General features: G+C 60.3%; 30 protein-coding genes and 1 pseudogene (1 of these 31 running past the window's edge). 17 read left to right on the forward strand and 14 right to left on the reverse strand.

What is annotated here, in order from left to right; all coding sequences use genetic code 11:
• Positions 1-206 carry the 5' portion of an SCO family protein gene (locus LI336_RS19060; RefSeq protein WP_227134759.1) on the reverse strand. 484 nt of this gene lie to the left of the window's left edge, so 206 of the gene's 690 nt are visible here — the first part of the coding sequence; the start codon lies at positions 204-206; its stop codon lies beyond the left edge, outside the window.
• A 106-nt stretch (positions 207-312) separates the two neighbouring features.
• Between LI336_RS19060 and LI336_RS19065 the strand changes: the two genes are divergently transcribed.
• Positions 313-1,158, forward strand: a complete 846-nt coding sequence (locus LI336_RS19065) for a nitrous oxide reductase accessory protein NosL (RefSeq protein WP_227134760.1) — start codon at positions 313-315, stop codon at positions 1,156-1,158.
• Between the two features lie 381 nt (positions 1,159-1,539).
• Here the strand turns inward: LI336_RS19065 and LI336_RS19070 are convergent, their stop codons facing one another.
• Positions 1,540-3,480, reverse strand: a complete 1,941-nt coding sequence (locus LI336_RS19070) for a serine hydrolase domain-containing protein (protein ID WP_227134761.1) — start codon at positions 3,478-3,480, stop codon at positions 1,540-1,542.
• 506 nt (positions 3,481-3,986) lie between these two features.
• Here LI336_RS19070 and LI336_RS19075 point away from each other — a divergent pair.
• Entirely contained in the window at positions 3,987-4,868 is an 882-nt protein-coding gene (locus tag LI336_RS19075) for a CPBP family intramembrane glutamic endopeptidase (RefSeq protein ID WP_227134762.1), read from the forward strand.
• A 543-nt stretch (positions 4,869-5,411) separates the two neighbouring features.
• Here the strand turns inward: LI336_RS19075 and LI336_RS19080 are convergent.
• The gene (locus LI336_RS19080) at positions 5,412-6,791 is read right to left on the reverse strand and encodes a Cdc6/Cdc18 family protein (protein ID WP_227134763.1); all 1,380 of its coding nucleotides are present in this window, start codon (positions 6,789-6,791) and stop codon (positions 5,412-5,414) included.
• A 1,354-nt stretch (positions 6,792-8,145) separates the two neighbouring features.
• On the opposite strand from LI336_RS19080, the gene LI336_RS19085 reads away from it, so the two are divergent.
• Complete coding sequence (locus tag LI336_RS19085; protein ID WP_227134764.1) at positions 8,146-9,201, forward strand: alpha/beta fold hydrolase; 1,056 nt, start codon at positions 8,146-8,148, stop codon at positions 9,199-9,201.
• A gap of 148 nt (positions 9,202-9,349) precedes the next feature.
• On the forward strand, positions 9,350-9,682 hold the full coding sequence (locus LI336_RS19090) for a hypothetical protein (RefSeq protein WP_227134765.1): 333 nt from the start codon (positions 9,350-9,352) through the stop codon (positions 9,680-9,682).
• Between the two features lie 27 nt (positions 9,683-9,709).
• Here LI336_RS19090 and LI336_RS19095 read toward each other — a convergent pair whose 3' ends face one another.
• Positions 9,710-10,411: a hypothetical protein gene (locus LI336_RS19095; protein ID WP_227134766.1), complete on the reverse strand. Its 702-nt coding sequence runs from the start codon at positions 10,409-10,411 to the stop codon at positions 9,710-9,712.
• A gap of 7 nt (positions 10,412-10,418) precedes the next feature.
• On the opposite strand from LI336_RS19095, the gene LI336_RS19100 reads away from it, so the two are divergent.
• On the forward strand, positions 10,419-11,324 hold the full coding sequence (locus LI336_RS19100; protein WP_227134767.1) for an ADP-ribosylglycohydrolase family protein: 906 nt from the start codon (positions 10,419-10,421) through the stop codon (positions 11,322-11,324).
• A gap of 560 nt (positions 11,325-11,884) precedes the next feature.
• Here the strand turns inward: LI336_RS19100 and LI336_RS19105 are convergent.
• The 6 genes from LI336_RS19105 to LI336_RS19130 form a co-directional block, all read right to left on the reverse strand.
• Positions 11,885-12,937 (reverse strand): alpha/beta fold hydrolase, encoded by a 1,053-nt coding sequence (locus tag LI336_RS19105; protein ID WP_227134768.1) that lies wholly within the window; start codon positions 12,935-12,937, stop codon positions 11,885-11,887.
• A 247-nt stretch (positions 12,938-13,184) separates the two neighbouring features.
• Positions 13,185-13,748 carry a metallophosphoesterase gene (locus LI336_RS19110; RefSeq protein ID WP_227134769.1) on the reverse strand — a complete coding sequence of 188 codons (564 nt, stop codon included), beginning with the start codon at positions 13,746-13,748 and terminating at the stop codon, positions 13,185-13,187.
• A gap of 80 nt (positions 13,749-13,828) precedes the next feature.
• The gene (locus tag LI336_RS19115) at positions 13,829-14,794 is read right to left on the reverse strand and encodes a DHH family phosphoesterase (protein WP_227134770.1); all 966 of its coding nucleotides are present in this window, start codon (positions 14,792-14,794) and stop codon (positions 13,829-13,831) included.
• A gap of 100 nt (positions 14,795-14,894) precedes the next feature.
• Entirely contained in the window at positions 14,895-15,332 is a 438-nt protein-coding gene (locus LI336_RS19120) for a DUF1810 domain-containing protein (protein WP_227134771.1), read from the reverse strand.
• A gap of 97 nt (positions 15,333-15,429) precedes the next feature.
• Positions 15,430-15,882, reverse strand: a complete 453-nt coding sequence (locus LI336_RS19125; RefSeq protein ID WP_227134772.1) for a hypothetical protein — start codon at positions 15,880-15,882, stop codon at positions 15,430-15,432.
• Between the two features lie 431 nt (positions 15,883-16,313).
• Complete coding sequence (locus LI336_RS19130; protein WP_227134773.1) at positions 16,314-16,457, reverse strand: hypothetical protein; 144 nt, start codon at positions 16,455-16,457, stop codon at positions 16,314-16,316.
• A gap of 126 nt (positions 16,458-16,583) precedes the next feature.
• Between LI336_RS19130 and LI336_RS19135 the strand changes: the two genes are divergently transcribed.
• The 7 genes from LI336_RS19135 to LI336_RS19165 all read left to right on the forward strand — a co-directional run bounded on the left by LI336_RS19135 (position 16,584) and on the right by LI336_RS19165 (position 23,305).
• Positions 16,584-17,525, forward strand: coding sequence for a hypothetical protein (locus LI336_RS19135; protein WP_227134774.1), 942 nt, complete (start codon positions 16,584-16,586; stop codon positions 17,523-17,525).
• A 170-nt stretch (positions 17,526-17,695) separates the two neighbouring features.
• On the forward strand, positions 17,696-18,013 hold the full coding sequence (locus LI336_RS19140) for an RPA12/RPB9/RPC11 RNA polymerase family protein (RefSeq protein WP_227134775.1): 318 nt from the start codon (positions 17,696-17,698) through the stop codon (positions 18,011-18,013).
• A 381-nt stretch (positions 18,014-18,394) separates the two neighbouring features.
• On the forward strand, positions 18,395-18,766 hold the full coding sequence (locus tag LI336_RS19145; protein ID WP_264475555.1) for a ribbon-helix-helix domain-containing protein: 372 nt from the start codon (positions 18,395-18,397) through the stop codon (positions 18,764-18,766).
• Entirely contained in the window at positions 18,763-19,332 is a 570-nt protein-coding gene (locus LI336_RS19150) for a hypothetical protein (RefSeq protein WP_368408401.1), read from the forward strand. Before LI336_RS19145 ends, LI336_RS19150 begins: the two co-directional genes overlap by 4 nt.
• Positions 19,333-19,534: 202 nt before the next feature.
• On the forward strand, positions 19,535-20,704 hold the full coding sequence (locus tag LI336_RS19155) for an outer membrane protein assembly factor BamB family protein (protein WP_227134778.1): 1,170 nt from the start codon (positions 19,535-19,537) through the stop codon (positions 20,702-20,704).
• Positions 20,697-21,977 (forward strand): outer membrane protein assembly factor BamB family protein, encoded by a 1,281-nt coding sequence (locus LI336_RS19160; protein ID WP_227134779.1) that lies wholly within the window; start codon positions 20,697-20,699, stop codon positions 21,975-21,977. The genes LI336_RS19155 and LI336_RS19160 overlap by 8 nt, the downstream gene beginning before the upstream one ends.
• A gap of 851 nt (positions 21,978-22,828) precedes the next feature.
• Entirely contained in the window at positions 22,829-23,305 is a 477-nt protein-coding gene (locus LI336_RS19165; RefSeq protein ID WP_227134780.1) for a hypothetical protein, read from the forward strand.
• Positions 23,306-23,429: 124 nt separating this feature from the next.
• On the opposite strand, the pseudogene LI336_RS19170 reads toward LI336_RS19165, so the two are convergent.
• Positions 23,430-24,251: pseudogene (locus tag LI336_RS19170) on the reverse strand (IS5 family transposase).
• Positions 24,252-24,363: 112 nt separating this feature from the next.
• On the opposite strand from LI336_RS19170, the gene LI336_RS19175 reads away from it, so the two are divergent.
• Positions 24,364-26,112 carry a hypothetical protein gene (locus LI336_RS19175; RefSeq protein WP_227134781.1) on the forward strand — a complete coding sequence of 583 codons (1,749 nt, stop codon included), beginning with the start codon at positions 24,364-24,366 and terminating at the stop codon, positions 26,110-26,112.
• On the opposite strand, the gene LI336_RS19180 is transcribed toward LI336_RS19175, so the two are convergent.
• Positions 26,113-26,472, reverse strand: coding sequence for a nucleotide pyrophosphohydrolase (locus LI336_RS19180; protein WP_227134782.1), 360 nt, complete (start codon positions 26,470-26,472; stop codon positions 26,113-26,115).
• Positions 26,473-26,816: 344 nt separating this feature from the next.
• Between LI336_RS19180 and LI336_RS19185 the strand changes: the two genes are divergently transcribed.
• The gene (locus tag LI336_RS19185; RefSeq protein WP_227134783.1) at positions 26,817-29,663 is read left to right on the forward strand and encodes an AAA family ATPase; all 2,847 of its coding nucleotides are present in this window, start codon (positions 26,817-26,819) and stop codon (positions 29,661-29,663) included.
• A gap of 306 nt (positions 29,664-29,969) precedes the next feature.
• On the forward strand, positions 29,970-31,085 hold the full coding sequence (locus LI336_RS19190) for a hypothetical protein (protein ID WP_227134784.1): 1,116 nt from the start codon (positions 29,970-29,972) through the stop codon (positions 31,083-31,085).
• Positions 31,086-31,240: 155 nt separating this feature from the next.
• Here the strand turns inward: LI336_RS19190 and LI336_RS19195 are convergent, their stop codons facing one another.
• Positions 31,241-31,885, reverse strand: a complete 645-nt coding sequence (locus tag LI336_RS19195) for an HhH-GPD family protein (RefSeq protein ID WP_227134785.1) — start codon at positions 31,883-31,885, stop codon at positions 31,241-31,243.
• A gap of 96 nt (positions 31,886-31,981) precedes the next feature.
• Positions 31,982-33,421, reverse strand: coding sequence for a CBS domain-containing protein (locus tag LI336_RS19200; protein WP_227134786.1), 1,440 nt, complete (start codon positions 33,419-33,421; stop codon positions 31,982-31,984).
• A gap of 247 nt (positions 33,422-33,668) precedes the next feature.
• Here LI336_RS19200 and LI336_RS19205 point away from each other — a divergent pair, with 247 nt between their 5' ends.
• A complete protein-coding gene (locus tag LI336_RS19205) occupies positions 33,669-37,109 on the forward strand; it encodes a hypothetical protein (protein WP_227134787.1) in 3,441 nt (1,146 codons plus the stop codon).
• A 93-nt stretch (positions 37,110-37,202) separates the two neighbouring features.
• Positions 37,203-40,647 (forward strand): helicase-related protein (locus LI336_RS20475; RefSeq protein WP_227134788.1); only part of this gene is annotated, 3,445 nt, incomplete at its 3' end.

A 40,647-nucleotide genomic window follows, 5' to 3' on the forward strand; every position in this document is an offset into this window, starting at 1 on the left:
TCGCCGGAGAGCGGGTCGGGAACGGCGAACTCCGGCAGCGTCTGGCCGTGAGCCGGGTACGGGAGTGCACTGCTGTCGTGCTGCTGGTCCGCCTGCGGACCGAGTACGGTCTCGTTCCCGTCGCCCCCACCGAGAACCGACGTGAGACACCCGGTGCTCGCGGTCGCGATCCCGAGGCCGGCCGTGAGGTACGTTCGTCGCTGCATACTCGGCGCTTTCTGGCTGGTGGACGTAAGCAGTCTGGTGCAATACTCGAACTATTACGACTACCGTACCAGAGTGACTTTCGTCGGCGTAGTCGAACGTCCAAGCATGAAGGACCGATACTCGACGCGGCTGGACAGACGGACGATGCTCGCACTGTTCGGAAGCGGGTCAGCAGCCGCCCTCGCGGGCTGTCTCGGCGGTGACGACGGCGCTGAGACGACGACCCCGGCCGGGACAGAGACGACGAGCGACGAGGTGCCCGACGCGTACCGCACCGCGACGGCCCTGAACGGCAACGAACGCGACCCCGGTTCGCTCGTGGCGAAGAGCGACCTGAGCTACCAGCCCGAACCGAAGAACGGACAGCAGTGCTCCGGGTGCGCCTACTACGTCCCCGACAAGAACGACGACGGCGTCGGCGCCTGCACCATCGTCGAAGGGACGATCGAACCCACCGGGTACTGCACGAGTTACGTCGCCCACGAGGACGAGACCAGTAGCGGCGACAACCAGGCGCGCTCTCCCACGGACGTCCCTCAGGACGCACAGTGCGCCGTCTGCAACATGAAGGCCGCGAACTTCCCGACGTGGAACGCCCAAGCCGTCCACGCCGACGACACCAGGGAGTTCTTCTGCACGTCCGGCTGCGCGACGACGTACTACGCCGTCCCCGGAGAGTTCGCCGACACCGACGCCGACATCGCGGGCCTCTGGGTCAGGGACATGGAGTCGCGGGACCTCGTCGACGGAACGACCGCGTACTACGCGCTCGAGACCGACGCTGACCGACTCGACGACCCGATGCGGGTGAATCCCGCGCCCTTCGCCGCCCGCGAAGACGCCGTCGCGTACGTCGACGAGGTCGAGTACCTCACCGAGGACGACATCGTCGAACTAGCAGCATTCGATCGCGAACTCGCCGAGCAGTACCGCGGCCAACTCCTCGAGTGACCCGACTGGACCGCCGCCTCACGCATCTGCCAGGCCGCGTCGAAGCCCGACAACTACCGGGGTCAGTACTGAAGAGAGAGGCCGCGTTCGGCACGACCAGCAAGTCGTATTCACAGACGCTGCGCTGAATCCCCGCACCGTTCGCGATCCATATCTCGCACTTCGAAGTTGCGGATTCCTCGTACGAACAGGTGCGCCCGTACCCGACCGTTCAGCCCGCACACCGCGTCGGTGCCATCGCAGACAGCGCCGTCGACTCCACGGGTACCGTGACCAACCCTCGCTATCCCGAGCTCGGGCACGACGTCGCCGTCGCGTTCCCCCACGAAGCCCTCACCGAGTGCCTCTAGCGCCGCCCAACCGACCGGTCCCGTCGATCGCCTACAGCGGGAGGACTCCGAGCAGGGACAGCTGCCACGCGAACAGCACCGCGAGGAGCGCCACCAGCGAGTAGTGCACGCGCACGAGGCGAGTCCAATAGGCGTGGCGCCACGCGAGACCAGCCGCGGCGACGGCGGCGACCGTCCCCGCAAGCGCGACGAACCGAAGTATCTCACCGGCTCGGAGCGTCAGCGATGGTGAGGCGGCTTCCGCGTTGAAGTTGATCCACGCGAGCGCGAAGACCACCAGGACGACCAACCAGAGGAGGCTCACGACGCCGAGGAGTGCTCGGCTGGCTCGCTCGCGGCGACTCGGCGGCTCCCGGCCACGGACTCGACGCCAGACCGGGGCCCCCGCCCACAGCAGGAGGACCGAGACGAACGCGACGACGCCCGCCCCGACGACCCCCTGCATGACGCTGTTCGACTCGTACCACGGCACTCGCTCGTAGGACGCCGGACCGAACGCGTGTCGATACATGTGTGTTGCACTACCCTCGTCGTCGAACCCGAAGACGAGGTAATCGCTCCCGCCGACCTCCTCGTAGACACCGGGCTCGCGTTCCACCCACGTCCGGGTGCCTTCACCGAGACGAGTGGTCGTGAGGGAGCCGTCGTCGGTCACGCCGACCGAGTAGGTCCGCGTCATCACGCCGAGGAGGCGCTCCCAGGACGAGTCCGAGATCGTCAGTGACCGGTAGTCGCCGGCGAGTGCCGCGGCTCTGTCGGCCGCGCCAGCCGGCGGACTCAGGATTGGCGTCTCCGACTGCGGGTAGTACCGGTTCACGAACGCATCGAGGAGGTCGAAGCGAGCGGCGTGCCCGCCGGGGGCGTTGTAGGCCACGAACAACCCGACGTCTCGCTCCGGGAAGAGCGCGAGCAGACTCTTGAATCGGGGGGTATCGCCCCAGTGACCGACGATACGTTCGTCGCCGTGGTCCATCTCGATGAACCCGTACGCCATCCCGTTGAGCTCGGGAACGGCGTGGGATTTCGTGAAGTGGCGTCGATGCATCTCCGCGACCGTCTCGGCGCGGAGGATGCGCTCGGAGCCGAGCACGCCGTCGTTCAGGTGTGCGAGCATGAACCGACCCATATCGGGGCCCGTGGTTCGGAACGACCCGCCCTCGGGCGGCAGCGTCCAGGTCAGAGGCGGCTGTGCTCGGTAGTCGCCGTTCTGGTACGTGTACCCGACCGCTCGTCGCTGTTCGAGGTGCTCGGGGAGTGGTTGTGCGTACGTGCTGTTTGCCATCCCCAGAGGCGTGAATATCCGTTCGTGGACGTACTCGACGAACGTCGCGTCGTACTGTTCGGCGAGGACGTGTCCGGCGAGAGCCGTCCCGTAGTTCGAGTACGCCACGAACTCGCCCGGGGGACGGACGCGCTCGGGCTGGTGTGCAGCAAGGATTGCTTCCATGGATGGGACGTCATCGGGCGAATCCGCGAGCATCCCCGCGAAGCTGTCTTCGAACCCCGCCGAGTGGGTGCCGAGGTGTTCGAGGGTGATCGGCTCGGGATACGCGTCGGGGATGGAGACTGCGGAGTCGGTCAGGTACTCGTTCACGTCCCGGTCGAGTTCGAGCTGCCCGTCCTCGACGGCCTGCATGACGGCCGTCCACGTCACGAGCTTGCCGGTCGAACCGATGCTGAACACGGTCTCGTTGGCGACGACCGGACGCTCCGCTTCGAGGTCGGCGTACCCGTAGCCTTTCGCGACGGTGATGTCGCCGTCGTCGACGACGACGACGGTGGCGCCAGGGACGTGGTGTTCCTCGAGTTGCCGGGCGATCGTCTCGTCCAGCCACGATTCCAGTGCATCCAGGTCGGAGACTGTGGGTCCTTCGGTTCGCTCGACTGCGAGCGTCGACTGGCCAGATTGGGCGGTCGCTGTCGCGACGACGGACGAGCTGATCAGAACGGCGACGATGGCCAGGACGACCATGGTGTGTATCGATTCGTGGTGCATGGATTGGGGGTTGGATGGGTTGGCTCTGGGTTCGGTTCACCCGGTCTGTACGACTCGAGAAACGGAGGGACGGGACTCACGCGAGGGCAGGGTTCGAGTCGGCCAGCGAGGCGAACGAGACCATCGCGTCACGTCGTACGGACGTCTGGACCACCGCAATCGACTGCCTTTGGATGGAATCGTCGTCCGTCTCTCCGAGCATCGGGGTACGGTTCTCCAACGAATAAACGATGACAGCGCACATAAATTACTACGGTCGTTTACGAATTATGAGACTTCGATAATACGTCCCCGAAGCCGTTCCAGGAACGTCAGAACTGATGGCTAAGTCGTTAATACACACACCAATAGGGCATATGTCCCCCAATCACGTTCGGGCGACATCACTCGTTCCCTCTGACAGCAGATAGCAGACCGCACAATATCTCAAATCTGTAGAATGATATGGCAGGCATACTGTGTCCGGCGCTGTATCTAGACGTATGAACCGAGATCAACTCCACGCACGAGTCACCGACCACCCAGTTGCCTCGTTCTTCCTGCTCGCGTTCGCTATCTCGTGGGCGGGCTTCCTCCCGTCCGTCGTCGGCGCAGCGGACGCCTTCGGTGGACTGAACCTCTTCGTCGCCCAGTTCGGTCCGGCTATCGCTGGCGCCATCGTCCTCTGGTATAGCGGCGGCTCGCTACGCGAATGGCTCGGTCGCATCCTCCACTGGCGCGTCCCCCTCCGCTGGTGGCTCGCAACCCTCGCCATCCCCGTCGTCATCTTCGGAACGACGAGCTTGGGATTCGCGTTCCTGGGCTACGAGCCAGAACTCTCTCGACTCCCCGACCCCCTGATGACGTTCCTGCCGACGCTCGTCGGCCTCTCGCTGATCGCGGGACTCGGAGAGGAACCGGGATGGCGCGGGTTCGCTCTCCCGCGGTTGCAAGCGACGTACGGCCCGCTGTGGGCGACCGTCCTCCTGGGAACGGTCTGGGCGATCTGGCACCTGCCATTACTCGCCGTCGATCCGCGTGCGTCCCACGGCATCACCGACCCGGTCGTACTGGCAGGGCTCTTCACGCTCACCGCGATCGGCATCCTCCTCTACGCGTTCTTCTACACGTGGGTCTACAACCACACCGGGAGCATCCTCCTCGTGATGGTCCTCCACGGCGGCTTCAACACGGCAACCGTCCACCTGATGCCGTTCGCCGACGAGGTCGTCTTCGGTCCGACCTACACGACGCTGCTGACGTTACAGGTCGGTATCCTGTTCGTCGCCGTCGTCGCGCTCGTCGCACTGACCCGTGGCCGGCTCGGCTACGACGCCGACCGCCACCGAGAGCGCCGAACGGAATCCGGAGCCCCGGTCGCCTGACCACGCTCCGCTCCTCGACGGCGACGACATCGGTCACCCCTCCACGTTCGCCCCTCCACGTTCGCCCCTCCACGTTTGCTCGGCCGCTCACTCCGCGAGAAATCCAGGACCGAGCACGTTCGATCGCTCGAGACGCGAAACGGGTGGGGAGCGTCCGCTGCTCGCAGTGCTGCACCGGCCGCGAGCAGGTCGAACATCTACCCGAGTTGCGTCGCGACACTCATTCACGGGCTCGTGACCGGACCGGGCTCGCACGGACGACGTCGGCGTCAGACGACACGACGACGCCACCGTCCCTCGAACAGGTGCGTCGTCGGACACGTGGAGCGACTGCCGTGCGGTGCATGCGGAGAGAGGTCGCCTCGTATCGTGTTACGTGCTTTCGTCGATGGAGGAGTCGACGGACCAGATCGCGTTCCACAGGAGACGTCGGCCGTGCGCCCGAAGAGCGCCTTCCCGACCGGAAGGTGGCACGCCGCCTCGCGAGCGTCGTTCACAGCCGTCGAACGCTCGAGATCGTGCGATAGGGTGTCGAGGTGGCTGTCAGTTCTCGATTGCGCGTTGGATGCGGTGCTGCATCGCGTCGTTGATCGGGATGTCGCTGAGGCGGTCGTCGAGGCCGACGGATTGGAGGATGAGGCTGGGGTCGTCGAGGAGCGAGAGTTCCAGGTGGGTGCCTTCGCGATAGCCGTCGCTCGTCCGGTTCATATCGACGATCTTGAGGGTTTCGTACTCGCGGAGCTGGTCAGTGATGCGTTTCTGTCCGAGCGCGTCCGCGCTGATCGCGTCCGCGAACGCGCGGTAGACGCGGTACATCTCGGTGGCTTTGAAGTACGAGCGGTCGGTGAAGTGCTCCATCGCTGCGAGCGCGGCCATCGCGATCTTCGCTTGCGTGGGGCAGCCGCGGATGAGGTCGCGGAGTCGCGTGACCTCGGCGTCGTCGTTGGCGGCGCGAACGTGGTCTTCGGTGACCTGTTCGGCGCCTTCGTCGCGGGCGACCTCGCCGGCGAGTCGGAGCAGGTCGATGGCGCGACGGGCGTCGCCGTGTTCCTGGGCGGCGAATGCGGCACAGAGCGGGAGGACGTCGTCGCTGAGGACGCCGTCGCGGAAGGCTTCGGCACGGCGGTTGAGGATGTCGCGGAGTTGGTTGGCGTCGTAGGCGTCGAAGACGAGGTCGTCGGGAGCGAAGCTGGAGGTGACGCGCGTGTCGAGCCGGTCGCCGTACTTGAGGTCGTTGCTGATGCCGATGACGGTGAGGCCGGCGTCGATGTCGTCCTCTTCCCCCGCTCGGGAGAGCTGCATGAGGAGTTTCGAGTCGTCGGCTTCCTCGGGCGTGACGTTGCTCTGGAGGGCCTCGTTCGGGGCGAGCCGGTCGATCTCGTCGAGGACGATGATGATGGCGTCGTAGAGTTCGTTGATGATCGTCCAGAGGCGGTCGTAGTACGCGCCGGTGGAGATACCCGAGTGCGGGATGGTGACGTTGGTTCTGGTTGGGTCGTTCAGTTGGGAGGCGAGTCGGATGACGGTCTGCGTTTCGCTGCGGCGTTGGGCGCAGTCGATGACGACGAGGCCGATGTCGACGTCGGCGTCGTGGCCGCGTTGGACGACCTCCCGACCGACGTATTTCGTGACGAGTGTCTTCCCGGACCCGGATTTGCCGAGGATGAGCGTGCCTTTGCCGGAGGCGCCGTTGATGGCGGGTTTGAGGCGGTGTGCGACGGTCTCGATCTGCTCGTTACGGCCGACTATCTTCTCTTCGTCGGGGACGACGTTGGGGTCCAGGAGGCTTTCGTCGGTGAAGATGGGGTCCGGTTCGTCGAGGACCGAGAGGGGGTCGTCTCGGGGTGGGCTGGTGGCGCGTGAGTGGGCGACGGCGCCGTGGGCGGTGGCGAAATCCCCGAGTGTGTCACCGTCGGTAGACATACCACCAGGTTTCAAATGAAATGCCCTTAGTTCTTTCCGTCGAATCGGTGTTCTGCCGGTAGAGGCGCTCTTCGTGTCCTCGTCGCTGGAACGAGTCTTCCCGCTGGTGTCGAATAGATTCGTGGGCGTGTTTCGAATGAATATCGGGCCGTGGTGGGTGCTCGCGAAGGCGTCCGACACCGGATTTCAGATGATTTTCTGTCGTGCGGGCCGGAGTTGGCGGGGCGACGAGACGGGGACTGGGATGTCGTCACGCGGCGAGCTCGCTCACGCATCGAGTGCATGAACTACAAAGGTCGGTCCGGCATCCAACACCGGATTTCAAATGATTTCTCGCCCAACCCACGCGACGCTCGAGCCACTGACACCGGATTTCGAATGAAATCCCCGGTGACGCAGTCGCCACCGACGCTCGAACTGCAAGTCGGTTCGGTTCCACACCTCATCACCAGTTGCTTTCCTCGCCCCTCGGCAAGACGGATGTCGACAGAACTCCAACGAGGATCAGCGTCGATCGGGACACCCCCACACCGGATTTCAAATGAAATCGGTTCTACTGGAAGGGGAGGGGGTCGTTTCCCAGGCCGCTCTCTACGGGCTACTCTGAACGGATTCCCGCGGTACAACACGCTTCACGGCCGTTTTCTCACGTTTCGCTTCGATTGGAACCCCGCTCCATACTCGCGTTATTATATAACTAGGGTTCTAGGCAAGAAGAAGAAGAAGAAAGGCCACATACAGACCACACAACAACCAAATACGGTCCACGTTGAGTACCGCCTGCTCGAGTTCAAATACACCGCTTCCCTCCCCGGCCGGAACCGCCCAAACTACTCACTCGAACGTGTCGACACAAATCAGCTCGCCGAAGAAATCAGACACTGCCGAGAATCGGCTGTTCAGGCACTGCTACTCGCTCCCTCCCCGGCAACCACCCGTTGAATTGCCGGCTCAGCACCCCCACACAGCACGCCGAATTCATTTGAAATCCGGTGTGGGGGTGTCGGGATTCGGTGTGAGCGTGTCGAGACCAATGAGTGCACACAACTCGAGCCCAACGCATCCTGAATCTGAGAGCAACACATCCTGAATTCGAGACCACGACACTCCGAATCTGACCGACCCAGTCCCGAAATGCGCTTGACAGGATCCACGAGGTTCCTCCACAGCCACCGCACGGCACATTCCCGCGAATTCATTTGAAATCCGGTGTCGGACCCGAGGACCACCACGACCCCCTACCGTAGCGTTCCACCATCCTCGTTCGACCCGTCCCTGATTCTCCGACAGCACCCGTCGAATCTGGGCCTCGGTAACGTGTAGCTTGATTACGTCGTCAGTCGTATCGTGCAGTATGGACGTCGACCTCCCAGCTGGCGTAACAGCCGAACGCGTGACGACCGACCGACTCGACACGGCAATCCTGACCGCCGGCAACCCCGACGGAACCCCACTGGTTCTCGTACACGGGAACGTCTCCTCGTCGCGATTCTTCGCCGAGCTCATGACCGAGCTCCCAGACACCTACCGCGTGATTGCCCCCGACCTCCGTGGGTACGGCGACTCGGAGACCAAACGCGTCGACGCCACACGCGGCGTCCGCGACTTCAGCGACGACCTCCACGCACTCTTCGACGCCCTCGACCTCGAGGACATCGCGCTCGTCGGCTGGTCCATCGGCGGCGGCGTCGCCATGCAGTACGCCATCGACCACCCCGAACGCCTCACCGCCGTCTGCCTGGAGAGCACGATGTCCCCGTACGGGTTCGGCGGCACGACCCGCGACGGCTCACCGTGCCAGCCCGACTACGCCGGCACCGGCGGCGGCCTCGCGAACGACGAGTTCGTCGAGCAACTCGCCGCCGGCGACACCACCGCCGAGTCCGACGCTTCGCCACGTACCGTCATGCAAGCGTTCTACGTCGCGCCCGGCCACGAGTTCGACCCCGCCACCGCCGACGCGTACGTCCAGGCGATGTGCGCGACCGCCGTCGGCGACGACAACTACCCCGGCGACGCGGAACCATCCGACAACTGGCCGGGCGTCGCCCCCGGCGACCACGGCGTCCTGAACGCCGTCTCACCGAAGTACTTCGACACCACCGACCTCGCCGACATCGACCCGAAGCCACCCATCCTCTGGGTGCACGGCGACAGCGACCAGATCGTCTCCGACACCTCGTTCTTCGACGCCGGCTTCCTCGGCCAAGCCGGCCAACTCCCCGACTGGCCAGGCGAAGACGCGTACCCACCACAACCGATGAACGCACAGACCCGCGACGTCCTCGACGCATACGCCGACGCCGGCGGCACCTACCAGGAAGAACTGTTCGAGGACGTCGGCCACTCCCCGCACGTCGAACGCCCCGAGCGCTTCCGGTCGATCCTCCTCGACTTCCTCGCCGACTGACCACCCCGACCCACCAACTCTCGTCGACCCACTTCGGAGTCGAAGCAGCGAGTCGTCCCGCTGGATCGGGGACTCGACCGACTGCACGAAGCAACTGGGCAGGGAGGTTCTTTTAGGGCTCGCGACAGTTCTTGAGGACGTCGACGTCATGGGCCTTCTCGAAACACTGCTCGGGACTGGATTCGCTGCCGGGTTCGCAGTCAGTGCAACCGTCTATCTATACTGTCCGCACCGCGGGCTGGGATTCCGCGGTCGCATCGTGCGAGCGCTCGCCAGCGGGACAGGCGTCCTCGCGAGCTTCCTCCTCCCCTACGTGTTCTCACGACAACTGAAGTACGTGTACTTCCAGCTGGTGAAACCGCAACCGCTCGCAACCACCCCCGGTGAGTGGCGGTCGGTCACAGTGGCATCCGGACTTGTAATCGCCACTATCTTTCTTGTCCTGGCTCTGTTGAAATCCTCACCGGCTAACGAATCATAGCATAGGATGTTAAGAACAGATGAGTAACTAGTCGTCGTCTAGTAGGTGGCGGTCAAGCGGGTGGTCAGCGGTGACGTCGGCCCATGGGTATCGCGTCTTGATGATGATGACACCGTCGGTCGAGAGGTGTCTTACCCGCCAAGCTGGCGCATCTTCTACTTTATCCATCCAGTTCAGGTCCTCGAGAAACGCCGCCGAGAACGTACTCCACCACGGGAGCCGATCTGGGACGAAGTCAGCGTCCTCGGGGACACAGCCGCCCGGTTGCTCGATATCACCAAGAACCGGATGCCAGACGAAGCCATAGTACGGGTCGAAGGTACTCGAGATCGCTGTTAATAATTCGAGATAGGCTGCGGTGAAGGCGTCGTATCCGCCCGTATCGTGATTCCCGACTCCTTCTTCGACGTAATCGGCAGGCGTAGAGAGGTCCAGGAAGTCCTCAGGGAACGTTTCGTCTTTAGAACCGATTGTTACCGTTCTCCCATCGATCCCCTCCTGCGTTCGGATATGTAATGCAGTGGTTGGATCTGTGGTGGCGTCAGACGTACTCGGAGCATCGTTAATGAGTTCGCCTTTTCGATCCAAGAATTCCCAGCCGAGGCTACTGGCGACATCCACTATCTGTTGCCGGACAGTGTCGGCGGTTGGCGTCTGCCGCTTATAGAACCAAGCGAGGGATTCCGGATACTGTCCGTGGGCGAGGCTTTTCGGCAGTCGCGGTGTCATTATTGGTATGGATAGTGATGGCGCTCGTGGCGTCTTGCTCGGGTTGGCGTGCGGGGACGCGCTCGGCCGCCCAGTCGAGTTCGACACCCCGGAGACGATTCGCGCGGAGCACGGCCGATTGACGGAGATGATCGGGTACGGCACCTGGAACCAGCCGGCGGGAATCATCACGGACGACACCAGCCAGACGCTGTGCATCGCACGGAGCGTCGTCGCCAACGACCGGTTCGACCCGGCGGACGTCGCCGCGCGGTTCGTTGACTGGTACGAGACCGAGCCGTTCGATATCGGTCGGATGACGGCGCGCGCACTCCGCCGCCTCCAGCAGGGCGCGGCCTGGGACGAGGCCGGCCAGCGAATCTGGGAGGACAGCCCCGAAGGCCAGAACGCCGGCAACGGAAGCGTCATGCGATGCCCACCGCTCGCGATCCCCTACGCGGCCGACCACGACCAACTCGTCACGGTCAGTCGCCACTCCTCGACCATCACGCACGCCGACCCGCGATGCACGACCGGCTGTGCGATACTGAACCTCACCATCGCTAACCTCCTCGAAGACGATGACGCGCCCCTCGAGAATGCGCTCGCGTTCGTCGACGATGCGCCAAGCGAACTCGTGACAGCACTAAAACCACTGACAAACGGCGAGACGCCGGGTTCGCTGGAGACGTCCGGGTACGTCGTACACTCGCTCCAGACGGCACTTCACGACGCACTCACCGCCGACACAGCCGAGGACGCTGTTGTCACGGCAGTGAACCGCGGCGGAGACACCGACACTATCGGCGCCATCGCCGGCGCCGTCGCCGGCGCACGCTTCGGCGCCACCGCCCTCCCCGAGCGCTGGCTCGCCGCCATCGACGAACGCGACGAACTCGAAACTCTCGCCGACGACCTCCTCCTCTGTCCCTGACAATCCGACTGCCGATCTCGGGGACTGGTCGACGGGCCGCACAGGGGCCCACAGGGATGCTGCTCTTCCAGATTCCTACGTTTGGGAGAGGCGAGAGTTCCACTCGCTGGGACCGCGGGAGTTCCGGTTTCACTGAGAAAACCTGGCCGTTGGGGGAGTGCGACTCTCCCCAGCATCCAGGTTAGTAGATTATACTAACCCACCGGCTTGTAGCCGGGGAGCCAACCATCTAATCCCGCACCAGCACGACCATCCCGAGGGGACTCGGTCCTCGGGACTGACACCGTGACCTCTCCTGTGGTCTCCACCGGTATTGATCGGACTCTCCGCAAGAGAATCGATTCCCTCTCAATGTTACGTCGGAAAGCCCGGCCGAGCGACCCCGGCTCACGGACTGCTTCGGGTTCGCGACGATGAAAACCAAAGGCATCCGGCTCTGTTGAAATCCTTAGAGAGTAACAGGTGGTGAGTGCTGAATATAGGTGGTGTGCGCAGCAAGCGGGTGTCGAAAATTCGAGTAGCCGAGATCTGTCACGTCAACATGGGAAGCACAGTCGGCCTTACTGTTGAGCAGTCGTCGACTCCACCTGGTCGATTATCGATTCGACGAACGATTGTTGCGCCCTTCGGACGCGGTCAGCATCAGGGCCGACAGCCGCGAGATGATCGGCCTTGACGCGGACAAACTCGACGTCAGGCAGCGAGTCGATCACGCACTCTGCGTGGTCGATCGGGACGGCGGCGTCGAATTCCCCGTGAAAGACCAGGACCGGACACTCTATCGTCTCGTAGTCGACGACGGGGAGATTACGGCACCAGCGTTCGTCGTTAAGGGTCCCATCGATACGGGCGCTGGCGGGGAGGATGGTTGAGGCGAACCTGAGATCCATCGCGTGCTGTGCCGGGTCATTCTGGATGTAATCGACGTAGGTTTCGAGGTCTTCGCCCTCCAACGTCGAGAGGCCGGCGTGCATGTTCTCGATGAACTGAACGGGCATGAACCGGTGGAGAAAGGCGAGCAGACCGGAGCGAATGTCGAGCACCGGCGCCGAGGTGAGCAACGGATCGATGACCGGGTTACCCGTGTCGTACATTCGCTCATCGATCTCGGTCGTGATCGCCGAGCCGAGGACCAGTCCTGCGACCCGCTCGGGATAATCGGCAGCGAGTTGGAGAGCGACCGGACCCCCACAGGAGATACCGACGACGATCGGGCGTTCCACGTCGATGGCGTCGAGAAGCGCCACGAGTAGGGCGGCTTGGTCCTCAAAGGACTTGTGCTCATCGAGCGGGGTACGGAGAAAGCCCGGTCTGGAGGGGGAGATGACTTCGACGTCGTCTCCGAACGCCCCCTCCGCAAATAGGAGTCCCTGATCGTAACCACCCGGAGCTCCATGAAGTATCAGCACGGGGTAGCCTGAGCCCCGTCGGGCGATCTCGACGACCCCCTGATTTGTTTCGACAAGTTTGCTCCCGGCGGAGAGGTCCGCGAGTCGGCTACGTTTCCACTGCCAAAGTGCACCACCCGCTACACACGCGAGAAAGCCCGCACCGATTCCGATCGACCGTCTCCAGGTTTCGCGCATATCGACCAATACGATTGCTGCCATCATAATTTTGAGTAGGCCTTGATGTATGATGGCCGCTGCTTACAGAGAACGACGGGCAATCAGACTGTGGAGGCGGACCGAGAAATACGGTGAACCCCCGGAGACTGCATGTGCGCTCTGAATGCAGCAAGGTCGTGGACTCATATCATCGCTTGAGGATTTCAACAGAGCCAGGCATCCCTAAGTTCCCCGACGGGTATCGACAGCGTGAGGAGACTCTGTCTTGTTGACCGATGCGTTCTTGCTGGCGCTACTGCGCTTGCGAGGCCTCTTCTGCGGCGGCCCTGTCGGCGAAGGTGTCGCCGAGGGCGAGGTAGTCGACGAGGCGGTCGATGGCGAGCGGGCGATAGTCGAGGAGCTCGACGGAGAAGTTGACGCGGCGCGTGTCGTGGTCGACGAACGGAAACTGCTCGGGGTGGTTGTTGTGGTGGTGGCCGTGGAGGAGCCAGCCGGTCTGATTCGACGGGCCGTCGGCGGGGTCGTGGACGACGCGGAACGGGACGCCGCGGTGCTCGAATCGGTACTCTTCGACGAAGTGCACGTCGTCGATGGTGTCGAGGACGATACCGTCGTGATTCCCGAGGACGAACACGATCTCGCCGGGGAGTGCTTCGAGCCAATCGAGCAGCGCACTCGTGCTCTCGCGGATGGTGAGGTCGCCACCGAACAGGACGACGTCGTCCGGGTCGACGACCGCCTGCCAGTTCGCGACCAGGCTATCGTTCATCTCCTCGACGGTGTCGAACGGGCGGTCGCAGTAGTCGATGATGTTCCGGTGGTCGAGGTGGAGGTCCGAGATGATGTAGTCGACCATGCCGCTACGTCGCTGGAGAGCAGGAAAACCGTTGGGGGCGAGTCGAGGGTCTCCTACTGGGGGTCGGACTGGTGGTTGCTTCAGGCGAACTCGCCGAACTGCCGTCCGAGTGCGTCTTCGACGAGCGCGAGGGCGTGGGTCTCGATGGCGTCGTGGTCGGTCGTGTCGAGGGTCGCGCTGGCGGCGCCGGCGTGCCCGCCGGCACTCCCGCCGAACGATTCAGCGAGCGGTTCGAAGACGTCCGTGGGCAGCGAGAGGACCGCATCGAGCGAGTCGGCGACACGGCCGACGATGCGCGTGTAGTCGCCTTGGTCCGCGACGACGAGGGCGACGTCGGCGTTCCCGTCGAGGAGGGCGTGTGCGGCCGCCGTCTCCTCGCTGCTGACGCGAGTGGTGAGGACGATGGTCTCCCCGGACTTGTACCCGCGTGCCCGGACGAGCGCTTTCGCGGTCGCCATCCGGACGTTCCACGCGGTGGTCTCGATCCAGCGGTTTGCGAGCGCCGTTCTCGACTCGCCAGCGGCGTCGAGGAGTTCGACGGTCCGCTCGTGAGCGCCCGGTGTGAATATCGCGCTGTAGCCGGCGTCGTCGACGATGCCGGCGAGCAGCCCTACCGCGCCGCGTTCAGGGATGGCAGAGCCGCCGGCAGCGAGCGCGTCGGCAACCAGGAGCGCGGTCGCCGGTGCTGACTCGTCGACTCGTGTTGCCACGGCGTGCTCGTGGAGGTCGGCTGGTTCGTGGTGGTCGAAGAGGACGTACGGCGTGTTCGCGGTGGTCGGGTCACAGGGCGCGATGCGGTCGGTCGACGGTGCATCGACCACGACGACGAGGTCGTACGCCTCCAGGTCCGGCGTGGTGGTGACGGACTGGTCGTCGAGCAGGAATCGTGCGTTCTCCTTGACGCCGTCGGGCGTGGCGATCTCGGTGTCGGCGTCGAGGGTGGTTGCCAGTCCGACTGCTGACCCGGCCGCGTCCATGTCGGCCTGCCGGTGCGTGACGACGAGAACGTCCCAGGCCGCCGTGAGGTGCGCGGTCATCGCATCCATCGACGGACTGTTACCGCTCCAACACTTGGACGTTCGGGTGCCATGAGACGCCACCACAGACACTCAAGTGGCGGTCAACGGCTCCTCGGTTACCGGGCCCTCAACCGTCGTTCACCAGTTCGAGTGTCTCGGCGTCGCGGTCCCCGTCGTAATACTTGTCCAAGGCGTCAGCGAAGAGCGTCCCGGAGTCTGCGGCCCGCTCGAACAACGTCATCGAGGACCGGAACTTCAGGTCATCAGGCGATCCGAAGACCTCGTTCGCCGTCCGCCCTTCGATGTCCAGGACGAGCTCCGTGCATTCACGGAGCCGCGGCCCGAGCACCGGATGCTGGAGGTACGCCCTCGTTTCCTCGAGTGAATCGATGGCGTACCGTTGGGCCATCTCGCTCCGCCCGAGGCCCGCGATCTGGGGGAACACGAACCACATCCAGTGCGAGCGCTTCCGGCCGCCCCGGAGCTCCCGCTTGACGCTGCCGATGACCTGCTCCTGTGCCGTGACGAACCGCTCCAGGTCGTAGGGATCTGCGCTACCCGTCATCGTTCAGTCCCTCCGTACGTTCCCCACAGACGAATAAGTATTCCAACTCGATTCCGGGAGCCCGAACCAGAAGCAGCGCGCTTGGAATCGGTATCGTTCAGTCGGATTGGTCGCGACGTATCGTGACCAGGTCCTCGGCGACTCGCGTGGGTCGAACCCTGCCGTCGACGTCGTCGTTGGCGGCGAGGAGGACGCCTGGCGCGGTGCTGACTGCCGGCTTGTCGCCCTGCCGGAGCCCCGCATCAACGGCTGGTGGGAGCTGGAGCTGGTAGCCGTTGCCCGCGATCTGGACCGTCGCAGTCATCGTCCGATACGCAGTCTGCGTATCACGAGCCGCCGCCGCGACCAGTTCCGCCTCCTCGTCGTCGGGAACCCGGTCGGTGTCCACGACCAGCAGGAGGCCACCGAACGCATGCACTCGCGTCTCGGCCCTGTACGTCGGGGTCTTCCCGTCGGGCGTGTCGCGTTCCTCGACCAGCCCGGCCGTTCTGGCTGGCTTCGTGAGCTGGAGCGCGAGGCCATCGCCGGAACGCTTCAACGAGTTCGTCACCCAAGTTAGTATGTACTACTAACGTAAAGTCCTGTGGGCGAACGCAGAACCGGAACGCTGTACAGTTGATTTAGGGACTGGTCCAGCAGCTGGCGTTATGCCCGACCCACCTCGACGAACTCCGAGAGCCTGCACATCTTGCGACCGTCAACGACGAATCCCTCCTCAGTTCGCCGTCCACGAGCACTGGGGGCGACGTCGGGCCGTTGTGGAAGCCAGGGTCGAACTCGTGGTACCACCGCAGGTCGCCGGACTTCAGCCCGAACGCCGCGATCGTGTGTTCGTCCGGGGCGTAACTGGGTGCCTGCACGAGCACGATGACCGTGTCAGCCACGACGCAGGGGCCTGTCGCGGCTGGGGGCACAACGCCCGATTCCAACGCCTTGTGTCATTTGTAATGGCCATTGCAAACACGGTATCCTTGCCGGCGATTACCACAGTATCGCCGCCCCGGCAGCCGACTGCACGGACGCGAGCCTGTCGAGCGTGGTGAGTTCGCGAACCTCGACGCCGCTGTCGGTGTCGCGCACGACGAGCGCCTGCTCGTCGACCAGGAGGACGCCATCTTCGGTCACGACAGGTGGTTCGAACTCCGGCAGTGCTGCGAGTTCACGGTGTAACTCCTTCGAGCCAGCTGCGAGGGAGAGTGCAGTGCCGATGCCTGCACAAGGCACTTGACGGTTCTCGAAGACGTATCTTGCATGCGTCGCCGCGCCCTCCTCACCGCAGCCGGAGCAACCACCGCCGGATTCCTGACCGGTTGTACGGGTGGTCCAGCCGTTGCTGAAGCACCTACAGTCCGCTTCAGCCTCGACCCACTCCCCGACGCCGCACTCCCCGGCGAGGTCCTCTACACCATCGACACCGCTGCAGAGACCGACGCGGACGCACGGCTGATGGACCGGATTCTCGACGGCGGAACCACCACGAAGGGCCTTCGGGAGCCACTGCCACCCCAGCAGCACCTGCTCTACGACGACCACGTCTACGAGCTCGCAGCCGACGTCGTCGACACCACCCCTGGGACCAGCTACTCGGTCAAGGTCGACGTCGTCACCGGCTCGGTGAACGACGACACCGCAATCCGGTTCTCGGACCTCCCCGACGTCGACCAAGAGCAACTCGAAGCTGCCGGGCTCGCTGACGGCGACCCCGTCGGCATCGGCACCAGCTTCCACTATACAGACACGGAACGCGACGCATCCGTCCTAGTCCCCGACTCGGCGTACGAGTACATCACGTGGGCCGACGGCGCAGAAGCCGAATGGGTCGTCGACGACGCCTACGACGCACCACTGCACACCTACCGATACACCGCGGAGACGATCGGGTCCGCTAGCGAGTACGGCCGTCGGATGCGCGAGCGCTTCGCGTTCCCGCTCACGGACCTCTCGGCGCAACAGACGGAGTTCGTCGAGACCGCCATCTCGGACGAGCACTACATCGTCGGCCCGGACGAGACGCCACCCGACGCTTTCGTGGCACTCGCCGACCAGTTCCGCGACCACGAGCAAGCCCACGCCCTGAACCAGTCCGGTGAGGGCGACTTGAGCGGCCCGTACCTCGTCCGGTACGACGAGGACGTGTACTGGACGGTACTGGTCGTCCACGGACCGGCGTTCGACCCGACCACGGCCGACTGAACACCCCAACGAGTAGTACCTTCCTGGAATTCCTCTCGCAGTCGAGATAGTGAACGATATCACGCCTTGTTCCGCCAACCCATCGCCTCACGCAGTCCTTCCGTTGCCCGAACTCTCCGACGAACCGGAAGTTAACACATTTACCCGACTACCCTGTACTCGCACGGTGTATGAAGTTCTGTGACGAGTGCGGGTCGCTGATGCACACGGAGGACGAGACGTGGGTGTGTCGCTCCTGTGAGAACGAGGAGCCGCGGGACTCGCAGGCGGAAGCGGCGATGGCGACCCAGGATGGACAACGGGACGACGGGGCACCCGACGTGGCCGACGCGACCCAGGACTCGACCGAGACGGTCCAGGAGCCCTGTCCGGCCGAGGACTGCGACAGCGACCGGGCGTACTCCGAGATGATGCCGAAGCCGGGCGGCTCCTACGAGGTCCGATTGTTCACGTGCGTCGAATGCGGCCACAAGTGGCGCGATACCTGACAGCCCTCTCCCAACCCCCCGCCGCGTACAACCACACAACCCGCGCCGCCCGACTCTCAAAGCCCCGGACCGCTCCGACTCCCAAAGATTCAGAGCCGAATCCAACGCGATGAGATGTGCCTGAACCGTTTCGATACGCCGATCGAGGGCAGCAACCCGCCCTCTCGCCCCCTTCGAGGTCGATCTGCGAGTAATGCGAGGCTCTAGGTGCTTCTGCTAGCAATCGTGGCCTCGAGCGTCTGAACCGAACTCTGCGACGACCGACTCCCGAGGGTTACTCGTCGAGCCAGGTACCCATCCCACACCGTCCCGAATCGATGTGCAAGGATTGTGCATGAGGACCCAACACCTATGCTGCTGTGAGCAATACTTGCACATGAGATGGGTGCGAGTGACGAACCTCGGCGGGTGCACTTCCAATCCCCGGAGTACCTCGTGGAACGCCTCGATGCGATTGCGGATCTCTTCGACAAAGATCGAACGGACCTGCTCGTGGAAGCGATCCGCGAGTACCTCGAGGAGACCGCCGAGAGCGAGACCTTCCAGGAACTCGTGGCGACCAAGTACTACGACGACCAACTCGAGTTCGAGACGGTGAAGCAACTCGTTGGCGCCGAAACAGCTCAACGCCTACGGCTCCTGAAAGCGGACTTAGAGGGCGACCCACTCGACCTTGCGGCACCTGAAGACGCCGATGTCTATGGCGGCGACGTGACGACCGCTGGTGAGGACGGTCATCAGGAGTCGAGATGAGTCGGCCACTGCTCCAGACGGTCGTTGCGGATACGAGTGCGCTCGTCAGTCTCGCAGTTCCAAGTGCTGCCCCTAACTACGACACGAGGTCGATGCCTGACCCCCTCCAGTTTCTGCTGACGTCGTGTACGGTCACGGTGCCACCCGAGGTCGTCTCGGAACTCGAAACGCTCACACAGCACCAGGATATTCACGCTGCTGCCGCCGCAAACGTCCTCGCCGCCAGTACCTACTACACGGTCGAGGACCCGTACGAACGAGCGGACGCGCCAGATACACGGCCAACGTATGGGCTCGATGCTGGCGAAACTGACGGTATCGTCCTCGCGAACAGTCTTGCTGTCGATGGGTTTCTCACCGACGAGTTCGGCGGCACGAACTTTGCGCTCATCCATGCTGTCCTCACCGGGCCTCGCATCATCCCCACACCTCGCCTCATCTGTGACTACGCGCGCAACGACCACATGACGCACGAACAGGCCCAGACGCTCCTCACGACGATCGGCTCCCATCGGAGCTGGGAGAACAGCCCATACGTGGTCCAACTCCGGACCTTCCTCGACTAGCACTCTCGTACACTCGCATCGAGCAGCCGCAAGTAGGCGACTTGTACAGCGACGGCGAGAGACGGTGGTAGTTCCAGCAGCAAGAACCCGGAAGACCCGGGCTGGTCCGCATCCCCGAGTGGCGTGGCTCCATTCGAGTGACCGCGGTGGCGGCGACCGCTGAGACAAGACTGATACCGCTGGTCCCGGAACGCCGGGTTGTATGCCCTCCATGACGCGGCGTCGCGCCCTCGCCGCAGCCGTCGGTCTCGCCACCAGCACCGCCGGCTGCACCACCCTCACGGGTGGCGAGGACTTCCCCATCGAACGAGCGTGGCATAGCGGCATCGACGAGCCGGCCGGCGTTGCCACCACCAGCGGCCACCTTCTCGCGGGCTCCACCAGTCCCTTCACCGACGACCCGCTCGTCGCGGCGCTCGATCCGACGACGGGCGACACCACCTGGACCGTGACCGTCCAGAAAGGCCTGAAGTCACCCCTCGCCGTCGCTGACGGTCGCGCTTTCGCGTTCTCGATGGCCGAGACGGCGGTCGCCGTCGACGCCGCCAGCGGGGACGTCGTCTGGCAACGCCCCCTCCAGGATGTCGACGCGGCCGACCCCGGCGTCGTCGACTACGCGCCGATTCCACTCGCCGACAGCGTCGTCCTCCCCATCTCCGGGACCGAAGACGACGTCCGCGACCGCTTGCTGGCCCTCGACCGCGACACCGGCGACGACCACTTCACCCACGACCTCACCGCGTCGCTCTCAGGTCCACCCACACGAGCCGGTTCGGGCGTGATTGCGCCATTGGTCGATGGCCGCGTCGTCGCACTCGATTCGAACGGTCGCGTCACCTGGACCCACGAGGTCGGCGCGCCGCTCTCCGGCGTCGCCGCAACGGACGGCCTGGCCGTGGTCGGCGCCGCCACCGAGGAACTGCTCGCGTTCGACGCCGACACCGGCCAGGTGGCGTGGCGAGGGTCACTCGAGAACACGGTGTTCGCACCGCCACTCGTCACTCCCGACCACGTGTACGTCGGCGGCGCCGACTACGTGCTGCGGGCGTTCGACGCCGCGTCGGGCCGCGAGCGCTGGCGTGACGAACTCGCCAACGCCATCACCCACGGCCCGTACCTGATTCGTGACCGACTCGTCACCCTCGTCGGAGGGAAGCGACGCGTTCGCGGCCACAGCGGCACGATCCCGTACTCGCCGACGACGCTGTACGTCCACGAGCGCGATGGCACCCGCGTTCGCGCTGTGCAACTCGACGAATCGCACGTCGACGGTGGCCACCCCACGTGGCTCCAGGTAGCGGGCGATGCCGTCTACCTGGGGCAGACGTTCGGCCTGACGAAGGTCGCCCCGGAGGCGATCACCGATGCCTGAGGACGCCCCCGCTCGCGACGACGCGCGCACTGAGCCGAGCGCAAAGCGCACTCGTGGCGTGAGCCGCCGCCGCGCACTCGGCGCCCTTGCCACCGTCGGCATCGCCGCCACAGCGGGCTGTAGCCTGCCCAGCCTCTCGCTCGGCATGCAACCCGTCTGGGTGCGCGAACTCGAAGCGGCTTCGCGAGTGGGGCCGCCGGCGGCCACCGCCGACCACGTTCTCGTCGGCGCCCAGGACAAACACCTCCACGGCTTCGGCAGCGACGGCGACCGCGCGTTCACCTACCAGACCGGCGGCCCGATCGACACCCAACCCGCTGTCCCCACGACGGGCGGCCCAGTGCACGTGCAGAGCACGGACGGCGACCTCTACACTGTCAGTCTGGACGGCGAACAGCTGTGGACGGAGCCCGGACAGGCAGAACACCGGTGGCTCGCCCGTCGTGGCTCGCTCCTGGTCGGCATCGAACGCGAGACTGACACCATCACCGGCTACGACGCCCACGACGGCACCCGGCGCTTCCAGTACCCTCGGCGTGGGTATCACCCGCCGACGCTCACCGACACGGTCTGCATCCTCCCACGCGAGACGCCCGGTGGCGCCTACCAGCTGCGTGCGCTCGACCCAGCCACCGGCGACGCTCGCTGGGAGACACCCACCCGGGACGTCCTACCGAACGTCGCGACCGACGGCACCGAGCTCGCGACAGCCCCGCGGTCGGTCGTCCGCCTCCACCGCACCCGAGATGGGAGTCAACTGTGGGAGACCGAGATTCCAGGGCGAATCGGACGTGGCTTCCAGTCACCACTCTGGCTCGACACCAGCGTCTACGTCCACGTCGAACGCCGCGACCAAGCCGACCAACTGGTCGCCCTCGACCGCAGCGACGGCCGGATTCGCTGGCGGCAACCCGTCGGATACGAACTCGAACGCGTCGTCCCGACCGCGGACGCGGTGTTCGCCGCGAGCTCGGTCGACGACCCAGACGGCGGTATCGTCGTCCGACTCGACGCCTTCGAGCACGACGGCACCCGCCGCTGGCAGACCACCACCGACATCCCGACCGGCGGCCGCGTCGACGCCTTCGGTCGCACCGGAAACGTCCTCTACGCCGCTGGCGGCACCACCGCCGGCGCCTACGACCCCACGACCGGCGAGCGCCGCTGGCGCCACGACCCCGACTCCTACAACATCGCCATCACCGCCACCGACGACGCCCTCTACGCCAGCCACCAAGGCACCGCCAAACTCGCCCGCCTCCCAACCACGTGATGCGTGGCGGCTGGTGTCCTCGCGATACGGGACGAGCGAAATGTGGACGGCGTGGAACGAGGCGTTTACAGGTGTCCATCTAGACGACTCGGGCATGGGTGTCCGGCGTCGAAACCTGCTACGGGCTGGGATGACGTGTCTGAGCGCCACGCAGACGGCGTGAGGTCAGTCGGCCTCGAACCCACCGGCCACCGTCGACCACCCGGAGACCGACACACACACGTCCGCGATCCGTGCATCGAACGCCGAACCGGACTGCACGCCCACGTCCGGCGGGCAACTCGTCGCGTTCGAACACCTCGAGATATCCCAACCTCTGAATGAACACAGTCGTGATTCCAGGGAATTGTCCTAAATCACGCCCAGACTCTCCGGTCAATAATCTTGCTGAAACGTGGGTTACCACTGCTGCTGCGGTCGTTAGCCCAGGCAGCAATAGGAGTTCGTTGGCGACTTGAAACTGGAACCAATATGAGAGGTAACTCGTTTCGGTGGGTTGTAAGAAGAGGTAGCCAAAGGCGTCCCTGGGAGATAGAGTCCAGCAAACCCGCGATTTCTCCCGCTTCGAATTGAAGAAGCACTCATACGACAAACCTGTACTCTTTCGCTAAATTTGTTGTACGCTTCGTGCTCGTACAGAGACCCGAATCCCTCGTCTTTCCATGTACCGTGAAGCCGGCATCGAGTTGAATCGCTAAGTCCAATCAGCGAACCTAACGAAGCGTGCCTGAGCGATGCGTGTTCGGAAGCAAGCGCCCCCGAGGTTTTGCTCTGATTCCGGCCCACTATCTACTGTTCCCATATCTACAGTAGCAGAAAGCGTTTATACAGCCATACTGATAATTTGGGATATGGTGGATCTCCGCTCAGTAATCGGTATTTCACTTATCGGTGTGATTACGGCCCTCCTCCTGTCGGTTTCCGTGTATCTCACGTTAGGTACAAGATGGGGGTTTGAAACGTATCTGTTCCCGTATCTTATCGGCCTCTCGCTTCTTCCACTCGCAGGCAGTCTCGTCACCCGTCGTTATCGGCTTGTAGCGAAGTCACTACTCATCGTAGCCGGGGTTGTTACGTTCGTCGTCGGCGTCACTTCGAGCTTATACTGCCTTCAAGTCACGGGTAGCCAGTGGCAATTCGCGTATAATTTGGGTGAAAATGCAATCCAGTTTGGTCCCGAAGCTGCAACCTGTCGTGCGGAGATGAATGCCCCAATAATGATCACGGGTTACGTACTCACGACTATCGGTGGGAGTCAGCTCGTGGATGACGTTGTGGCACCTGAGTGGTTCTCTCTTGACCTCTACTCACTGGGCAATATTCGTTGATTTTCCGGGTTACGCTTCCCTTGGTTCCAATGGTCGAGTGGCAAAAGTGGCTCTGGTTAACTCCTATTGGTTCGAAACGTTTCCTACTGAAACAGCCGTTAGGCAATTCGCCTGTATCTAACGTTCAGAGTGCCTTGTCGATGTTGTGAGTGAGACAGCCGACAACGAGTTCACGGAACTGCTTCCACCAGCGCCGTGAGCGGACGAATGCCCCGTACTTGCGTTTGAGGCGAGAATTTACGGTCTCGTTCTGACTGCGCTGACCGTAGAGATCGGCGTCCAGTCGAGCGTTCCACGCCTTGTGAAGTGACGAAAATTCTCGATGCTTGATGACCGGACGAACACCAGTTTCACGGGCTAACGCCCGAATCTTCTGGTCGTCTTATCCCTTGTCGCCAAGAAGAACCGCTACTTCTCCGGTGTTTCGCTTGATGAGCGACGGCGCAACCTGCGAATCGTGTTTTCGCGTGGTCGTCACGTGTAAGTCGATGATTGCGTTCACTTTCGTGTCTACGAGAAGCGTGACTTTCAACTGCTGAATCGTCAACTTCGTTCGCTTCGTGTAGTGCTTTGAGGCGTGACTCCGGTCGAAGCCGGAGGCGTCGATACCAACGACACCGTTGGTCGGGAGGAGTGTGACAGAAAGGTTGAGTAGGACACGCCAAACCGCCATATCAAGCCGATTGAACGCCTTACACAGCGTCGAGGGAGACGGAAGTTCCTCAAGGTCGATGGCGCTCCGAATCCGGGGCATCTCGATGAGTTCGTCGAGAAGCGTTCGGTACGTCGTATTCTTCCGAACCTTGAGACACAGCAGAACGATGTGTTGGTGGAGTGTGTACCGGCGTTTCGAGAACTTCGAGGAGTACCGAGCGACAGCTCGCCGAGCCAAGTGATACGCCTGCTCAACAAACCGGAGTAACCGCGACTTCGGGAGGGCCTGCATTCAGTCAAACTACCGGGCGAACCTGTAACACTCCGAGGATTTCAACAGAGCCGAATATATCGATGATCAATGGTGGCCTGAGCACGGCTCACGGGCTGAATCCCCGGCCGCAGTGAATCCGGATAACATCAATCTGTACCAGTCAGTCACCGTCCTCTCCACGGCTGGAACTGAGGCTATTGTCGACGGAGACGTCACTGACGTTGGATTCGATGTGATGGAATTAGCTCTTGACTCGTGGTCGAATTTGCGGGGCTTCATTACTACAGATTCTGAGTCCCCAATCTGGGGGACTGATACCATTCTTGAAACAAAACAGTACGATCTCCATCTGTTCTACAGTCCCGCCGAAACGGATTTGTTGTTTGAAAGTACCTCGAATACGGGCCAGATGAAGGAGCTCCGGGAGGTGGTTGTCGAAGATAGTGAGGAGTTGCGTCGTGTTGACGGCGGGCAGCTGTCTCGGGTGTTGCAGTCCTTGGAGAACCCCAAATACAGGGTGACTGGAATGACGAATACGTCGATTGCGTCAGGAAGCCAACCTGGGTACAAGGCGTACTATGGGGATGACGTGCAGGGAGCTGTCCACCATTCGGATGCACGAAATTATGCGCATGGGCATACGCTGGCGACATTCGAATCAGACGAAGAGACGGTAACTCGCGGGGTGAGCAGTGGAAAAGCAAAGGTGTGGTCGAACTCGAAAGCGTCTATCGAAGAACTGAAACAATGGTGTGATTCACTGGTCGAACGGCTGACTGCGGATACTGAGTCCGGTATCCAGAACCTGGAATCGCTTGATCCAGGCGACCCAGTTGACTGTTTTGCCGCGTCGCCGTTTGCTGTCACGCTCCATCCAAAGCTCGCTGGGACGCCTATCGAGATTGCTGGCGATAATATAGCAGATGATACAACTGTGAAGCCAGACTTGACCATCGAAACGGATGTCGCAGCATCGAGCGATTCGCTTACTGCGGTCATGCGATTCGAAGAGATAGATTTGGAGGTGTCGTGTTCATATGATTTGGCAGCGGATTCGTGGGGTGGTGAGATTTCTGACTTCGAGGTCGCGACTGGAGGCCCGAGAAGGCGTTCTGGTTGGATGGATGGGGATGAGTTCCTAGAGGAGCACCCGCCAGTGTTCTTCCTCGAGAATGGAGAGATAATCATCGGAGGGAAACAACACTCGTCGGAGACTGACCTGAGTCGCTTTGACCCAGCAACGTTCACGGCAACCTCCTCACCCGACTGGGGTGAGTATATTCAGGAGGGCGCAGATGAGAAACCAGATTGGTACAACTCGGATAATGAGGGGACTCTGGCCAATCGATGGGAGAACAATGACCCGAGTACAGTGTTCGAGGCGTTAGTCCGGTGGTTGATGGAGAGGAGAGATTTAGATGAGTATGTTCTATTTTGTGATGATGAGGGTGGTGAGGCGGCTGATTTCATCGAATTCTGTGTCGATGAGCGGGACATTAATCTGTATCACTGTAAGGGTGGGTATTCGGCGGGGGTGAGTTTGGGTCGATTCAAGGATATCTATCAGCAAACGGTCCGGTCGCTTCGATATGTCGACAAAATGAAGCTCGTTGATCATGTCGACAAGCGCCGGACACCCGGGACACTCCAACATTTCATCTGCGGAGAAAAGCAATATGACGAACTCAAAGCAGAGTTCAACCCAGCCACTTGGGACTATACAATCTACGGCGTGAATCCTGGCTTTCGTACGGACTTCGACCCGGAATCAGGAACCCAGAGCCATCGCAACGTCGGGCGATTACTGAGTGAATGCGTCGAGCAAGTCGACCAATGCAACGCGGAATTTAAACTCCTAGATTGGAACGATAGCTGGTAACTACTGCCAGCGCTGGAGCTCCTCGGTTATCTCGGCAGCTATCTCCTCGTCGAACCGGTGTTCATTCGCCTCCATCTTCGCCGCAATCGCGATTGCAGGGTCGATATCCAGCTGGTGACAGAGCGCAATACAGTAGATCATGACATCAGCAATCTCCTTCCGAACAGCCTCATGTTTCTCTGTACGTTCTTGCACCCGCTCGGCAGCAGGATTGTTGAACCACAGAAACTCCTCCAGGAGTTCATTCGCCTCGATGGACACCGCCATCGCGAGATTCTGCGGCGTATGGAACTGACCCCACTCACGGGCAGCCACAAACTCAGCATACCGCTCCCGCAAGTCGTCGAAGTCATCGCTCATACCACCATGCTCCAACGAAATCGCCTTAGAACCACGGGCCACCAACGCTCCAAACGCAGCCACCAGACTCGAGTGAATGCCGAGACTCAGACATCCACGATGCTGTCTGCGTGTAGGATGGTACAGGGGACCTCAGGGGTGACGTGAGGTGCGAGATGGAAGGCGGTAGCAGGAAAGTATAAGGGAGACGGATATCACTGTTGGGATAATCCATGCCGGATGCGTATTTTGTGCAGACAAATCGTCAATATGAACCTAAAATCGACTTTGATTGACTCTTCAAAGATATCGGGGTTGTCGCCGCGTACGCTGATAAGGACCGCTGGGGCTCCCAGCTCGAGGTATTGAGTGCAGGCGACCGCATCTTCCTGTACGATCAACCCTCCGGCCAGTATCTCGCTGTCGGAAAGGTAACCGAGCCCTGGGATGAAACGGCTGTCACCGCCTCTGAAGAGAAGGTCGCCCCGGAAAGTGACTCTGAGGAATTCCACGTCAGTGTCGACTGGGCGCACTGGACAACGCCCGGCGATGGCTGGGCGCGACAGAGCTTCAACGAAGCAATCGGGTACAAAGACCGATTCGCGCCAGCGAAGACCGTCCTCCCTTGCGACCGTCCGGATACAGAGACGATTCAGAAACTCTATGAAATTATGGCAGACGGTGGCCGCTTGGAACCACCAGCAGATACAGCAAGTGTCTCGGATTATCCTGAGAATGAACTCCCGGATGGGGGCTCGAGCACACGACAAGAATCGCTGGCGTCAATCGAGCAGAATCCCGCGGGTGGACCTGATGTATACGTTCAGCGAGGGTCGGATGGCCCGTATCGACAGAACCTCGGCACGAGCTTGACAACGCCGCTGTCCGCCGAGGTGCGAGCAGAACTACAATACCTCATCGAAGAGTCCGACGCCGAGAGTCAAGCCCTGGACACGCTGAAACGTCTCTTGGATGCTGAGTCAGTCACAGCCTGGGGCACCCGCGGTGAACATGCGGCCGTCGACTCGATGGACGCAGGCGATCACGTCCTGTATGTCGAACGCGGGGCGAACCGTGGCGACCCTGCAATCCGATACAAACAGGAGATTGCAGTCGCCCTCCCCGAACCAGCAAACGATGCGACCCAGCGCGCGCTCCATGCAGAGATGGCCGAGTTGCTCTGGCGTGACGATGGCTTCACCAGCCTCTGGTTCTCGACGGACCCACTCGAGTACTATGAGAATCCCGCTGACTCGCCCGGGTACGAAGCGTTCAACGAGGTGATGCAGGCGGTCGATTCAGAGTTCTCCTATTACATTGACGATGCTGGAGTGAAACCCGACGCCCAGTGGTGGTTCACGAGGGATACAACCGGAGAGAGCCTCATCCGAGTGCGAGACGAGGCCATCACGCACTACGGTGGGGCTGATGCGTTCATTACGGCGTTGACGGAGACACGATATGTGGAGGGTGTGGACCCGCCGACACCGGAATTCCTCATCATCGATAGCGCAGAGCTCAAAGAACGTACGTTCAAACCAGTGGTCCACGAGTACGATGGCTACAACGCTGACCCCGGCGACCAAGCCCCAGACTCGCGCGTGAAATACGCCGGGAGGTACCCGAACGAAACGCCCGAGCAGGCCGCCCTCCTCGTGTCCACTGACGTCCAAGGGTACGCACTGATTCGGGATGGCGATGAGATTGTCGCGAGTGCAAAGGTGGGGTGTGCATTCGGCAAAACGGTCGATGGGGACTTCGAGGTCGGGCGGAGCGGCCAACAGTACAAAATCGCTTCGCTGGTCGATTATCGGGAGTTCCCAACCCCAGTCTCGATGCACAACGGCCTCTTGGCATTCACGCCGGAGAATGGCTTGGATCCGTTCTCGTCGCCAGTCGCTCGAATCGCACCAGATGTCGATACAGCCCGTCGAACATACCAGACCGCGCGAGCGCTATCGGTCTCACCAGGCTATCATGCGACCCTCCAACAGTTCTTCAAGGATGAAGCGCTCCAACCCAGTGTCTATCGCACCGCCGCCATCCACCTCGTCAGTGGAAAGAACGCAATCTTCTACGGCCCGCCGGGGACCGGAAAGACGAGAGCGGCCGCCCGACTCGCAGAAGCAGGCTTTGGCGTCAATCGAAGCCTCGCGACCGCGCATGCTGAACTCACCAACTACGACATCGTCGGGGGGTATGCACCGGGCACTGACCGAGAGAACACGCAATCGGACACCGATGCCGATTCAGATGCAATGTCGGTGTCCTGGCGTGAGAATCCAGGCATCGTCACTGACGCGGTCGAAACTTGCACCGAGCGCCTCTGGCGGGCCAACGGCCATCACTGGTTGTTGTTCGACGAACTCAACCGCGCGAATCTCGACCAGGCGTTCGGTGACATCTTCACGCTCCTCGACATCGACTATCGGACAGAGCAACCGCTCTCATACGCCGACACCGAATCCTGGGTGCCACTTTCGTTCCGACTGCTCGGCACGATGAACACCGAAGATCAGGCAAAGCTCTTCGCACTCGGTGGTGCGTTCCGCCGGCGGTTCGGATTCGTCCCCGTGCCGTCGCTCGTTCGCGGGGCCACCACGGAGACACCAACGGACCACCGTTCTGTTGACGCTGATATTGAACTGCCGTCGAATGCCGATGTCATCCGCTCGCAGATTGTTTCGAGTGCGGTCCAGTCAGATTTGACCGCGGTTGACATCTTGGTTGACGAACCAGCGCCGATAGTGCATCCCAGAGATGCGGCGGCGATAGACCCTGTGTTTGCGGTACCAGCGCGTGTCGAGGCAGCCTACAAGCAATCCTGCGAAGCGGATGCGTATGGGTACGACGACTCGGACGGGTTAGAGGTCGCACTGCGATTGGTAGCGTTCCTCGAGAAGGAATCGCTCTTGACCCTCGGCCACACGCATTTCATCGACGTTGCGAAGTTCCTGACCGTCGCGGAGATGATCGCTCCGGAGGGCGTCACTCGAGAGTGGCTCGATACGGCTGTCACCGCGTATCTGCTTCCCCAGTTGGATTCCGTGTTCACGCGGATTCGAGAGGAGCAGGCTATCAGTCGACCTGATAGTGATGAGGAGTCGACGACGGCGAAGCTCCAAGAGTTCGTCGACCTTCTCGAGGCGTATGGGTTGACCCAAAGTGTCTCGATTATCGAAGAGCGAGAGTTCGGTGTCGGCATCGTCTGAGCGATGACGGCAGAGATACCAGCATTCGGAGAGCACAGCCGGGAGTCGCTCGAGGAATCGTCAGCGGCTGTGGACTGGTCGCGACTCCAGGAGGAGGTTCGCACGTTCGATTCGATCCTTGAGCAACTGCCTATCGGGACCGGTGCGAGTGCTCCTGCTATCAAGAACGGGGATACGTTCGCTCCCGGCGGGTGGGCTGGTGAATTCGCTGGCGGTGTCCGGGTCCTCCCTGCAGCGAAGAACTCCGCGAAGGGATCAGATATCGACGCTGAGACATACAATGAATTTGTGGCGGGTGCCCGGCGTGTGGCTGGCACCTACGGTGTTCGAAACGCAGCTGCACTTCTGTCGCTACTGCCACAGGCCGTTAGTGAAGCGAAAACGTTGTATCTCTCGTACAGCCGGCGACTTATCCAGCTCACCGAACGGCTCTTCGAGAGTCGGCTCCCGGTGAGTATCGAACGCGAGACAAGCGTGGGGTATTCGCTTCGGGGGTCGCCGGATTTCGCGCGGACCGTCCAAGAGCAAGCGCGGGGGACGGGTCGGGTTGTCTCTCGTGAGATTTCGTTCTCGATTATCACACCGGTCACCCGTCTCTTGGCAGTCTTCCATCGGGTGCTGGCTGTGAAGCTTCGGCTGCTTGCCGAGGATTTCGAGCTCGATGATAATCGGTTGGAACGCCAGTTCGAGTATCATGGTGAGGTTCGGCATGAGCGCTTGCCCAGTGAGGTCGTTGGGAACGCTGTGGCTGCGAATATTCCTTCCTCGGACGAAATTGAGCGGATGCAGGCGAGCCAGTTTGCTGCGGTCCGCGAGCTGGTGCGGCTGTGGCTTGGGTTTCAGCAGGACAAGGGTATCGAGTTGGATTGGCAGGACCGCTTTGATACCGCGGTCAAGCCTGTACAGCGCGTCTATGAACTCTGGTGTCTGGAGCGTATCATCAGTATCCTCGAGCGGTCATTGGGTGAGTCCGAACCGAAAGATTCGACTCGGCTGCCGGTACCGAAGCGATACGATTTCCCTGGGGATGTGACGCTGTTCTATGATCGGTCTGTACGTTCGATTGATGGCGTGTCTTCGTCTCGGCATGTCGGGCCAGATTTCCGGAAGCCGAATGCCCAGGTGGGAAAGCCGGATTTCTTGCTTGCGAAAGATAAACGTCCGGTGTGGGTGGCGGATGCGAAGTTCCAGACGGCTGAATCCATCGATACATCGGGGCTCTACCGATTCCTGGGGTACATGATTGACTTTCTGGCGCCAGGCGAGGGGACAGCGGCACTCCTCTGTGCTGCTGGGACTCCGGTTCGGCCACAGGTCAGTATCGAGCATCGAGACACGGCGGTGATTGCAACGATGAGCGATGTAACAGCTGCTGAGGGTCGTATCGAACAGAGTCTGCAGGATACACTCGATTGTGTTTAAAACGGATAGATTCCGAGAAATACTGTACTCTGGGCTGTCTGGTCTCTCGATGCCGATTCGGTGAGATTGTGAACTGCCTCGGGATTAAGCCCCGAGGCACTCGCCTTGCTCATCTGGAGAACTGCCGGATATGGTCTCCGTGGACTCTCATCGTTCTATTCACCAGTTTGATAATATGGACAATAGCCGTTAGCGAAACAAGACCCACAGGCTGGTTCGTTCGCCGTGCAAACAAGTGAGGCGAAATCCAAGAGTCCCAAATTGAAACTACGCGCCTCCCCCGTCGGAAGTACTTCTTCGGCGAACTGGTATTGTTCCTCCTCACGTAATGTGTCCCAAGCATCACCGAATACCCGCCTATATACTCGGTCGACATTCCGATCTACGATCGGCAGTTCTTCCTCCAGCGCAAAGCAAAGTGAGGCGTTGGCAACGTATGGTCCGACCTGCGGGAGGTCAAGCAACCGCTCCCGGTCTCGTGGGAGTTCATCGCCATCAATCTCCGCGGCGAGTTCACGCAACCCCTGCGCACGCTTGTTCTGTAGACCCATGGGTCGAATGACGTCGGCAAGAACATCCTTCTCAGTTCCCCGAAGCGCCGACAGTGATGGATACGCATCCAAGAACTCCGGGAGCATGGTTTCTACGACATCGGCACGAGTTCGACGGAGAAACATTTCGGCCATGAAGACCTCATAGAATGTAGCCTCAGGGTCACGCCAAGGGAATTCGCGCATGTTGGAGGCTGCCCACTCGAGTATGCCTACTCGGAATTGTTCGACACGTCCCGGGTCTACCATAGCTCAGCGTAGGATAGCTACGATGTCAACTCTTTCGCAGTGTGTGGATTACCTGCAAAAATCGAGCTGTGGGGCTAGTGGATGCGTTCGACTGAGTTAGTTGAGGCCCGCATTGCAATCGTGGAGGAATGCCAGTTCCTTATCGAGCTGGCGAGCGCCCCGCGCCACGTCTTCTGCTGTGGAAGAATCGCTCATCGTGTGAATAATCGGATTGTAATGCGCTACATGGTTGCGGAGGTTTTTGATATCGTTCAACGTGATATCGGCCCCGTTGATATCACTCCGGATTTCCTTCTCTACTCCAGCTTCGGTGACGATGTCGATGAGGTCTCCCAGTTTACCGCACGCTATCCGATCGCTGAACACGCTCTCTTCTGGACGTGTTGCGATGGAGACGGTCTGGATAGTGTCCCAGTCTGGAACCGTTGTGCGGATGAGGCGCCGGAGACCGATTTCGAATTCGGAGAAGCAGTCGAACAGGTAGAGATAGACCGGGAGGCGATTCAAATCGAATCGGGTTATGATTCCACGAATATCAGATTCCGAGCCAACGAAAATAAACCGAGTCTCCGTTAACCGCTGGATGACCTCTCTGATACCCGTATCGGGATCGATGAGGACTTCCGAAGAGAACGACTGCAGGTGGTCTTGGGCAGTCCCACCGTCTTGGGTTCGAATGGCTGCTCGGGAGATGTATCCTTCCGGGGGTGCATTCTCATTCGGACTGTCCACCGGCGCGGCGTCATAATCGTTGTAGACGAGATCGAGATATGCCTCTGCGATGGGTGTGGTTGGGTCATATAAGTCAGGGTCTGGAGTCATGAGCGCTCGCGCGGTGAAAGGCCGGTCTGTCGAAATTTCCTGTGCGAGCATCGCTTCCGACTCGGTGGGATCATATCTGAATGCGAGGGCTGTCTCCTCATCTGCTTCCTTCGAAAGAACAGTCGCGATGTACCGTTGATCAAGCGACGGATATTCCTCCGGCGTATACTCGATGATGTCCTCGACGTGATAGAACAGCATGGCCCGGAAATCTGCATCATGTTCTCGAATCTTGAACTCAGGACTGGTCAGGAAGACAGCACGGCCAGCATTAGCGAGCCACCGAAGCGCCTGCTCAAAGTAGAGCACCTCTGAAGACACGGACGAATCGGTCGGTGTAATTTGACTAGAATTTGCAGCGTACGCCTCCCGCTTTTCGGCTGGGAGCCGGTTCCAGTCCATCTGAGGTGGATGACAGAGGATATAGTCAAACGGTTCCGGTTGGGAGAACTCTTCATCCAAGAAATCGTCCCGCTCGAAGGAGAGGGTCCCGATATCTTCTCCACTCTGTTCAATAGATACTTCGTCCGATGCGACGAGCGTTATCTCTGGATATCCTCTTCCAGGCGACTCACGAGTAACAGAGTCGAGTAGTCCAAGTTGGGGGTTGTACCCAGGCACCAGTAGGGAGTCGTATCGGATGAGGGTGGAAGCCCCGAAGAGGCGGGTTATCATATCCGCTCGTATTGATTCTGGGATAGTCTCGAGGGCCATTGGTTCTGTCTCTACATGGCACTCGATGTGTGATGAATGAATCGGCGGGGTGGCAATACCACGTCGGTTTCATATTGTCACGGATGTTCGAGGATTTGTGGACGTAGAACGGCTTGGTTGTTGGTTCGTATAATATCTGAGCAGTCAACTAAGTCTCCGATTGTTGGCCGTTGTCTATTTCAGGCTGACTGCAATCGCTTCAACTTGTGGGTGCCGATGAGTTGCGGTCGACTGAGGGGGACTGCTGATGACTCATGAAGAGGACTCAAGAGAAATCGTGAACGACACTTCGCAGATTGAAGACGACTTGACAGCGGACGAATTTGGTATCAGGCAAGAGGCATTGAGTAAGCTGACGCCTGAAGAACTCACTGAAGAAGACGCGCAGTGTGTCGCGCCAGGTCTTCTATCCATCATCGACGGTGATGATGCGCTTCTCGCCATGAACGCTGAGACAAAGCTGATTCGACTCGCACAGGCGACACCAACGAGTCTCGCCGAATTGGACCAGACGTCTATCTCGAGGGTTCTTGACTTGGTCGACGATTCTGATAGTGATGCACGGGCATCGTTGGTTCGAGCCCTCGGGACCTCTGCCCATATGAAGGCCATCAAGGATCTTGATAATCGGTACGAAAACGAGGTCCAGAAGGTCCAGGATGCCATCGAGGATGGACTGAGTACCGCGGCTGACCGGATTCTAACGGAAATCAAGAATCATGATGTCGACGCGTCCTCAGACGCCGCACGAGGATTGTTGTATCTGTCTCGATATCAGCCGGGTCGGTTGATTCCGTATGAATCGACGCTCTTCGAACTGTTGGAGAACGAGAATGGTGATCTGGTCGGCGACGCTTTGGTCAACATCTTGCGGACCGATACCCGACATGAGCTCTCAGTCGAGACACTTACAGAGGCGGCCGAAATCAGTCCTGATGTCCCTGAAGAACGCTTTGAGGCAGCCAAGTATGCTGTGGACGCCCTGGTACGTACCGAGAGTCAGCTATCGGCTATTGAATCGATAAGCAACCGATACCTGTCGTGGCTGGACACAGACGATGAGAACCGTCGCCGACGTGCCTTGGCGATATTGACACCGATTGCCACCCATGCTCCTACGATTCTCGATGAGGGAATTGACGCCATTGGAACTGTTGCGAGCGATGACGGGATGCTCACCGACGCGGCTGGGACAGTCATCAGACAATGGGCGGGTGCAAAGGTATCGAGCCCGCAGGCATATCTCAAACAACTCCTCGAAGCAGCTCCTTCTGAACCTGCTCTTCCATGGCTGGCAGATAGCTTGGACGTCCTCAAGTATCAGACAGATGATGGCTGGGAATCAATCACGCTTGATACTATCGGGCGTGACACCCATACGCGGCTCCAGACAGTAATCGAGGATAGTCGGAGTATACCAGTTGCCTGGCCAGTATTCGAGCCTCAGATGGTGATGACACTGACGGTCGGGTGTCTCCTCGAGGGCGCCACCAGGAACCGGGACACTGTCCTCTACAGCCGCGGCACATCCAAACACTGGGGATACAAGACCGATTTGCGAGGTGAATATCGACGCTACGGCCTCGCATTGCCAGACTTAATCGACACCCAGCACCGAGTCACATCACTCGAAACAGTGCTCCCCCATGGCTACGTATATGATGGCACGCGCAAACTAGATGCCGGCCCAGAATCTGCCCCAGCCACACTCTGGTTACTCGATCAAAGCGACGATCTCGACCATGTGACCGATGCTGCAACAATCCTCTTCAATGGCCATGCGCGAGTCACACCCGAACAAGAATCACTGTTCGACGATATCGCCACCGGCCAGTCTGACACAGCGAAGATTAACACGTTCAGTCTCTATACGAAAAACGAGTTCGAGGGGAACCGAGTTCCTCGATACGGCTTGCCCACGAATCTCGACACTGCAAGCACCCTTCCGGACGTCCGAGCGCTCCAACAGGTTCTCGAGAGCACTGTCTCAGATGAGACATCCAGCGGCTCCCCGATGCTCGCCGATGCTTCGTTCGAGGATTTGGCCACCTCTCGAGATATCCAGATAGATTCCATCGATGCCGAACCTGTCCGTCCCTATCTGGAAGAGGGCTATGATGCAGTGAACGATTTGCTTGAATTCGATGCTGAGCACGCTGGCTGGCGGGCGTTCTCCTATCTGCAGCGGTTCGAGCGACTGCCCGTTCCCGCCGATAGATACGATTCCTGGATTCGAGCACGCCGCCGGGGCACGGAACGCGGTCGCATGTCATACACGACCGATGAATATCTTGGCAAGCTTGCTAGATTCCGGGAAGATGTGGAGTTCATGGCACAGGCTGGCATCTCTGACGTCAAGGAACAACTCGAGTTCATCGTCCGAACACTTGAACAACAGAATCCACTCTATGAACGACTGCAGGACCGTGTCGATGATGCCCTGACCGCTGATACAACGCTAGCAATCTATACGCCCACCCGGTCATTCCGGAAAGCGCTCAAACAGTGTTTGCTGGAAGATGGTATCATCGATCGTGCTGACCTTCAGGATGGGCGGCTCGAGATACATGACGCCGATAGTCTCCGAGAGATGGGGGCGGTAGATACGCTCATCGTGGCGGGACCGCAACGCCGACAGCATGCTGGCTATCTGCTTCATCCCGCGGCATCGACAATTGAAGTGCTGACCTATGATGGACGGTGGGAGCGGATGGTTGAGCGGCATGCCCAGGGGTTCGTCGATGAACTGAACGAGGTATTCCAAGAGGGTGAGTACAATCCAATTCCGGAACCGGATGTCTCTCTGCGTGGGCCCAAGCCAATCGATGAGGATGCGGCACCTGATGACGACCTGTCGGAGAGTGACGCCGAGATAGGGTCCAGTACTGGGAGTGGGTCGAAGGCTGGTTTCCAAGAGCGGCTTGCCCAGTCGTTGGAGGGGTCTCGGATGGCGGACAGATATGCAACAGATCGGGATAGGTACGAGTATGAACAGCGTGAATTCCGTATCGAGACCGCGTCTGGAGAGCAGTTACTCTTGGAGTCCGGACAGCGTGCCATTGTGGAAAATAACAGCGAGGACGGAGTGCGATATAATTGGGTGTCGCCTATCGAATTCATGGACGATGAGGTCATTGTGCAGATAGATGACGAGATGTGGAATCGGTTGTGGGACGACTGGCTGGATGAGCAGTACGCCGATGTTGGCGGTGGGCTTACAACCCATCTGGAGACGTGGTATGCTGTTGTCACGGAGATTCTAGAGGAGACACGAGCGGACCTCGACGCAAAGGTACCTGACGAGAAGGTTTACCAGTACTTGGCGGATGAAGCGAAGGAAGGTGGCATCGAGCGGGGGAAGAACCGTATCAACGAGTGGTTCCGCTCGGTGGATGTTGCTGATGGACCCCTTGATCTTGCACGCGACGCAGGATTAACCATGGCTCCGGGTGAGGCCGAAGATATCCAGCAGCTCGGCGAGATATTCGACCGTTCGGAACTCACAGGCACTGCTGGACAGCGAATCGACGAAGGACTCCGGAAGATTCGTGGTGCACATATCCATGAAGGTCGGGCATTCAGAGACCATATTCAATCTGCACTGAACGAGCAATCGGCGTTGGGAGCAGAGATTCTTGACTCGGCAACCCGATATGAAGTAGCCCGTGTCACCGAGGTCTCAGACTGACAGCATCAAATCCCGGTTCTCCAGCTGTTGTTGATTCACTACGAGAATCCTATCTGCCAGTAATCTTATGTCAGCGCCTTCCGAGAACTATCTGTGCAGCCAAAGTTTGACACGATTCCTCCGGTGTCGGACCCAGAATATACTCGCCCACCGGATACCGCGTACGACATCAATGCAGACCCTGAGTTTCGCCGTCATCAAGCAGTCGACAAGGTAATCACGGACCGGCTGGTGAACCGGATTACTGGCCGTGGTGATGCGCAACAAACACTCTACGGAAGCAATCCCAGCAATCGGTGTTTCGCTGGGGTACTCGCTAATCAATATCGTTACAAGAAGGCCAAACGCGAGGACGATAGCTTCCAGAACATCGCGAAAGACGTGGCCCCATTCAGTATCGGCTTCAAATTTCACGTTGACCCTGACGATCTCGACGCGGTCACCTTCGAGTTCACGCCCGATGCGAAACTGTACTACCGGCGATTTCCCACATACGAAGAGCAACTCGAGAAAGGTGACCTAGATTCTTCGAACTACGAAGACCCCGATTTAACGGAGGAGGAACGCCAAGCCAGAGCCGACGGCGGTCACACGGTCCCCGAAAACCCTCAGAGTCTTCTTTCAGTCTATGAACGAATGACGCCCGATTTCTCTACTATCAGTATCTCTGGCACCGAGATACGAGATAAAGCCCGAAAGGACGAACGAATCGAGCGTACCGTCACACCAGATCTCGAACAAGCAGCAGAGGCATATCTCGATGCAGACCGCATCTGTCACCACCCTGGTGAGGATATCGATGAATGGGACGCTGAAGACGTGCCACCTGAGGCCCTCACCGACCGTGCCGCGTTCCAAGAGCATCTGGATACCACATTCACTGGCGATCCGATACCCGCCCTGTGGAGCGCGAAGGTCCTCGTAACGGCGACCGAGCGCGATGATGGCATGCTGGGCGTGTCCGTCACCCTCGTGAACACCCATGGCGAGAACTTCGATACCGATACGGAACCCAGTGAAGATTGGCAAGCCTATCTCTTCGACGCGGCCCTAACCGTCGAGACAGAAGAGCCGATATTCAACTCGTTCCCCTCTGAAGAGATTCGAGACCGCTATCAGTACGATGGGAACATCTACGCAATCGGGAAGAACTGTGCGGTAGAGCGACTTTCAGAATCCCCAGTCACCGCAATCCGAACCACCACCGTTCCAGTATACCAACAACCGAAGTATCTCTCCCGTGAGACCGTCGAAGCGCCCTTTGAAGCGCTCGCCGACGGCGACATCGATTCGATACTTGGAAACATCGAATCCGAGATGGCGCTCGCGCACGAGCAATACACCGAACTCGAAGACGAGGTCCTGACCGACGCGAAGACCAAGCCCGCAAGAGAAGAGTTCGAGAAGATGCTTGAGGAGTTCGAGGCCGAACGTGACCGCTTCAACCAAGGTCGAGAACTCATCCAAGACGACGAGCGTGTTGAAAAAGCCTTCCGCGCGCTCAATCGTACCTTCCACCGGCTCGGGTTCAATCACTGGCGACTGTTCCAGATTGTCTTCATCGTCATGGCGATACCAGATATCGTCGCCCAGGCCGAGCCTGACCGGGACATCGACGATGCACTCGATATCGGCGACGTCATCTACTTCCCAACCGGGGGTGGAAAGACCGAAGCCTATCTTGGACTGGTGACCTTCACCGCATTCCATGATCGACTCCGCGGGAAAGACTTTGGCATGACTGCCTTGACCAAGTTCCCCCTTCGATTACTCTCCCTGCAACAACTCCAACGCATCGCTGACGTCCTCTGTCACGCAGAGACCGTGCGACGCGACCACCCAGAGATGGAGGGTGACGAATTCAGCGTCGGGTACTTCGTCGGGAAACAGAACACACCTAACGAGACCTACAATAAGAACTTCACCGGAGCAGACACGAACAATGTGCAAAAAGCAATCGAGGACGATGAGGCAAAGGACGAATGGCTCACTGTCCCCGAGTGCCCATATTGTGGGAACGAAAGCGTCGAGATAACAGGCGATCTGGAACGGATGCGGATTATCCATGAATGCCGGAATCCCGACTGCGATGAAGTCGCTCGCCAAGGGGGTGAGAGTGCAGAACTCCCGATTTATATCACCGATGATGAGGTGTATCGACACACCCCGACCTTCGTCGTCAGTACCATCGACAAGATTGCGATTCTCGGCTGGCAACGCCGGATGCGCACTCTCTTCGGCCAAGTCAAAACACACTGTCCCGAGCACGGCTATAGTGGCGAATCAGAATGCTTGGTCGCCGATGAGAACAGCTATGGCTCCGATTACTCCTGTTCGAACGACCACACAGAAGCAGCGGGGTCTACGGATCCGCCGTCGATACTGATTCAAGACGAGCTGCACTTGCTTCGAGAGGAATTCGGCGCCTTCGACTCACATTACGAGACCTTCATTCAGGAACTCATCAACCGATACAGCGACGGTGAGTGGGACATGAAGGTCGTCGCCGCCACAGCCACCATCAAGGGCGCTGAGAGCCAGGTCAACGCACTGTATTGGAAAGAATCCAATACGTTCCCGACCCCCGGACCTCGCTTACATCAATCCTTCTACGCCTACGAAGACCCTCACGAACTCGGCCGGCGGATGGTCGGCGCAATCCCACGGACAGTCTCCCGGACCCTCGCCATCAACACCATCATCCGGGAACGGGCACGGATAATCCAGGAGTTCCAGGCCAACCCTGATGCTCTCCACGCGGAGATGCTCGACATCAGTGACACAGATCTCGGAGGACCACTCGACCTGCCATCGCAAAAGGACGAACGTCGGTCGATACTCCAGGAGCTTCTCGAAGAGTATCGCATCCAAGTCTCGTATAATATCGCGAAGCGAAACAGCGACATGCTCCAGCGGTCGGTCCGCCGCATGATAAACCGCCAACTCGACGCATATGGCGACCCCTATCACCGTCTTACATCAGTGGCGCTGACCGGCGAGACGGACATGGACGTTGTCCGAGATGCGCTCTCTCGTCTCGAGGCCGATGACCCCACTGACCCAATCGACGTCGTCATCGCTACAAGCATGATTTCTCATGGGGTCGACGTCGATAAGTTCAATTTCATCTCGTTCTTCGGGATGCCACGCAACACTGCAGAATACATCCAGGCATATTCCCGGGTCGGCCGCGACCACACCGGGACCGTCTTCGTGTTATTCAACGCGATGCGAGCACGGGACCGCTCACATTACACTCGCTTCGAGCACTACCATCGATATCAAGACCTCCTCGTCGAGGCCACCCCACTCGAGCGATGGGCACAGTTCGCTATCGATCGGACGATGCCAGGCCTCCTCGTGGGGCTGTTCCTCCAGCACTATGATGCGTTGTACGAAGACGAAACCGAGAAACGACTGTATATGTACGACGGATTCAACGAAGCGCTTGAACGCGACCTCATCACGCGCGATGACGCCTTCGAATTCATCAAACGCGCGTACTGTGTCAGTGAGGCACAGGACGAGGCCTGGCTGG

Source organism: Halorubellus salinus, assembly GCF_020567525.1.
Classification (GTDB): domain Archaea; phylum Halobacteriota; class Halobacteria; order Halobacteriales; family Natrialbaceae; genus Halorubellus; species Halorubellus salinus.

Bases quoted from the DNA above. Each gene is read 5' to 3' on its own strand.
- LI336_RS19065 (WP_227134760.1), top strand. From the start codon at position 313: ATGAAGGACCGATACTCGACGCGGCTGGACAGACGGACGATGCTCGCA.
- LI336_RS19070 (WP_227134761.1), bottom strand. From the start codon at position 3,480: ATGGTCGTCCTGGCCATCGTCGCCGTTCTGATCAGCTCGTCCGTCGTC.
- LI336_RS19075 (WP_227134762.1), top strand. From the start codon at position 3,987: ATGAACCGAGATCAACTCCACGCACGAGTCACCGACCACCCAGTTGCC.
- LI336_RS19080 (WP_227134763.1), bottom strand. From the start codon at position 6,791: ATGTCTACCGACGGTGACACACTCGGGGATTTCGCCACCGCCCACGGC.
- LI336_RS19085 (WP_227134764.1), top strand. From the start codon at position 8,146: ATGGACGTCGACCTCCCAGCTGGCGTAACAGCCGAACGCGTGACGACC.
- LI336_RS19090 (WP_227134765.1), top strand. From the start codon at position 9,350: ATGGGCCTTCTCGAAACACTGCTCGGGACTGGATTCGCTGCCGGGTTC.
- LI336_RS19095 (WP_227134766.1), bottom strand. From the start codon at position 10,411: ATGACACCGCGACTGCCGAAAAGCCTCGCCCACGGACAGTATCCGGAA.
- LI336_RS19100 (WP_227134767.1), top strand. From the start codon at position 10,419: ATGGATAGTGATGGCGCTCGTGGCGTCTTGCTCGGGTTGGCGTGCGGG.
- LI336_RS19105 (WP_227134768.1), bottom strand. From the start codon at position 12,937: ATGATGGCAGCAATCGTATTGGTCGATATGCGCGAAACCTGGAGACGG.
- LI336_RS19110 (WP_227134769.1), bottom strand. From the start codon at position 13,748: ATGGTCGACTACATCATCTCGGACCTCCACCTCGACCACCGGAACATC.
- LI336_RS19115 (WP_227134770.1), bottom strand. From the start codon at position 14,794: ATGGATGCGATGACCGCGCACCTCACGGCGGCCTGGGACGTTCTCGTC.
- LI336_RS19120 (WP_227134771.1), bottom strand. From the start codon at position 15,332: ATGACGGGTAGCGCAGATCCCTACGACCTGGAGCGGTTCGTCACGGCA.
- LI336_RS19135 (WP_227134774.1), top strand. From the start codon at position 16,584: ATGCGTCGCCGCGCCCTCCTCACCGCAGCCGGAGCAACCACCGCCGGA.
- LI336_RS19140 (WP_227134775.1), top strand. From the start codon at position 17,696: ATGAAGTTCTGTGACGAGTGCGGGTCGCTGATGCACACGGAGGACGAG.
- LI336_RS19145 (WP_264475555.1), top strand. From the start codon at position 18,395: ATGGGTGCGAGTGACGAACCTCGGCGGGTGCACTTCCAATCCCCGGAG.
- LI336_RS19150 (WP_368408401.1), top strand. From the start codon at position 18,763: ATGAGTCGGCCACTGCTCCAGACGGTCGTTGCGGATACGAGTGCGCTC.
- LI336_RS19155 (WP_227134778.1), top strand. From the start codon at position 19,535: ATGCCCTCCATGACGCGGCGTCGCGCCCTCGCCGCAGCCGTCGGTCTC.
- LI336_RS19160 (WP_227134779.1), top strand. From the start codon at position 20,697: ATGCCTGAGGACGCCCCCGCTCGCGACGACGCGCGCACTGAGCCGAGC.
- LI336_RS19165 (WP_227134780.1), top strand. From the start codon at position 22,829: ATGGTGGATCTCCGCTCAGTAATCGGTATTTCACTTATCGGTGTGATT.
- LI336_RS19180 (WP_227134782.1), bottom strand. From the start codon at position 26,472: ATGAGCGATGACTTCGACGACTTGCGGGAGCGGTATGCTGAGTTTGTG.
- LI336_RS19195 (WP_227134785.1), bottom strand. From the start codon at position 31,885: ATGGTAGACCCGGGACGTGTCGAACAATTCCGAGTAGGCATACTCGAG.
- LI336_RS19200 (WP_227134786.1), bottom strand. From the start codon at position 33,421: ATGGCCCTCGAGACTATCCCAGAATCAATACGAGCGGATATGATAACC.
- LI336_RS19205 (WP_227134787.1), top strand. From the start codon at position 33,669: ATGACTCATGAAGAGGACTCAAGAGAAATCGTGAACGACACTTCGCAG.